Here is a 54783-nt window from a genome sequence, read left to right as displayed (position 1 = left end):
GCCTCGGTGATGCCGCGGCTGATCGGGGGCAACACGAACGCGCCGAGCATCATGATCGGCGAGCGCTGCGCCGACTTCGTGCGCGCGGATCTCGGCTGAAAAAAGGGCCGGTGGACTTGCCACCGGCCCAGTCGTCCGCAGGAGGAACGACGTGAGGGGCCGCGCGGTGCAGCGCGGCCCCGATCTCAGTAGTTGTAGGCGCGCTCGCCGTGCTCGTTGATGTCGAGGCCTTCGGTCTCGACTTCCTTGCTCGGGCGAAGGCCGATGGTGTGCTTGAGCGCGAGGAACAGCACCGCGCTGACGATGCCGGTCCACAATATCGTGGTGCCGACCGCCCAGAGCTGAGTCATCACCTGCCCGGCCATGTCGTAGGCGCCGGCCTTGGCGACGGGCGCGGTATAGTCGATCCAGCCCTGGCCGCCGAGCGCGGGGTCGGCGACGATACCGGTACCGATCGCGCCGACGATTCCGCCCACGCAGTGGATGCCGAACACGTCGAGCGTGTCGTCGTACTTGAGCTTGTTCTTCACCGTGGTGACGAAGAAGAAGCAGATCGCCGAGGCGACCGCGCCAAGGATGATCGCGGTGCCGGGATGGGCGAAGCCCGCCGCCGGGGTGATCGCGACGAGGCCGGCGACGACGCCCGAGGCCGCACCGAGGAGCGACGGCTTCTTGTGGATGATCTGCTCGATCACCGCCCACGCCACGCCCGCCGCCGCGGTGGCGGTGAAGGTGTTGATGAAGGCGAGCGCGCCGAACGCGTTGGCCTCGAGCCCCGAGCCGGCGTTGAAGCCGAACCAGCCGATCCACAGCAGCGAGGCGCCGATCATGGTCATCACGAGGCTGTGCGGCGGCATCGGCTCGTTCTTGAAGTTGAGGCGCGGGCCGATCACGAGGCAGCCGATCAGGCCGGCGACGCCTGCATTGATGTGCACCACGGTGCCGCCCGCGAAGTCGAGCGCCCCCCAGCCCCACAGCAGGCCGCTGTCGTCAGGCGCGGCGTGCAGGAAGTCCGGGCCCGCCCAGTACCAGACCATGTGCGCGATCGGGAAATAGGCGAGCGTCAGCCACGCGACCACGAAGAGGATCAGCGGGGTGAACTTCACGCGCTCCGCGAATGCCCCCACGATCAGCGCCGGCGTGATGCAGGCGAAGGTCATCTGGAAGATCACGAAGATATATTCGGGCAGGTAGACGCCGTTCGAGAAGGTCGCCGCGAAGGTGGTCGGATCGACTCCGGCGAGGAACATCTTCGAAAAGCCGCCGACGAACTTGTTGAGGTCGCCGCCATTGGTGAAGGCCATCGAATAGCCCCACGAGAACCACACCAAAGCCGCGACGCAGACGATCGTCAGCACCTGCATCAGCACCGACAGCATGTTCTTGGTGCGGACGAGGCCGCCATAGAACAGCGCGAGCGCCGGCACCGACATCATCAGCACGAACGCCGAGGCGACCAGCATCCAGGCGACATCGCCCTTGTTGACCATCTCCGCCGTCGGCGTGAACGCGGCGGCGGCAGCCGGCGCCGCTTCGGCGACGTTGCCCGCCGCATCCTGTGCCCAGGCGGGCAGCGCCGCGAACAGCGTGGCACCCACGCCTGCGGCCAGTTTCAAGCCATTCTTCATCGAAACCCCCTTCATCAAAGCGCGGTCTGGTCGGTCTCGCCGGTGCGGATGCGCACGGCCTGTCCGACATCGAGCACGAAGATCTTGCCGTCGCCGATCGCGCCGGTGTTGGCCGCGGCCTGGATCGCCTCGACCACGCGGCCGGCGAGGTCGGAGGCGCACACGACCTCGATCTTGATCTTGGGCACCATGTTGGTGCTGTATTCCGCGCCGCGGTAAATCTCGGTCTGGCCCTTCTGCCGCCCGAACCCCTTCACCTCGGTCACGGTCATGCCGGCGACGCCCAGCTCGGTGAGCGCTTCGCGGACGTCATCGAGCTTGAACGGCTTGATGATGGCGATGACGAGTTTCATTCCGCCCCCTTTCGCAGTTGACCCGGAGGGACAGTCAGCAAGGGGCGTGCCAGAGCCGGAATCGCGGCGATTCCGCTACCGATGGCGGCCTCCGGCGGCGGGCTTGACGACAAAAATTGTGCAGGCGCGAATGAATGCCTAATTTTTAGGCTGAACTTAGCGCTGCCTGTGCAACGAGCAGATCGTCCGCATCGATCATCACGCGCACCGGGATGAGCGCGGCGAGGCTGCCTTCGACGATGCTGGAGCCGGCATCGAACGCGATCGCGGGGATGCCCTCGGCTTCGAGCCGGCCGATCACGATATGCGCCTCGGGCGGCGGGAACCGGCCGAGCTCGACCAGCGCCATCAGGCCGCCGCCGACAGGGCGCGATTCAGCCGCGCCAGCAATGCCGGCCGGTCGGGGATCGCGATGCCGAACGCGTCCTCGATCACCGCGGCGACTTCCTCGGGCTCGGCCAGGCTGCGCCGCTCGCTCGATCCGCCGAGCGAGTGGGTGGCGAACTCGGTCCCGCGCAGGCTGATACGCCGCCCCTGCAACGGCCGCGCCAGCGTCAGCCCATGGCGGAAGTGCGAATTGGGGTGAGTCGAGGTGTACCAGTTGGCCACCGCGTAATCGATGTCCCGCTGAGGCGAGAGGTCGAAACGATAGGTGGTGCGCCATTCCGCGCCGATGCGGATCTGCGCGCGCCATTCCTCGTCGATGCGGACGAAGCGGAAGGGCTCGTGCGGCGTCGGCTGCTCGATGTCGGGGACCAGGTCGAGCACGCCGGTCGGCACCGCGCTGCCGAACCCCGAATCGATCAGCACCGGCCCATCGGCGAGATCGACGCGCAGCACCATGTGGGTGCGCGCGGTGACCGTCTCGGGATCCATGTTCCACACCACCCGGCCGGACAGCGGCGTCACCGCGAAGCCGATGGCTTCGAGCACCAGCCGCAGCAGCCCGTTCTGCTCGAAGCAATAACCGCCGCGCCGGCCATGGATCAGCTTGGCGACCAGCGCTTCGGGCGCGAGGTCGACCGGCCGGTCGAGATAGGGATCGAGATTCTCGAACGGGATCGCGGTGGGGTGATGCGCCGCGATGGCGTCCAGCGTCGCCCGATCCGCCGCGACCGGCCCCGCCCAGCCGATCCGGGCGAAATAGGCGTCGATCTCCGCCGCGCCCAGCGTCACGCCGCGGTGCCGCCCACCGTCAGCCCCTCGACCAGCAGGGTCGGCTGGCCGACACCGGCCGGCACGCTCTGCCCGCCCTTGCCGCACATGCCGATGCCCTCGTCCAGGGCGAAGTCGTTGCCGATTCCCGTCACCTTGGTGAGGCAGGTCGGCCCGTCGCCGATCAGCGTCGCGCCCTTGATCGGCGCGCCGAGCTTGCCGTCCTCGATCCGGTACGCCTCGGTGCATGAGAAGACGAACTTGCCCGAGACGATGTCCACCTGGCCGCCGCCGAACGACTTGGCGAAGATGCCCTTCTTGACGCGGCTGAGCAGCTCGGCGGGGTCGTCCTTGCCGCCCTTCATGAAGGTGTTGGTCATGCGCGGCATCGGCGCGTGCTGGAAGCTTTCGCGGCGGCCGTTGCCGGTCGGCTCGACCCCCATCAGCCGCGCGTTGAGCCGGTCCTGCATATAGCCCCTGAGGATGCCGTCCTCGATCAGCACCGTCTCGCGCGTCGGCGTGCCCTCGTCGTCGATCGACAGCGAACCGCGCCGGTCGAGGATCGAGCCGTCATCGACCACGGTGACGCCAGGCGCCGCGACGCGCTCGCCGATGCGCCCGGAGAAAGCGCTGGTGCCCTTGCGGTTGAAATCGCCCTCGAGGCCGTGGCCGACCGCCTCGTGCAGCAGCACGCCGGGCCAGCCCGGGCCGAGCAGCACGGTCATCTCGCCCGCCGGCGCGTCGACCGCATCGAGATTGACCAGCGCCTGCGCCAGCGCCTCGTCGATCGCGCGGTTCCACGTCGCCGGTTCGAACAGCCGGTCGTAGAGGGCGCGGCCGCCGGTGCCGAAGCTGCCGGTCTCGCGCCGCCCGTTCGCCTCGACCACGATCGACACGTTGAGGCGGACCAGCGGGCGGACGTCGGTGGCGACGAACCCGTCGGGCCGGACGATCTCGACCACGCTCCACGAGCCGAGCAGGCTGGCGGAGACCTGCACCACGCGCGGATCGCGGGCGCGGGCGGCGGCGTCGATCGCCTGGCAGAGGTTCACCTTGTCGGCGAAGGGGACGAGATCGAGCGGATCGGCGTCGGTATAGAGGTGCCGGTTGGTGCGCGGCGGCGGCGCGGCCTGCGCGCCCCTGGCGGGATCGATCAGCGCCATCGTCTCGCCGGCACGGCGGATCGCGGCCTCGCTGATCTCGTTGGCGTGCGCGAAGGCGGTGGTCTCGCCGCTCACCGCGCGCAGGCCGAAGCCCGAATCGGTGCTGTAGGAGGCGGTCTTGAGCCGCCCGTCGTCGAAGCCGAATGCCTCGGACTTGCGATATTGCAGGTAGAGCTCGCCATCCTCGGCCCTGGCGAGGATGGCGGCGGTCAGGCGCTGGGCGGCGTCGGCGTCGAAGCCGTCACGATAGAGGAAGCCACGGGGATCGCTGTACATCCCCGGAATATAGGGGGCCTAGCGGCTCGCGCCAGAAGCGATATCGGGCAACTCGCCCTGGTCCGCGCCGTCGGCCGGTCCGCCGACCAGCACGAAGCGGCGGTCGCAATAGCCGCAATCGACATAGCCGTGCTCGTCGATCTCGAGGAACACGCGCGGATGGCCGAGCGCGGCCGGGATGCCGGCATGCGCGCCGTCGCAGGCGACGCGGCGATGGGTGACGCGGGTGACTTCGGGCGGCGCGATCATGCGCGTGCGGTTAGCAAAGCGGAGAGACGGGACGCAACCGGTTTCGCTTGCCAATGCGCGGCGGCGGCTCCAAGTCGGCGCGATGAGCGATGCGGCGATCGAGATCGACGGCCTGTCCAAGGTCTATGCGGGCGGCAAGCAGGCGCTCGACGATGTGAGCTTCACCGTGCCGCGCGGGCAGATCTTCGGGCTGCTCGGGCCGAACGGCGCGGGCAAGTCGACGCTGATCAACATCCTGGCGGGCCTGGTCAACAAGAGCGGCGGCACGGCGCGCGTCTGGGGCTTCGACATCGAGCAGCATCCGCGCAACGCCAAGCGCGCGATCGGCATCGTCAACCAGGAGATATTGTTCGACCCGTTCTTCACGCCGGTCGAGACGCTGGAGATCCAGGCCGGGCTCTACGGCGTGCCCAAGGCGGAGCGGCGCTCGCTCGAGCTGCTCCGCGCGGTGCATCTGGAGGACAAGGCCAACGCCTATTCGCGCACGCTGTCGGGGGGCATGAAGCGGCGGCTGATGGTGGCCAAGGCGATGGTGCATTCGCCGCCGGTGCTGGTGCTCGACGAGCCCACCGCGGGAGTCGACATCGAGCTGCGCCAGCAGCTGTGGGCCTATGTCCGCAGCCTCAACGAGCGCGGGACGACGGTGGTGCTGACCACCCATTATCTCGAGGAAGCCGAGGAGTTGTGCGACCGCATCGCGATCATCAACCACGGCCGGCTGATCGCCAACGAGCCGACGCGCGAGCTGGTGGGCAAGACGCAGGAGAAGGCGGTCGAGGTGACGGTCGACCGCGACATCGCCGCGGTGCCCGACAATCGCTGCTTCCAGAGGATCGAGGCGAAGGGCGAGCGAACCCTCGTCATCACCTATCGCAAGGACCAGGCGAACGCCGGCGAAGTGCTGGGCGCGGTGCAGGCGGCGGGATTCGGCATCGTCGACGTGAGCACGCGCGAAGCCGATCTGGAGGACGTGTTCCTGAGCCTGACGCGCGCCGCGAACGCGGGCTGACGCGCGGAAGTTTACACTGGCTTGACACTATCGGCGCCGTTTTCGCGCCTCGCGACGGATCGCGAACGATGCCGCTAGATCGGGAAGGCGCCCGAATCCCGCATCGGACCATCCAGATATGCCGGATGAGGGTCTGTAGGAAAGTTCTAAATGATGCAGGCGCGGCGGGGCGTGAGCGGCCTAGCGCCGATGCCGCGCGAGGAAGCGCCACATCGCGTCATTGTCGGCGGTCCAGACATGGCCGGCGCCGCGGGTGATGTGGCCGGCGACCTCGGCCCGGACCCGGCATTGCGTGTAGAGCTGCTCGTAGCGGTCGGCGGCGAGGTCGCGGCGCAGCGGCCCGGCGCGGCAGCCATTGAGCTCACTCCAGCGCGCCAGCGCGGCGTCCATCGGATATTGCCAATAGCCCGCGCCGCCGCCCTGGATCGGGTTGGTGCCGTCCCTGTCGCCGGCGAATGCGATCACCGGCATGGGCTTGGCAGGGCGGCAGGTGGCGGGATCGGGGCGCTGGGGATCAGCCGCGAGCGGGTTGCCCGCGCGCAGCCCGACCACCGGCGCGATCGCCGCGAACCTGTCGGCGGCGACGCAGCCGAGCCATGACGTCATCCGCCCGCCGCCCGACAGGCCGGTCGAATAGACGCGCGCTGAGTCCGCGCAGCCCCGCGCGACGAGCCAGTCGATCGCGGCGCGGATGAAGGCGACGTCGTCGGCATCGCCTGGGCCGGGCACCTTGCCCGTGACCGTCGGCACGCCGGGAATGTTCCAGACGAAGCCGCGCTCGACCGGAATCCCGCCATCGGGCGCGGCGAGCAGGAAGCCGTGGCGGTCGCTGGTAGCGACGAGACCCGATTGCGTGAGGATCGCCGCGCCATCCCCGCCGCTGCCGTGCAGCGCGAACAGCAGCGGCAGGCGCGTGCCGGGACGATAACCCGCCGGCACGTGGACCAGCATCGCGCGGCCGGTGTCGCCCACCGTCACGCGCTTGGTGATGCCGGGCTCGGCGAGCGTGCAGCGCGGGGCCGCGGCCGCGGCGGGGATCAGCGCGGCGAGCGCCACCAGGAGGAGGGCGGAGACGATCGGCAGGCGCATGGCGGGCTTTCCAGGTGTCTGGGGATTCAAGATCCTCCCCCGCCAGGGGGAGGATCCAGAATGCCGAATCCTCACAGAGCTTAGAGCGACGACAAAAGCTTGGCGACCGCGGCGTTTGATTTCGCGCGCATTTGCCGCATAGCGGGCCCCCGCCCGGCGGAAGGAGCGATGCGTGGCCAGTGAATCCCAGCAATCCGATGTGCTGATCATCGGCTCGGGCGCGGCGGGGCTGACCGCCGCGCTCAACCTCGCCGACCGGTTCAAGGTGACGGTGCTGGCCAAGGGCGCGCTCAACGAGGGCTCGACCGCCTGGGCGCAGGGCGGGATCGCCGCGGTGCTCGAGCCCGGCGACACGTTCGAGGCGCATATCGCCGACACGATGATCGCCGGCGCGGGCCTCAACGACCGCGCGACGGTCGAGTTCGTGGTCGAGAACGCGCCCGCGGCGATCGAGCGGCTGGCGCAGCTCGGCGTGCCCTTCAACGTCGATGGCGACGGCGAGGGCTGGCATCTGACGCGCGAGGGCGGGCACAGCGCGCGGCGCATCGTGCATGTCGACGACGCCACCGGCTGGGCGGTGCAGGAAGCGCTGATCCGCGCCGCGAGCGCGCACCCCAATATCCGCCTCGTGCCCGACATCGTCGCGATCGACCTCGCCACCAGCCGGCACGAGGAACGCTATTCGGGCGCCGGAAACGTGTGGGGCGTCTACGCCGTCAACCGCGCCACCGGCCATGTCGAGCTGTTCACCGCCAACGCCACCATCCTGGCGACCGGCGGGGCGGGGCGCACCTATCTCTTCTCGACCGCGCCGAAGGGCGCGACCGGCGACGGCATCGCGATGGCGTGGCGCGCGGGCTGCCGCATCTCCAACATGGAGATGATGCAGTTCCACCCGACCTGCCTCTATAATCTCGAGGTCAAGAACTTCCTGATCACCGAAGCGGTGCGCGGCGAGGGCGGGCGGCTGATCAACCCGACCACCGGCAAGCGCTTCATGACCTATTACGACGCCGAGCGGATGGAGCTGGCGCCGCGCGACGTGGTGGCGCGCGCGATCGACGCCGAGATCAAGCGCTACGGCCTCGACTATGTCCATCTCGACATCAGCCACATGCCGGCCGAGTTCGTGAAGGGGCATTTCCCCAACATCCACGAGAAGCTGCTGGGCCTGGGCATCGACATGACCACGGGCCCGATCCCGGTGGTGCCGGCGCAACATTATACCTGCGGCGGGATCGTCATCGACCTTGACGGGCGCACCGACCTGCCCGGCCTCTACGCCGCGGGCGAATGCACCGAAAGCGGGCTGCACGGCGCCAACCGCCTGGCGAGCAACTCGCTGCTCGAATGCTTTGTGTTCGGCGAGGCGGCGGCGAAGCACATCATCGCCAATTGGGACGGCCTGCCGCCCCCACCCGCGATCCGGCCCTGGGACGAGAGCCGAGTCACCGATTCCGACGAAGAGGTGGTGATCAAGCAGAACTGGACCGAGATCCGCCGCTTCATGTGGAACTATGTCGGCATCGTGCGCACCACCAAGCGGCTCGAGCGCGCCGCGCATCGCATCAAGATGCTCAACGAGGAGGTCGCCGACTATTACGGCCATTTCCGCGTGACCCCCGACCTGATCGAGCTCAGGAACCTGCTCCAGGCAGCCGAGCTGATCGTGCGATCGGCGCTCCACCGCCACGAGAGCCGCGGCCTGCACTATACGCTCGACTATCCCGACGCGGCGCCGGAGGCGGTCGATACGGTGCTAGTTCCTTGATTCCTCACCGCTTTGTTCACGCTTTATCGCCATATTCGCGGCGTTCGTCGCAGCTTTGTCATCAATCCGCTTGAACCGGCGCGGCCCATGGAGACATAATCACATCGGGCAAGGGGCTGTGTGAGCGTGTTGACGATTCAGGATTTCTCGATTGTTCAGCGGGCATTGACGCTCGGCGGACTGGCACCGGCGCTGCTGATCGGCGCTGGCGTGCATTCGCAGGACGTGCCGCAGAACCTGGTGCCGCCCAGCTATCGCGTCACGATGAACGTCCCACCCGCGCCGCGCCCGCTGCCGGTCGCGCCGGCGCCCGCGCCGCTCCAGTCGAGCATCACCACGCTCGCGCGCAATTTCGGCGGGGTCGTCGGCGTGTCGGTGCGCAGCCTCGACGCCGGCTGGCAGATCGACGCCAACGGCACGCGGCGCATGCCCCAGCAGAGCGTGAGCAAGCTGTGGGTGGCGATGACCGTGCTCGACGCGCGCGACCGCGGCAAGCTGACGCTCGACGATCCGGTCACGCTGACGCGCGAGAACCTCACCGTCTTCCACCAGCCGATCGCCTCGCTGGTGGCGCGGGACGGCGTCTATCGCACCACGGTGCGCGAACTGCTGTTGCGCGCGATGCAGCAGAGCGACAACACCGCCAACGATCGCCTGCTCCAGCTGGTCGGCGGGCCCGAGGCGGTGCGCGCCTTCATCCGCGACAAGGGGCTGGGCGACATCCGCTTCGGCCCGGGCGAGCGCTTGCTGCAGGCCGGCACCGCGGGGCTCGAATGGAAGCCCGAATATTCGATGGGCCGCGCCTTCCAGCAGGCGCGCGCGGCGCTGTCGCCGACCGTGCGGCGCGCCGCCTTCAACGCCTATGTCGCCGATCCGCCCGACGGCGCGGCGCCTGCGGCGATCGCGCTGGCGCTGGCGCGGCTCAAGGCGGGGGAGATCCTGTCGCCCTCGTCGAGCCGCTGGCTGACGACCGTCATGGAAGCCTCGCGCACCGGCAAGTTCCGGCTGCGCGGCGCGGTGCCGCCGGGCTGGAGCTTCGGCCACAAGACCGGCACCGGCCAGGATCTGGGCGGGCGCACCGCGGGCTATAACGATGTCGGCATCCTGACCGCGCCCGACGGCAAGGCCTATTCGATCGCGGTGATGATCGGCGACACGCCGCGCCCGATCAAGGAACGCCAGGAGCTGATGCAGGGCGTGGTCGCCGCGATCGTCGCGAACCACCGGTAAGCTCGGGCCACCGCGAAGTTCGGACGCAAGCTCCGGGAAGCGCCGTCGCCGCACGCGGCCTAGACGCCGCGGCATGACCTGTACGCCCGCTCGCCACGACTGGACCGCCATCGAAACCGCGCTCGACCGCGAGGGCTGGGCGGTGCTGCCCGGCCTGCTTTCGCCCAGCGCCTGTGCCGGGCTCGCGACCGCCTATGACGCGGACGCGCCGTTCCGCAGCACGGTGACGATGGCGCGGCACGGGTTCGGCCGCGGCGAGTATCGCTACTTCGCCTACCCGCTTCCCCCGCTCGTCTCGGCGCTGCGCAGCGCGCTCTACCCCTACCTCGCGGATATCGCCAATCGCTGGCACGACCGCATGGGGCTCGAGCGGCGCTTTCCCGCGTCGCATGACGAGTTCCTCGCCGAGTGCCATGCCGGCGGGCAGACGCGCCCGACGCCGCTGCTGCTGCGCTATGGGCCGGGCGATTACAACTGCCTGCATCAGGACCTGTACGGCACGCATGTCTTCCCGCTCCAGGTCGCGGTGCTGCTGTCGGCGCCGGGCGCGGACTTCGATGGCGGCGAGCTGGTGCTGACCGAGCAGCGGCCGCGGATGCAGTCGCGCGCGGCGGTGGTGCCGCTCGGCCAGGGCGACGCGGTGGTGTTCGCGGTCAACCAGCGGCCGGTGCGCGGCGGCCGCGGCGACTATCGCGTGACGATGCGCCATGGGGTCAGCGTGATCCGGCGCGGGCGGCGGCACACGCTCGGCATCATCTTCCACGACGCCTCCTAGGGTCCAGGGGGGCAATTGGATTTTCAATCCTCCCCCGCCAGGGGGAGGTGTCAGCGAAGCTGAGGGAGGGGGCGGGCGGCGAAACATCGGCGGTTCGCTTCCTCCCTCTCCGTCGCGCTTCGCGCGCCACCTCCCCCTGGCGAGGAGGATTTTTTTGAATCCTGCAGGCCCTGGCTTGATCTCCATATGGCCGCAGCACCGCAAATTAGTTTGTCCCCCCGGCGGCATGGGCTATCTCCCCACCATGCCCCATCTCTACCTGGTCGACGGCTCCGGCTATATCTTCCGCGCCTATCACCGGCTGCCGCCGCTCACCAACAAGCATGGCGAGCCGGTCGGCGCGGTCTATGGCTATACGACGATGCTGTGGAAGCTCGCCGACGAGCTGCACAAGGCCGACGGGCCGACGCACATGGCGGTGATCCTCGACAAGAGCGAGCACACCTTCCGCAACGAGATGTACGACCAGTACAAGGCGCACCGCCCGCCCGCGCCCGAGGATCTGGTGCCCCAGTTCCCGATGATCCGCGACGCGACGCGCGCTTTCTCGCTGCCGTGCATCGAGGAGGCGGGCTGGGAAGCCGACGACCTGATCGCGAGCTATACCAAGGCGGCGCTGGCGCAGGGCTGGTCGGTGACGATCGTCAGCTCCGACAAGGACCTGATGCAGCTGATGACCGATCCGTCGGTCGACATGCTCGACACGATGAACAACCGCCGGCTGGGGCCCGAGGCGACGTTCGAGAAGTTCGGCGTCTATCCCGACAAGCTCGGCGAGGTGCTGGCGCTGATGGGCGACAGCGTCGACAACGTCCCGGGCGTCAAGGGCATCGGCCCGAAGACGGCGGCCAAGCTGATCCAGGAGTTCGGTACGGTCGAGGGCGTGCTGGCGGCGGCGCCGTCGATGAAGCCGAGCAAGATGCGCGACAATCTGATCGAGTATGCGGACATGGCACGCCTGTCGCGCAAGCTGGTCGAGCTGTCATGCGACGTGCCGCTGCCCGATCCGCTCGACGAGCTCGAGCTCAAGGGCATCCCCGACGCACCCCTGCGCGCCTTCCTCGAGCATCACGGCTTCAAGACCCTGCTGCTGCGGCTCGGCAGCACCAGCACCAGCGTCGCCGACGCGCCGGTCGAGAGTCCCGAGCCGGTGCCGCTGCCCGACGATCCGCCGTGCGACCATGACGGTTACGAGACGGTGGTCGACGAAACCGCGCTCGACCGCTGGATCGCCAATGCCCGGCATCAGGGCTGGGTGGCGATCGACACCGAGACCACCGGTGTCGACGCGACGCGCGCGGAGCTGGTCGGGGTGAGCCTGGGGCTTCAGCCCAATCTCGCCTGCTATATCCCCGTCGCGCATGGCGGCACCGACATGTTCGCCGAGAAGCCGGTCCAGCTCGACCGCGGCCTGGTGATCGCCAAGCTCAAGCCGCTGCTCGAGGACCCGGCGGTGCTCAAGATCGGGCACAACATCAAATACGACCTGATCGTGCTGTCGCGCTGCGGCATCGACGTCGCGCCCTATGACGACACGATCGTGATGAGCTTCGACCTCGATGCCGGCCTGCACGGGCACGGCATGGACGAGCTCGCCGCGACGCACCTGTCGCACTCGTGCATCGCCTACAAGGACGTGGTCGGCACGGGCAAGAAGCAGCTCGGCTTCCAGGAAGTCGATCTCAAGGCCGCGACTCGCTACGCCGCCGAGGACGCCGACGTCACGTTGCGGCTGTGGCGCCGGCTCAAGCCGCGGCTGCCATTCGAGGGTGCGACGCGGGTCTATGAGATGGTCGACCGGCCGCTCGCCCGGGTGATCGCGGGCATGGAACTGGCGGGCGTCAAGGTCGACGCCGGGGTGCTGGCGAAGCTCTCCGACGACTTCTCGAAGCAGATCGCGGCGCTCGAGGACGAGATCCACGGCATCGCCGGGTTCAAGTTCACCATCGGCAGCCCCAAGCAGCTCGGCGACGTCCTCTTCGACAAGATGGGCATCAAGGGCGGACGCAAGGGCAAGTCGGGGGTCTATTCGACCGACGTCAACGAGCTCGAGCGGATCGCGGCGGACAAGGATTCGCCCGGACGCGAGATGGTGGTGAAGGTGCTCGACTGGCGCCAGCTGACCAAGCTCAAATCGACCTATACCGACGCGCTGCAGGCGCAGATCAACCCGGCGACCGGCCGCGTCCACACCAGCTATTCGCTGACCGGCGCGCAGACCGGCCGCCTCTCATCGACCGATCCCAACCTGCAGAACATCCCGGTGCGCACCGAGGTCGGCCGGCAGATCCGCGACGCCTTCGTCGCCGAGCCGGGCAACGTCATCCTCTCGGCCGACTATTCGCAGATCGAGCTGCGCCTCGCCGCGCACATCGCCGACGTGCCGCAGCTGCGCGAGGCGTTCGAGCGCGGCGACGACATCCACAACATGACCGCGACCGAGCTGTTCGGCGAGGTGAACCGCGACACCCGCGGCCGGGCGAAGACGATCAACTTCGCGATCCTCTACGGCATCTCGCGCTGGGGCCTCGCCGGCCGGCTCGACGTCACGCCGGACGAGGCGCAGGCGATGATCGACCGCTATTTCGAGCGCTTCCCGGGGATCAGCCGCTACATCGCCGACACGCTCAACGACGCCAAGGCGCGCGGCTATACCGAGACGCTGTTCGGCCGGAAGACGCACTTCCCGCGCCTCAAATCGGCGACCCAGCACGAGCGCGCGGGCAGCGAGCGCGCCGCGATCAACGCGCCGATCCAGGGCACCAGCGCCGACATCATCAAGCGCGCGATGGCGCGGATGGGGCCGGCGCTGCGGGACGCGGGCCTGCCGGACGTCAGGATGCTGATGCAGGTGCACGACGAACTGGTGTTCGAGCTCCCCGAGGGTGATGTCGAAGCGGCGACGCCGATCATCCGCCACGTGATGGAAACCGCCGCGGAGCCGGCGGTCAAGCTCACCGTACCATTGGGGGTCGAGATCGGCACGGGGCCGAGCTGGGGCGCCGCGCATTGAGTCAGGCGGTACCTGCATCCGACGATATCGCCGCGCTCGCCAAGGGCGGGCGGACCAACGTGTTCGGGTTCGTCCTGCGTCTCGCCGCGCGCCTGCCCTTCCTGTTCATCGCCGGCCGGCTGTACGGGCCTGAGATCGTCGGGCGGTTCGCGCTCGCAGTGGTCGTCGTGGAGCTCGCGGCACTGCTCGCCACGCTCGGCCTCAAGCGCGGGCTGGCCCAGGCGCTCGCCTCGACCGACCGGCCGCATTCGCATGTGGTGTGGGACGGCATGGTCGTCGCCTTCGTCGTCTCGATCATCGCGAGCGCGGTGCTCTTCACCTTCCCGCAGATCATGTACGCCAACAGCCAGGTCACCGGCCTGGAAGGCCTGCTGCCCGTGATCGTCTTCGCGATCGCCTGGTCCGACGTCAGCCTCGCCGCGCTCGCCTATCGCGGCAACGTGAAGGCGGCGGTGACCGCGCGCGCGATCGTCGAGCCCTGGACGATCAGCATCGGCGCCTGGGTGCTCTATTATGCCTCGTCGCGCGACGGCCTGATCATCGCCTATGTGCTGTCGATGGCCGCGGCGCTGGTCGCCAGCCTGATCCCGTTCATCCGCAGCTATGGCCTGCCGCATGGCTGGTCGCCGCGGGTGACGCCATTGCTTCAGCTCGCCCGGCGCAACGTCCCGCTCGCCGGCGCCGATGCGATCGAATGGGGCACGCGCAACATCGACCGCTTCATCCTGGGCCTGCTGTTCCCGCCGGCGATCGTCGGCATCTACTACATGGCACAGCAGGTCGCCTCGATCCCGCAGAAGCTCAAGACCAGCTTCGACCCGATCCTCGGCCCGGTGATCGCGCGCAACCTCGCCGCCGGAAACCGCGCGGCGATCGCCGAGCAGGTCAAGCAGGTCGCCTTCTGGATCATCACCGCGCAGGCAGCACTGCTGCTGATGGGGGGCATCCCGGCCGAGGGCGTGATGGGCGTGGTCGGCCCGCAATTCGTCGCGGGCGCGGGCGCCTTGTGCTTCCTGCTCGCGGCCGAAGTGCTCGCCTCGCCCGGCGCGGTGTCCGAAGCGGGGCTGGTCTACATGGCGCGGCACCGCAACCTGATGGTGTCCATGCTGCTGCTCGGCTTCCAGGCGGCGCTCTCCTTCGCGCTCGTGTTCCTGATGCGCGATTTCGGCTGGGACGTGAACTATCAGGCCGCCGGACCGGCCGTAGCGCTGGCCGTGACGCTGGCACTGGGCTCGACGATCAAATGCTGGATGCTGGCGCGGATGACCAAGGCGTCGGTGTTCAGCCTGCGCCCCGGATTCGTCGCGGCGATCGTGGTGGCGGGCACCGTCGGCTGGGGCTTCACCCAGCTGCCGCATCACCTCGAATGGGTCGAGCTGTCGGTCGGCGTGCCGGCGATCTTCCTCACCTATTTCGCCGTGATCGGCAAATGGGCGTTCGGCGCGGAGGACCGCAAGCTGTTCAAGAAGCTGCCCAAGAAGGGCAGCGCCCAGTCGGTTTGATTCGACTGCGTCGAATGCGGCACCGGCCCGCTCCCCCACCCGGCCACCCACGCCAGTATATCTTGATGGGTGGCCGGGTGGGGGAGCGGGCCGGTGCCGCTTCAGCGAAGCTGAAACAGCATCAATGCCGGAAATGCCGCATTTCCGTGAAGACCATCGCCAGGCCCGCTTCGTCGGCGGCGGCAATGACCTCCTCGTCGCGGATCGAGCCGCCCGGCTGGATCACCGCCGTCGCCCCGGCCTCGACCGCGGCGAGCAGGCCGTCGGCGAAGGGGAAGAAGGCGTCGGAGGCGACCGCGCTGCCGATCGTGCGCGGTTCCGCCCAGCCGGCCTTGTCGGCGGCGTCCTTCGCCTTCCACGCCGCGATGCGCGCGGATTCGAGCCGGTTCATCTGCCCCGCGCCGACGCCCGCGGTGCTGCCGCCCTTGGCGTAGACGATCGCGTTCGACTTGACGTGCTTGGCGACGGTCCAGGCGAACAGGCAGTCGGCCAGCTCCTGCTCGGTCGGCGCGCGCTTGGTCACGACCTTGAGGTCGGCCTGCGTCACCCGGCCATTGTCGCGCGACTGGACCAGCGCGCCGCCGGCGATGGTCCTGAGCATCAGGCCGGGCCGCGCCGGATCAGGCAGGGCGCCGCAGACCAGCAGGCGCAAGTTCTTCTTGGCGGCGAAGATCGCCCTGGCCTCGTCGCTCGCGCCCGGGGCGACGACGACTTCGGTGAAGATCTCGGTGATCGCCCGCGCCGTCTCGGCATCGAGCGGACGGTTGAGCGCGATGATGCCGCCGAACGCCGACACGCTGTCGCAGGCGAGCGCGGCCTTGTACGCCTCGACCAGCGTGTCGGCGGTGGCGACGCCGCAGGGGTTGGCGTGCTTGACGATCACCACCGTCGGCGGCCCGTCGCGGAACTCGCTGACCAGCTCGAGCGCGGCATCGGCGTCGTTGTAATTATTGTAGCTGAGCTCCTTGCCCTGGAGCTGCTCGGCCTGGGAGATGCCCGCAGCGGCCGGCCCGGCGGGGAGATAGAGCGCCGCGGCCTGATGCGGATTCTCGCCGTAGCGCAGCGCCTCGCCGCGCTTGAACACCAAGGGCAGCGTCGCCGGGAAGCGCTCGCCCTGGTCGGCGAAGGCGAACCAGCTGGCGATCGCCGCGTCATATTGCGCGGTCAGCGCATAGGCCTTGGCGGCGAAGCGGCGGCGATCCTCGAGGCTCGTCTCGCCCGTGGCGACCACGTCATAATCGGCGGGATCGGTGACGATCGCGACATAGGCGTGGTTCTTGGCGGCCGAGCGGACCATCGAGGGGCCGCCGATATCGATATTCTCGATGATCTCGTCGCGGCCGGCGCCCTTCGCGACAGTCTGGGCGAAGGGATAGAGGTTGACCACCACCAGATCGATCATGCCGATCGCATGCTCGCTGGCCGAGGCCATGTGCTGCGGGTCATCGCGCACCGCGAGCAGGCCGCCATGGACCACCGGGTGGAGCGTCTTGACGCGGCCGTCCATCATCTCGGGGAAGCCGGTGAGGTCGGAAATGTCGCGCACGTCCAGCCCGGCATCGCGCAGCGCCTTGGCGGTGCCGCCGGTCGAGACCAGCTCGACGCCCCTGGCGGCCAGCGCCTGGCCGAGTTCGACGATGCCGGTCTTGTCGGAGACCGAGAGAAGGGCGCGGCGGATGGGGATGCTGGTCATGGCGGGGCCTTTAGGCAACCCGCCGCGGGCTGCAAACCCCTAACGCGCGCGGTGAAAGAGCCAGGAGACGCTGGCACCGCCCGCGGGGGACTCGCCGGTGAGGACGAGCTGCTGAGTCTCGCGCGGGATCCCGCGCCCGTCGACCCACACGCTCTCCTCGATACCGAGCGCGGCGCCGCCCGCGCGGAACTGCCACGCCGCGCCCGAAGGCGTGCGCAGCAACGCCCCGGCACCGTCGGCGGTGGGCGAGATCTGCACGCCCGGGTGGAGATGAAAGCGGATCACGAACGGCACCGGGCCCGGCTTGCCGCGGCGCCCGCCGGGGAGCAGGCTGTCCTCGCCACGCACGTCGCGGCCGTCGGCGCCGAGCGCGATGCGGCGGCGGTGGATGACGCCGTGACGCCGGACATAGCCGTCGTGACTCGCCTCGATGCGGCTGGCCGTGTCGGTTTCCTGGCGGCTGAGTTCCATCTCGGCGACGCCGCGGCCGAGCGTGCCATCGGGATGGATCGCGGTCGAGTTGCTGTCGCCGACCACCAGGGTCGAATGCGCCGCGGTCGTCCGCAGCCCTTCGGCGAGCCCGGCCGGGAGGCGCAGGTCGGCGCCGCGCGCACCGCCGCAGCTCACCACGATTCGGTCGGGCCCGTCGGAGAATTCGAACGCCAGAGTGGAGGCGCAGCCGCCCTCCATCACGCGCGCGATCGGCGGCGGCGCGGCATCCATGATCAGCACCGTGCGCTGCTGGGCGAGGCGCTGATAGCCCCATTCATGCGCCTGGCGGAGCGGCCGCACGCGTACCCCGGTCGCCGCGACGATCTCGCCGATCGTGTCGCCGTCGACCGGCACGCCGCCCTGCCAGCTCGCCAGGCCGCGATCGCCGTGGCAGACGCCGAGCAATGCGGTGACCATGCGAGTGAGTGCGCGGCTCTGCGCCTCGGGCGGATCGAGCCGGCGCGCGGCATAGGTCTCGCGCAGCAGCGTCAGCAGCATGATCGCGTCGAGCAAGGCGGCCGGCGAGCGGCCGGTGATGCCACCATCCTCGCCCACCGATCCCGCCAGCGCGCGGGCGAGGCCGGCCTCACCGAAGGCGCGGCGCGGGTCGCCGCCCGGGATCATCAGCCCCGCCGCGAGTACGCCGCACCACGCCGCGATGCGCGGCGCACCGAGCGGCACGCGGTCGGCGGTGCGGTCGAGATGCCGCGCGCCCCGCGCCAGCGCGTGCAGCACCTTCGAGCGGTAGACGAGATCGGTGCTCGACAGGATCAACGGCGCATGCGCCGTCCAGAACAGGATGCGGCGGCCCCACAGATCGGCACGCCACGCCGGATCGGTGACCTTGTCGGCATGGACGCCGAGCCATTTGCGCATCAGCGCCTCGGCCACCGGCGCGGCCTGCTGGCGCGTGGCGACCGTGGAGAGGTCGCGCAGCCAGGCGAAGCTGTGGAAATAGTCGCCGAACGGCTTCGACCAGCCGGGCTTGGCGGGATCGAGCGTCACCACGGCATGGTTCTCGCCGCGGAAGGACAATTTGCCGTCGAGCAGCGCATTGCCGCGTCCCGGATCGCCGAGAAAGGGATCGTCGGCGACCGCGATCAGCTTGAGCGGGTGGCGGCCCTTGAGCCGGAGGCCGTGGAGCGGCGTGCGCCAGGCGAGGCGATGAAAATGCTCCGACAGGCGATCGGCGAGCGAGAGGCCCTTGTCGCCGCCGGTCCGGATCAGCCGCTTGCCTTGCTCGATCCCGTCGGCAGCGGGGTCGTCGCCCTGCTCGATCACCCCGCGCGCAACGCCCGGATATTGTCGGCATAAGCGGTCGGACCGCCCTTGAACGCCGCGGTGCCCGCGACCAGCGCATCGGCGCCGGCGGCGATCACGCGCGCCGCATTGCCCTGGTCGACGCCGCCATCGACCTCGAGATCGATGTGCCGGCCGCTGGTGTCGATCTTCGCGCGCAACGCCGAGATCTTGGCGAGCTGGCTTTCGATGAACTTCTGCCCGCCAAAGCCGGGGTTGACGCTCATCACAAGGATCAGGTCGATCATGTCCATGACGTGATCGACGACATCGACCGACGTCGCGGGGTTGAGCACCACGCCGGCGCGCTTGCCCAGGCCCTTGATCGTCTGGATCGTGCGGTGGAGATGCGGGCCGCTCTCGGGATGGATCGAAAGGCAGTCCGCCCCGGCATCGGCGAAGGCCTGGAGCATCGGATCGACCGGCGCGATCATCAGATGGACGTCGAACGGCTTGGCGCTGTGCGGGCGCAGCGCCTTCACCACCGCCGGGCCGATGGTGAGGTTGGGCACGAAATGCCCGTCCATCACGTCGATATGGATCCAGTCGGCGCCCGCCTCGTCGATCGCGCGCACCTCCTCGCCCAGTCTGGCGAAATCGGCGGAGAGGATCGAGGGGGCGATGCGGACGGCGGTCATATCGGTCCTTTAACATCTCCCGAATCGCCCGCAACACGCATGAGGCGCACCATGAAAAACCCGTCGAGCCCGCCTTGTTCCGCGAGCATGCCGGGAAGCGTGCGCAGCCAGCCGCGCGCGTGCGCGACCAGGCCTTCGGGCAGTTCGTCGGCGAGGACGCGGTCGATCGCGAACTCGGGATGCTCGGCGAGGAAACGCTCGATCTGGCGCTCGCCCTCCTCGGGCTCGAGCGAGCAGGTGGCGTAGACCAGCAGCCCGCCGGGGCGGACCCAGCGCGCGGCGCGGGGAAGGAGCCTGGCCTGGAGCTCGGCCATCTCGGCGATCACGCGGGGGCGGACGCGGTGGAGGACGTCGGGGTGGCGGCGGAAGATGCCGGTGGCGCTGCACGGCGCGTCGAGCAGGACGGCATCGGCTTCGAAGCCGGGCTCCCAGGTCAGCAGGTCGGCGGTGACGATCTTCGCCGACAGGCCGGTGCGTTCCAGGTTTTCGAAAAGTCGCGCCAGACGACTTTCGGAGATGTCGACCGCGGTGACGTCCCAGCCCGATGCGGCGAGCTGGAGCGTCTTGCCGCCGGGCGCGGCGCAGAGATCGAGCGCACGGCCGGTGCCGCCGCCGATCAGACGCGCGGGGAGCGATGCGGCGAGATCCTGCACCCACCACCCGCCATCGGCATAGCCGGGGAGGTCGGGGACCGGCGTATCGCCGGCGATCCGCAAATGGCCAGGGAGCAGGCTTTCGCCGTGCAGCTCGGCCACTTCGCTTCGCAGCGTCAGGTCGAGCGGCGGCGGCGCGGCGATCGCGGCTGCCGCGGCGTCGGCGACACGCTCGCCCCAGTTTCCCGCGATCCGGGCATGGACTTGCACGGGGAGCGAGGGACGCTCGGGCAGCGCGGCGGCGTTGCGGTTGAGCGTGCCGAACACGCCATGGACCAGCTTGCGCGGACCGCCGTCGACCAGCGGCAGCACCGTCGAGATCGCGGCATGCGGCGGCGTGCCGAGACGGAGCGCCTGAGCGAGCGCAATGCGCAGCGCGAAGCGCGCCTTGGCGTCGTCGGGCAGGCGCTGGCGGGTGGCGCTGTCGATCAGCGCGTCAAGATCGGCGAGCCAGCGCAAGACTTCGGCCGCGATGGCGTGGGCGAGCCCGCGGTCGGAGGGGGCGAGGCCCGCAGTCGAAGCGTCGAGCGCCTGCTCGACGGCAAGCCCGCGCCGCAGCACGGCGTCGAGCAGGCGCAGCGCGGCCCGGCGTGCCGGGACGCCGGGGGGATCGGAAGGAGGACGCGCCAAGGCTTAGCCGCGCCGGTTGGGGTCGAGAGCGCTGGAGCGGCGGGGCGCAGGACGGGAGCCGAGCGCCGAGGGGCGGGAAGTTGACATAGTCGATACTTCCGACGGGTTTTGCGGCGCGGTGTCAACCATCGCCGGGTGGCCCATCTCCTGCGCAAGCGCTTCGAGCGCGGCGATGCGGTTGCCGGTGTCGGGGTGAGTCGAGAACCAGCTGTCACCGCCGCGGGCGAGGCCGGGGACGATGTAGAGCTGCGCCGCGGCGGGCACGCGCTCGGCGACCGGGTTGGGCACCGCCGCGGCGCCGCGCGCGAGCTTCGCCAGCGCCGAGGCGAGCGCGCGCGGATTGCCCGAGATCTCCGCGCCGCCACGGTCGGCGCCATATTCGCGCGTGCGGCTGATCGCCATCTGCACGATCATCGCGGCGAAGGGTGCGACGATCACCGCGAGGAGAGTCGCGAGCATCGCGCCGCGATCGTTCCCGCCGCGGAAGAACATGCCGAAATTGGCGAGCATCGAGATCGCCCCGGCGATCGTCGCGACCATCGTCATGATCAGCGTGTCGCGGTTGCGTACATGCGCGAGCTCGTGCGCCATCACACCCGCGATCTCGTCGCGGCTCAGCATGGCGAGCAGCCCGGTGGTCGCGGCGACGGCGGCATTCTCGGGATTGCGGCCGGTGGCGAAGGCGTTGGGGTGGGGCGAATCGATCACATAGACCTTGGGCATCGGCAGCCCCGCGCGCTGGGCGAGGCCCGCGACGAGGCCATGGAACTCGGGCGCCGAGGCGGCATCGACTTGCCTCGCGCCGTGCATCCTCAGCACGATCTTGTCGGCGTTCCAGTAGGTGAAGAGGTTCATCGCCACCGCGACCAGCAGCGCGACGATCATCCCGCCGCGCCCGCCGAGGGTGAAGCCCAATGCCATGAACAGCGCGGTCAGCGCCGCCAGCAGCATAGCCGTCTTGAAACCGTTCACTTGGATATGCTCCATTCAGCAGCGGTACCGGCCCGCTCCCCACCCGGCCACCCAACGAAGTATCATATGGGTGGCCGGGTGGGCGAGCGGGCTGGTACCGATCGGCGAAGCCGACTAACCACATCCCCAATGTGGGGATCGAAGCCATCGCCGCAATCAGGACCGCATCATGGGCAAGCGCCCCGATCACGTGAAACCGCCCGCCTATCTCTCGAAGAGCCCGCCGGTGCCCAAGCCCGAGCCGGGCAGGAAGGCGGAGACCGATCCACTGGGCGAGGATCCCACGCGCTTCGGCGACTGGGAACGCAAGGGGATCGCCGTCGACTTCTAGAGCGCGTCACGGATCTTGAGCACGGTATTCCAGTTGCGCGCGGTGTTGACCGGGTCGAGCTTGGCCTTGCCCATCGCCGGATGGAGCGTCGAACGGCCCTGGCCATCGGGGAAATCGATATAGAGCTCGCGCCCCACGACGTGCATGCGTTCGGGGCCGTCATGGATTTCCGCGAGGCGCGCCACGGCCGCCTTGTCGACGGGCACACGGTGGAACGTGACCGTGACGAAGCTCGGGCGCTCGCGGGTAGCCTCGGGAAAGGGGTTGGCATCCGCGACCGCCTTCATCTCCTGCGGCGAGCGCACGAAAATCTCGGACTTCAGCCCGGTTTCCTTGACCAGCGCGTCGTGAAGCTTCCTCTCCAGCGCCCCGGCGTCCTTCTCGTCGGCGGTGAACACGACGTTGCCCGAGGCGAGCAGGGTCTTGACGTCAGTATAACCCAGGCTCTCGACCACGGCCTTGAGCTCCGCCGACTTGAGCTGGCGCTTGCCGAGGTTGATGCCGCGCAACATCGCCGCCCATCTCATATGTGCTCCTCCCGCAACGGCCGGCTGAGCAGCGCATCGACCACCTTGGCCACCGGCGTGCCCTCGAGCAGCGCGCAGACGGCTTGGGTCACCGGCATGTCGACCCCGGCCGCCTCCGCCGCCTCGCGCAGCACCGGCGCGGTGGCCGCGCCCTCGGCAACGGTGCGGCGGTCGGCGAGCAGCTCGGCGGCGCTGCGGCCCTGGCCCAAGCCGACGCCAAGCGAGAAGTTGCGCGAATTGGTCGACGAGCAAGTGAGCACCAAGTCGCCGAGCCCCGACAGCCCCGCGAGCGTCTCGGGCCGGCCGCCGCGCGCGACGCCGAACCGCGTCATCTCGGCGAAGCCGCGCGCGATCAGCGCGGCGCGGGCGTTGAGGCCGAGTCCGGCGCCCTCGACCACGCCGCAGGCGATGGCGAGCACATTCTTGACCGCACCGCCGATCTCGGCACCGGCGACGTCGGACGAGCCATAGGTGCGGAAGGCCGGCCCCGCCAGGCGATCGGCGAGGCGCTCCCGTAGCACATCGTCCTCGCAGGCGAGGGTGACGGCGGTAGGCAGACCCTTGGCCACCTCATGCGCGAAGGTCGGGCCGGAAAGCACCGCGACCGGCGCGTCGGGATGCAGCTCGCGCGCAACCTCGGCGACGAGCTTCCGCGTACCCGCCTCGATCCCCTTGGCGCAGAGCACCAGCGGTCGGCCGGCGACGGGCAGGTCGGCGAGCACCAAACGCAGGAACTGCGCCGGAACGACCACCAGCAGCGCTTCGGCGCCGGCAAGGTCGGCGAGATCGCTGGTGGCGCGGATCGAAGGGGCGAGCGCGATGCCGGGAAGGAACAGGGCGTTTTCGTTCGCGGCGTTGACTGACGCGACGACGTCGTCCTCGCGCGCCCACAAGGTGACGGGCTCGCCGCTCCGTGCCGCCACTTGTGCGAGGGCGGTGCCCCATGCGCCACCACCGACGACTCCGATCTTCATCCCTTCACCCCCGCGCCCCTGACCTTCTCGGCATCCGGATCGAGCGGCCAGCGCGGGCGCGCGGGCAGGTCGAGCGGATCGGTCAGGCCGAGCGCGAACCGCTCGGCCCCGGCCCAGGCGATCATGGCGGCATTGTCGGTGCAGAGCCAGAGGGGCGGCGCGATGAAGGGCAGATCATGCTCGGCGGCGAGCGTGGTGAGCGCGCTGCGCACGGCGGTGTTGGCGGCGACCCCGCCGGCGACGACGAGCGCGGTCGCTTCAGGCGCCTTACCCAGCGCGATGCGGGTGCGGTCGACCAGGCAATCGACCACCGCCTGCTGGAACGAGGCCGCGAGATCGGCCGGAGCGAATTTGCCGACCTTGCGCGCGACGTCGCTCTTGAGGCCGGCGAAGGAGAAATGCGGCTCGCCCGATCCGACCAGCGGACGCGGCAGCGGCACGGCGCGGGGATTGCCCTCGAGGGCGGCACGCTCGACCGCGGGGCCACCCGGAAAGCCGAGGCCAAGCAGCTTGGCGGTCTTGTCGAACGCTTCGCCGGCGGCGTCGTCGATCGTGGTGGCGAGGCGGCGATAGCGGCCGACGCCCTCGACCAGCAGCAGCTGGCAATGCCCGCCCGAGACGAGCAGCAGCAGATAGGGAAAGACAAGGTCCGGCTCGGCGAGCCGCGGCGAGAGCGCATGGCCCTCGAGATGGTTGACCGCGACCAGCGGCTTGTTCGCGGCATGCGCCAGCGCCTTGCCTGTGACGAGCCCCACCATGACGCCACCGATCAGCCCGGGGCCGGCGGTGGCGGCGATCGCATCGACATCGGCGAGCGTGACGTTCGCCTCGTCGAGCGCCGCCTCGATCAGCGGGCCGAGCGCCTCGACATGCGCGCGCGCGGCGATCTCGGGCACCACGCCGCCATAGGGGCGATGCGCCTCGTCCTGCCGGGCAAGGCGATGGGCGAGGATCTCGCGATCGCCGGTCACCAGCGCCGCGGCGGTTTCGTCACAACTCGATTCGAGGCCGAGGATCAGCATCGGCCCGATCTAGGGATTCGACCGCCGCTTGTCGAAGGCTCAGAGCTTCTGGTCCTATCTGGAAGCCAAGGCGAGCTTCTCGACGAGCGCGTCGGGGATTGGCCGATCCGGCGAGAAGGTGATCCCGGTCTTGGTCGATTTGAGCCCGGCGGCGGCAACCTCGTCGGCATGCGCAGCGATGGCTGACGGAGACAAATAGAGGCCGCATTGCTTGCTGAACGCGGCATAGCCCGCGATGAGGGATTGTCCGATCCTGAACCCCGGCATCTTATAGGCGATGACTTCCTCGGCCTCAGGCAGCGCGTGCGCGAGTTGCGCGCGCAATCGAACGAGCGACGGGCGGAGGGCCGCAGGCGCCTCGGCGATATAGGCATCGTGGTCAGCAACCATGGCGCGACCTCAGGGCCGGGCGAGCGATGCCGCCACCTTTGCCTCCGATTCCGCGTGCAGCGCCCAGAAGTTCCGCACCGGCTCGCCCTTGAGCAGGCCCTCGAGCACGGCGAGGTGCGAATGCCAGCCGCCGCCGAAATTGGCCATCGGCGCTGGGCCGGTGATGCCGCTGTGGGTCAGCACGAGCCGCGTCCTGCCGCCGCCGGCATCCGACAGCTCGAAACGGGCGATGCCTTCCTTGCCCTCGTCCCAGCTGATCGCGAAGACGCGCGGCGGGTCGAACTCGACCACCTTCTCGCGCCCCACGGCGCCCTTCCACTTGGCGTAGTCCGCCGGATAGGGGACATCGTCCGCGGAGAGATTGTCATGGTCGAACACCAGCTCGACCGTCTCGCCGGCGCGATGCGCGTCCGTTCCGCCTGAGAACCACTGGTAGCGCAGTTTCGCCTCGGTGAGATAGCGCCACACCGTCTCGGGCGCGGCGTCGAGGATGCGCACCATGCGCAGCGTGTCGGGGGCGAGAACTTCCATGTCTGCGAGCGTGCCGGTCATCGGGGTCACTCCGTGATGCGGGCGAGGCTGTCGAGGATCATCGTCCAGCCGCTGCGCGTCTGGTCCTCATAGGCCGCCCATTGCGGATTCATTTCATGGGTGAGGGTCAGCGTGCAGCCGGTCGCGGTCGCCGCGATGTCGATGCTGACGCGAGTCCATTCGCCTTCCTCGGCGGGGTCGGCGGCGAACAGGAAGACGAGGCGGGTGGGGCGGTCGATCACCTCGAACTGCAGGCGGTGGCCGGCATCGCCGCCGGGGCGCCGCTCGACGATCAGCGCCCGGCCGCCGACGCGGGCGTCGATCTCGACCGTCTGCATCTCGCCATCGGAGGTCGCGAACAGGAAGCGGCGCGCCTGCGCGGGATCGAGCCAAGCGTCGAACACGCGTTCCGGCGACGCGGCGAAGTCGCGGCGGACGGTGAGGATGACGGGCTCGCTCATGCGAGGTTTAGCTGCCACGAGATGCCGAACCGGTCATTGACCCAGGCGAAGCGCGCGCTCCAGCCGTAATTGTCGGGTGGCATCAGCACCCCGCCATCCTCCGACAGCGTCGCGAACAGCCGGTCGAACTCGGCCGCGTCGGCGCATTCGAGGAAGAACGACCAGGAGGGGGTGAAGTCGAACCCGTGGGTGACGAAACTGTCGTGCACCATCACCGCCTGGCCGGCGATCGTCGCATAGCCGCGCAACACGGTGCCTGCGGGGCCGGGGCCGTCGACGCCGAATTTCTCGAGCGAGTCGATGCGGCTGTCGGGCACATGCTCGGCGTAGAAATCGAGCGCGGCTTCGGCCTTGCCGCCCTGGAACATCAGAAAGGGGGTCGCTTTGGCCATCGGTCAGGCTCCTTTCTCGTCGACGATGGGGATGAAGCCGCCGTAGATCATGCGCTTGGGGTCCATGAGGTTCAGCTCGTCGGGCATCTGAACCGTGCGCGGGTCGGCGGCGACGGCATCGTTGCCCCTGTCGCGCGCTTCCTTCGATGGCCATTCGATGAAGGAGAAGAGGACGGTCTCGTCATCCTTGGCCTGGACCGCGCGATAGAAGTCGGTGATCTCGCCCTTGGGTACGTCGTCGCCCCAATTCTCGATTACGCGCAGCGCGCCGTGATCGACGAAGACCTTCGCGACACGTTGCGCCATCGCGCGGAAGCGCTCGCGATTCGCGGTGGGCACCGCGAGCACATAGCCGTCGATATAGGTCAATGCGTCTCTCCCTTCGGCGCCTCGCGGAGGAGCGCTTCGAGCGCGTCGAGACGGACGTTCCAGAAGCGCTCCCATTGGCGCAGCCACTGGTCGGCTTCCGCCAGCGGTTCGGCCTGGAGGCGGCAAAGCTGGGTGCGGCCCGCCTTGCGGCGGACGATCAGGCCGGCGCGCTCGAGCACCTGGACGTGCTTGGACGCGCCGGCGAAGCTCATCGCATAGGGCTGGGCGAGCTCGCCGATCGACTTCTCGCCAAGCGCGAGGCTGGCGAGCATGCCGCGGCGCGTGGGATCGGCGAGCGCGTGAAAGGTGGCGTCGAGTCGTTCAACCATTTGGTTGAGCTACGACCCGATGCAGAGATTGTCAACCGAATGGTTTAACTTCTGGCGAGCACCGAGTCCGCGACGAACGGGTTGGTGCGGCGTTCCTGCGCGAAGGTACTGGGCTGGCCGTGGCCGGGGACGAACACCGTGTCGCCGCCGAGCGGCCAGAGCTTGCCGGTGATCGCGTCGAGCAGGTCCTGATGATTGCCCATCGGGAAGTCGGTGCGGCCGATCGAGCCCTGGAACAGCACGTCGCCGACGATGGCGAGCTTCGAAGGCGGATGGTGGAACACGACATGGCCCGGGGTGTGACCGGGGCAATGATAGACGTCGAGCGTGAGGTTGCCGACCGTCACCGCGTCGCCATTCTCCAGCCAGCGGTCCGGCTCGAAGATGCGGCCGTCGATGCCGTAGTTGCGGCCGTCGTCCTCGAGCCGGCTGATCCAGAAGCGGTCGGCCTCGTGCGGGCCCTCGATCGGCACGCCGAGCTCCTTGGCGAGCATCCCGGCCTGGCCGCAATGGTCGATATGGCCGTGGGTGATCAGCAGCTTCTCGACCGTGACGCCATGCTGCTGTGCCGCCGCCTTGAGCCGATCGAGGTCGCCGCCGGGATCGGTGAAAGCGCCGCGCATCGTCCGCGTGCACCAGATCAGCGTGCTGTTCTGCTGGAGCGGCGTGACCGGCACGATCGCGACGCGCAGTGGAGGATTTTGGGCAGTGCTCATCGCCTGCGCAGATAGGCGGCCAGGAAAGGAGCGGCAACAGAGGGTTGCAGGGCGGCGCGCGGGGCTGCATGCGGGCGCGATGCTTGGACCGGCCCCTTTCGTGCTGCTCGACGATGCCCGGCCGGGCGGCGCCGATGCCCGGCTCTACCGCGATCCGGTGCGGATCGTGGCGGCGCATGCGCCAGGCGAGGTGCGGAACGCGCTGGCGGCGCTCGATGCCGCCCGGAGGGAAAGGCTGCACGCGGCAGGATATCTGGCCTATGAGGCGGGGCACGCGCTGGAATCTAAGCTCGGCACGCCGGCGAGCGCGGGCGGACCGCTACTCTGGTTCGGGCTGTTCGAGTCCTACGAGACGGTCGCGGCGGCGGACGTGCCGGTGCTGTTGCCCGACCCGCGCGGGGCGTGGATCGGGCGACCGAGGCCCCGGATCGGCCGCGCCGACTATGACGCCGCCTTTGCCCGGGTGCACGACTGGATCGAGGCGGGCGACATTTATCAGGCCAATTTGACCTTCCGCGCGAGCGTCCGTCTGCTCGGCGATCCGCTCGCGGCCTATGCGGCGATCCGGGGGCGGGCGGCGGCGGGCTATGGCGGCATCGTGTGGACGGGGGAGGACTGGCTGCTGTCCTTTTCCCCGGAGCTGTTCTTCGCGTTGCGGGACGGCGAGCTGATCGCGCGGCCGATGAAGGGGACGACGCCGCGCGGCGCGACGCCCGAGGCGGACGCAGCCGCGAAAGCGGCGCTGGCGAGCGACCCCAAGCAGCGTGCCGAGAACCTCATGATCGTCGACCTGATGCGCAACGACCTGACGCGCATCGCGCAACCGGGCAGCGTGCACGTGCCCGAGCTGTTCAAGGTCGAGACCTATCCGACGCTGCACACGATGGTCTCGACCGTCTCGGCGCGGTTGGCGGAGGGCACCAGCATCGGCGAGGTGATCGCGGCGACCTTCCCGTGCGGATCGGTGACCGGCGCGCCCAAGATCCGCGCAATGGAAGTGATCGGCGCGGTCGAGGCCGATGCGCGCGGTCCCTATACCGGATCGATCGGGCGGATCGACGCCGCCGAGGAATCAGGAAGCGCCGGCGCCGCGTTCAACGTCGCGATCCGCACGCTGCACTTGCCCGCCGGAGGTGAAACCGCGAGCATCGGGCTGGGATCGGGCGTGGTCGCGGACTCGCGCGCGGGGGAGGAATGGGACGAGTGCCTGGCCAAGGGCGCGTTCCTGACGAGGGGGCAGGGGCAAGTGGACCTCATCGAGACCATGGCGTTCGACCCGGCGCTGGGCATCGCGCTGCTCGAACGGCATCTCGCGCGGATCAAGACGAGCGCCGAGGCGCTGGGCTTCGCGTTCGACCGCCACGCGGCGCGCAACGAGCTGCAGGCGGCCACCTTCCGGCTGCGCAAGCCCGCGCGGGTGCGGCTGCTGCTTTCGCGCACCGGCAATGTCGCGATCGGCACCGCGCCGCTGCCGCTCGTGCCCGACCGACCCGTGGCCGTGGCGATCCGGGCCCGCGAAGTCGCGCCGCGCGACTTCCGGCTCGCGCACAAGACCAGCGACCGGCAAATCTATCCGCGCGTGGAGGGTGCGTTCGAGACGCTCTACATCGATGGCGAGGGCTTCCTGACCGAAGGCAGCTTCACCTCGATCTTCGTCGAGCGCGGCGGCAAGCTGCTGACGCCGCCGCTGGCCCGTGGCATCCTGCCCGGCGTGCTGCGCGCCGAGCTGATCGAAGGCGGCCGCGCGATGGAAGCCGAGCTGACTCCGGCCGATCTCGCGCGCGGCTTCTTCATCGGCAACGCGCTGCGCGGACTGGTTGCGGCGGTTACGGTTGCGGAAGAGGCATCCGCGGACCTATAGGGCGCGCGTTTCCCCTCCAGACAGGCGACCGCCATGCAGACTTCCGCCGCGCTCAACCGTATCCAGCCCTCCGCCACGCTCGCGATGACGAGCCGGGTGTTCGAGCTGAAACGGCAGGGCATCGACGTGATCGGTCTGGGCGCGGGCGAGCCCGATTTCGACACGCCCGACTTCGTCAAGGAAGCCGCGATCGAGGCGATCCGCAAGGGCGTCACCAAATATACCAATGTCGACGGCACCCCCGAGCTCAAGGCCGCGATCGTCGGCAAGTTCAAGCGCGACAACGGCCTGACCTATGCCGAGAACCAGATCAGCGTGAACTCGGGCGGCAAGCACACCCTGTTCAATGCCTTTTGCGCGACGATCGACGCGGGCGACGAGGTGATCGTGCCGGCGCCCTATTGGGTGAGCTATCCCGATGTGGTCGAGTTCGCCGGGGGCAAGCCGGTGTTCGTCTCGGCCGGCGCCGACCAGAACTACAAGATCAAGCCCGAGCAGCTCGAGGCGGCGATCACCGCCAAGACCAAGTGGGTGGTGCTCAACTCGCCCTCCAATCCGACCGGCGCCGCGTACAGCGCGGCCGAGCTCAAGGCGCTGGGCGAGGTGCTCGAGCGGCACCCGCATGTGCTGATCTATGCCGACGACATGTACGAGCACATCCTCTACGACGGCTTCGAGTTCGCGACGATCGCGCAGGTCTGCCCGTCGCTCTTCGACCGCACGCTGACCGCCAACGGCATGTCCAAGGCCTATGCCATGACCGGCTGGCGCATCGGTTTCGGCGCCGGGCCACAATGGCTGATCAAGGCGATGGGCAAGCTCCAGTCGCAATCGACCAGCAACCCGTGCAGCATCAGCCAGGCGGCGTCGGTGGCGGCGCTCAACGGCGACCAGTCGTTCCTCAAGGAGCGCGCCGCGGCGTTCCAGAAGCGTCGCGACCTGGTCGTGTCGATGCTCAACCAGATCAACGGCATGAACTGCCCGCGGCCCGAGGGCGCCTTCTACGTCTATCCCGAGTTCAGCGCGCTGATCGGCAAGACCACCCCCAAGGGCCTGGTCATCGACACCGACGAGACGATGGTCGGCTATCTGCTCGACGACGCCAAGGTTGCGGCGGTGCACGGCGGCGCGTTCGGCTTCTCGCCCGCGCTGCGCATCAGCTATGCGACCAGCGAGGACGTGCTGACCGAGGCGTGCGGACGCATCCAGGAGGCGTGCGCGGCGCTGCGCTAACCTTAAGGCCGCTCGCGCGGCGCGCGGTGCCGGCCCGCTCCCCCTCCCGGCCACCCAACGTCAGTATCATATGGGTGGCCGGGTGGGGAGCGGGCGGGCACCGCAACCTGAACGACAAATTACGTTGCGGCCAGCGAACGTTCATCGGCGACAAGTAGAACTTCTCTTGGATTCGCGGGCGGCGATCCCATCTCCGCCTCCAACAAGACAAAGGGTCTAGTCATGCGTGCCATGCTCAAGTCGCAGTTCCTGCGGCGTTTCCTGGCCGGCTTCTCGCTTGGCGCGATCGGTATGGTCGCGTTCAACATCGAGCAGGTCGCCGCCAACGCGATTTTCTGATGCGTGCCGTCGCCCTCGGCATTGCGGGCCTTGCGAGCCTGGGCTTCATGTCCGCCGCCGGCCTCGTGCCGCCGGTCGCCGTCGCGGCCGAGAAGGCGGTGGCGATTCCCGCTTCCACCACCGATGTCGCGGCGGCGCCGGGCGACCAGGTCGCGGTGCTCGCGGGCGGCTGCTTCTGGAGCATGGAGGCGGTGTTCGAGCAGGTGAAGGGCGTGCGCGACGTGACCAGCGGCTTTGCCGGCGGCCCGCGCGCCACCGCGACCTACCAGCAGGTCGCCACCGAACGCACCGGCCATGCCGAAGCGGTGCGCATCGTCTACGACCCGCGCCAGGTGAGCTACGCCACGCTGCTTCGCATCTATTTCTCGGTCGCGCACGATCCGACTCAACTCAACCGCCAAGGCCCCGACACCGGCCCGAGCTATCGTTCGGCGATCTTCCCGCAGAATCCCGGCCAGGCGCGCGTGGCGCGCGCCTATATCGCGCAGCTCGGCAAGACCGGAGCCTATGGCAGGCCGATCGTGACCAGGATCGAGCAGGGCCAGTTCCACCTCGCCGAAGCGAGCCACCAGGATTTCGCGAGGCGCAACCCCAACCACCCCTATATCGTGCGCTGGGACAAGCCGAAGGTCGCGGCGTTCCGCGCGTCCTTCCCTTCGCTCGCGCGCTAGGCCAGCCCCAGTTCGGCGAGTTTTCCGGCCAGCTCGGCAGGAAGTGACGCCATGTCGCCGCTGCCGAGATCGGCCGGCGCGTCCTTGCCCTCGAGATAACGCCAGCCCTGGTGCGCGCGCTTGGGACGCGGCTGGACCAGGATCAGCTCGGGCGCGAGATGGATCGCGACCCGCCCGCCCTCGGCCTCGCCGAACTTCAGGATCGGCGAGCGCCCGACCAGCTGGTGCTTGATGATCCAGAAGAGCGAGCCGCCTTCGATGCCATCGGCGGCGATCTCCTCGTGGCGCTTGGGCAGATAACGCGTCGTCAGGAACGCGGTCGGACCATGCGCGGCGCGCAAGGCAAGGCGCTCGCGCAGATAGTCGACGCTGTCGCAGCCATAGGCGACCTTGGTGAGATGAAGCGGCACGCCCTCCATCTGGGCGCAAGACGTCCGCGGTTCAACCGGGCGACTAGCCGGTAAGGCCGCTCGCGCTGGCGAGGCCGAGGAAGACAAGGAAACCCATCGAGTCGGTGATCATCGTCACGAACACCGACGAGGCGACCGCCGGGTCGGCGCGCAGGCGCTGAAGCGTCAGCGGCACCAATACGCCCGCGCAGCCGGCGAGCACGATGTTGGCGAGCATCGCGGTGGCGATCACCCCGCCGAGCGCCGCGTTCTGGAAGACCAGGCCCACGCCGCTGCCCAGCACTGCGGCGATGGTGAGGCCGTTGAGCAGCGCGACCTGGATCTCGCGCCGGATCGCGCGCAACGTATTGGCCTCGGTCAGCTGGTTGGTGGCGAGCGCGCGCACGGTGACCGCCATGGTCTGCGTGCCGGCATTGCCGCCGACGCCTGCGACGATCGGCATCAGCGCGGCGAGCGTCACCATCTTGGCGATCGTCCCCTCGAACAGCCCGATGATCGTCGCGGCGACCATCGCGGTGCCGAGATTGGCGATCAGCCAGCGCACACGCACCTTATACGAATCGACCACGGGCTCGTTGATGTCGCCCTCGCCCGCGCCGGACATGAGCAGCGCGTCCTCGCCCGCTTCCTCGGAGATGATGTGGACGACGTCGTCCACCGTGATCATCCCGACCAGCCGCCCGCTGTCATCGACCACCGCGGCCGAGATCAGCGCGTATTTCTGGAAGATCAGCGCGACCTCTTCCTGGTCCATCGCGACCGGGATCAGCGTCTGCTCGCGTTTCATGACGTCACCCATCGCGACCGAGCGCGGGGTGCGCAGGATCCAGGACAGCGCGCAGGTGCCGACCGGCTTGTGTCCGGGATCGACGACGAAGATCTCCCAGAAGTCGGTCGCGAGCTCCTCGCCGCCGCGGAGATAGTCGAGCACGTCGCCAACGCTCCAATGCTCGGGCACCGCGATCAGCTCGCGCTGCATCAGGCGGCCGGCCGATTCCTCGGGATAGGAGAGCGCTTCCTCGATCGCCGCGCGATCGTCGGGGTCGAGGGCGCGCAGCACCGCGCGCTGATCCTCTTCCTCCATGTCCTCAATGATCGCGACGGCGTCGTCGGTATCGAGCTCGGCCGCGATGTCGGCGACCTCGTGCGGGTCGAGCGCCTCGATCAGCTCGTCGCGCACCCAGTCGTTCATCTCGGCGAGCACGTCGCCGTCGATCAGCCCGGAGATCGCGGCGGCGAGCGCCGAGCGCTCGTTCGCGGGAGTCAGCTCGACCAGGTCGGCGATGTCGGCCGGGTGGAGCGGCTCGACCTTCTCGCGCGCCGCCTCGACCTCGCCGCTGTCGACCAGATCGAGCACGGTGCGGACGAATTCCGGACTCAGATGATCGTGCGAGTCGCGCGCGGTTTCGGTGGTTTCGGTCTCGTCGGTCATCGAGCCTTCCCCTGTCCAGCGCCCACCCCTCCTAACGCGCTCGAATCGCGCTGCCAATCCGGGCTGTTTCGGTTTGGAACGCCCGGACGCGCATCGGCGGGGTCAGCCGCATTCTCAAACCTGCGCTACCCGGTTTGCAACCGGGCGCACACATGCCTAGGTGGCGCGCGACACCGAATTGCTTATGGAGTTACAGTTCAGATGGCCGACCTCCCCACCCGCCTCGTGATGACGCTCGACGGCGGCGACGTGCACATCAAGCTGCGTCCCGACCTCGCCCCCAAGCATGTCGAGCGGATCGCCAAGCTCGCCGACAGCGGCTTCTATGACGGCGTCGTGTTCCACCGCGTGATCGACGGGTTCATGGCGCAGGGCGGCGACCCGACCGGCACCGGCATGAGCGGTTCGAAGGAGCCCAACCTCCCCGCCGAGTTCAGCCGCGAGCCCCATGTCCGCGGCGTCTGCTCGATGGCGCGCACCAACGATCCCAACAGCGCCAACTCGCAATTCTTCATCTGCCTCGACGACGCGACCTTCCTGGACGGCCAGTACACCGTGTGGGGCGAGGTGACTCAAGGCATGGAGCATGTCGACGCGCTTCCCAAGGGCGAGCCGCCCCGCAACCCCGGCAAGATCGTCAAGGCGCGCAGCGAAGCGTAACGGTTCACGACGCGTTCAAACCGGAACCGGCAGGGCTCGGATATGTTTGGCAACCCCATGACCATCCGACCCCTGGCGGTTCTGGCCGCCGTCGCCCTTCCGCTCGCTCTGCCCGCCGCCGCGCAGCAGGCCGGCACGCTCGCCCAGGTGCAGCAGCACCTCAAGGCGAGCCAGACGATGACCGCGGCGTTCGCGCAGACCGACCGTGCGGGCAAGACGCTGAGCGGCACGCTCACGCTCAAGAAGCCGGGCAAGGTCCGTTTCCAGTACCAGAAGGGCGTGCCGCTGCTGATCGTCGGCGACGGCAATGCGCTGTGGTTCATCGATTATTCGGTGCGGCAGGTGTCGCGCTGGCCGGTCAAGGACTCTCCGCTCGGCGTGCTGCTCGACCCCAATCGCGACCTCTCGCGCTATGCCAAGGTGGTGCCGACCTCCAATCCGGAGGTAGTGAGCATCGAAGCACACGATCCCAAACGGCCCGAATATGGGCGCATCACGATGGTGTTCGCGCGCAACGCGTCGGCGCCCGGCGGCCTGATGCTGCAGGGCTGGGTCGCGCTGGACTCCCAGAACAACCGCACGACGGTGCGGCTGTCGAACCAGCGCTTCAACGTGCCGGTGAGCGACGGAGCGTTCCGCTGGAACGACCCGCGGAGGACAGGCGGCCGCCGCTGACGCGCATATTCATCCTGGCGACAGCTTTCCGCCGCTAACACCAAGAGTGCGGACGGGGCTTTCGGGATTTTTCCCCCTGTTGCCCGAGCTGGTCCTGTCCCGCCTGCGTGACGAACGCCAGGTCGGCCCTCGCTCCATGCCCCCGGAGCGGGGGCCTTTGGCGTTTTTGGTGCGCCGCATGCGCGGCGGGTCCGGCACCAGCCCGCTCCCCCGGCCACGCACGCCGGTATCTCGATGCGTGGCCGGGTGGGGAGCGGGCTGGTGCCGGTCGGCGAAGCCGACTACATGCCAGCTCCAATGAAGATCGCGTCCTGGAACATCAACTCCGTCCGCTTCCGCATGGAGATCGTCGAGAAATTTCTCCGCGAGGAGGGGCCCGACATCCTGTGCCTCCAGGAAACCAAGGTCATCGACGGCGACTTCCCGCACGCGCCGCTGCGCGCGCTGGGCTATGACCACATCATCATCCACGGCCAGCGCATGCATCACGGCGTCGCGATCGTCAGCCGCGTGCCGGTTACCGAGGACGATCGGCTCGACTGGCAGGCCAATGGCGAGGCGCGTCATGTCGGCGTCCGGCTGCCCAATGGCGTGCGGCTCGAAAATGTCTATGTGCCCGCCGGCGGCGATATCCCCGATCGCGAGGTGAACCCGAAATTCGGCCAAAAGCTCGATTTCGTCGAGCGCATGACGCGCTGGTCGGAGGGGCTCGGCGACTTGCCCGTGATCGTCACCGGCGACTTCAACATCGCTCCGCTCGAATGCGACGTGTGGAACCACAAGCAGCTGCTCGGCGTGGTGAGCCATACGCCGATCGAGGTCGCCGCGCTGGCGCGGCTCCAGGCGGCAAACGACTGGGTCGATCTCGGCCGCCACTTCATCCCCGCGCCCGAGCGCTGCTTCACCTGGTGGAGCTATCGCGCGAAGGATTGGCTCGCCTCGGACCGCGGCCGCCGGCTCGACCATATGTGGGCGAGCCGCGACGTCGCCGCCAAGGCGACCGCACATCGCGTGTGCGAGCCGTGCCGCGGCTGGCTCAAGCCGTCGGATCACGTCCCGATCATCACCGAGTTCGATTTTTGAGCGACCCGCGCGCCGCTGCCCGCGCGATCGACGCGCTGCGCCGGGGGTGGCCGATCACGATCCGCGGGGAAGCCGGCGCCCTGGCATTGCTGGCGATCGAGACCGCGGACGCCGCACGGCTCGCCGAGTTCGATCCCACCGGGACCGCGCCGATGCTGCTTTCAGCGGGGCGAGCGGCGACGCTCAAGCTCGCCAACCAGCGTGATGCCGCGACGCCCGACGCGCCGGTGCTGGTCGCGCGCGCGCCATGGCTCGATTTCGACGGCGCGGTGGCGCTGGCCGACCCCCAGTTCGACCTCGCCACGCCGTTCAAGGGACCATTCCGCGCGATCCCCGTGCCCGCGCCCGATGCCGCGGCGGCGGCGCTGCGGCTGGCGCGGATCGCGGGGTTGCTCCCTGCATTTTTTGCCTATGAGGGCGAAGCGGGCGAGACGATCACGCCGGCCGACATCGCGGCACACGAGGACCCCGCCCAGTTGCGCATCGTCACGCGTGCGCGGCTTCCGGTAGCGGGTGCGGAGGATGCCGAGATCGTCGCCTTCCGCACCCCCGAATCGCCCGACGAGCATATCGCGCTGCTGATCGGCCAGCCCAACGGCAACCCGCCGCTGGTGCGGCTGCACAGCGAATGCCTGACCGGCGACGTACTCGGCAGCCTCAAATGCGATTGCGGGCCGCAGCTCCATGCCGCGATCCACGCCATTGCCGCGAGCGGCTGGGGCATCCTGCTCTATCTGCGCCAGGAAGGGCGCGGGATCGGGCTAATCAACAAGCTGCGCGCCTATGCCCTGCAGGACCAGGGGTTCGATACGGTCGACGCCAACACCCGGCTGGGGTTCGCCGTGGACGCGCGCGATTTCGGCGTCGCGGGGCGAATGCTCAAGCTGCTGGGGCAGGACCGGGTGCGGCTGCTGACCAACAACCCGCAGAAGGTCGCGGGGCTCGAAGCGACCGGAATCACGGTGGCCGAGCGCGTGCCGCACAGCCTGCCGCCCAATCCGCACAACGAACGCTACCTCGCCACCAAGCGCGACCGCACCGGGCACCAGCTCTAGGGCGCGAGCAGCCGGGCGACTTCGCCGAAGTCGTGCGCAATAGCATGCACCCCGATCTCCCGCAGGCGCGCATCATGTCCCACACCACAATGGCTGCCCGCGCACAGCCCGATGACATGCGCGCCCGAAGCCACCGCTCCGGTCGCCCCGACCGGCGAATCCTCGAGGATCGCGCAGCGCGCGATATCGACGCCGAGCGCGTCCGCGGCATGGAGGTAGACGTCCGGCGCCGGCTTGCCCCGCGTCACATGCTCGCGCCCACTGAAGATCTTGTCGCCGAACGCGTCGCGGATGCCGAGATGGTCGAGATGCGTCGTGATCCACTGCGTCGAGCTCGACGAGGCGATCGCACGCGGCAACGCGTCGGGCAGCGCGCGGATGAACGCGATCGCGCCGGCGACCGCGGCGATACCCTCGGCCAGCGCACGGGCATTTTCGGCCTCGCGCGCCGTGTAATAGTCCTCGGGCAGTGGACGCTCGATCCAGCGCTCTATCGCGGCGATGAACTCGGGGCCTGCCAGCCCCATGAAGTTCGCCATCGAATCCTCGGGCGTGGTCGGATGGCCGATCGAGGTCAGATATTCGGCGATGTGGCGGTTGCCGTCATACTCGCTTTCGAGCAGCACGCCGTCGAAATCGAAGATCAGCGCGTCGAACCGCACGGCGAGGGTCATATGCGCGCGCCGAACAGCGCCGTGCCGACGCGGACATGCGTGGCGCCGAGCGTCACGGCGGTCTCGTAATCGTCCGACATGCCCATGCTGAGACCAGAGACTCCATGATCGCGCGCGAGCTTGGCGAGCAAGGCGAAATAGGGTGCGGCTTCGACGCCGAGCGGCGGCACCGCCATCAGCCCGGTGACCGGAAGCTCGGCGGCGCGGGCCTCGGCGAGTAACGCCGGCAGGTCGGCGACCGCGCAACCACCCTTTTGCGGCTCGTCGCCGATATTGACCTGGACGAAGCAAGGCGGACGGCGATCGGTCTTGTCCATCGCACGCGCCAGCGCCGCGATCAGCGACGGGCGGTCGAGCGAATGGATCGCATCGAACAGCGCCACGGCTTCCTCGGCCTTGTTCGACTGGAGCTGGCCGACGAGATGGAGTTCGATGTCCGGCGCCGCCTCGCGCAGCGCGGGCCATTTCGCCGCCGCCTCCTGCACGCGATTCTCGCCGAACAAGCGCTGGCCGGCGACGATCAGCGGACGGATCGCCTCGGCTTCGTGCGTCTTGGAGATCGCGATCAGCTGCACCTCGCTTGGCTCTCGGCGCGCGATCCGCGCAGCGCGGGCGACATGTTCGAGGATCGAGGAAAGGCGTGAGTCGGCGGTGTCGGATGACATGCGCGCGGCTATAGAAGGGCCAATGCCCGGCCGCCACCCCTCCAATCGCAAGCTGCCGCGCCGCTGGCTGATGACCGACCCGCGCCTTGGCGACGCGTTGTGGGAGGCGGTGGCGGCGCTGCCGCGCGGTTCGGGCGTTATCTTGCGGCACTATCAACTGCCCGCGGGGGAGCGACGAATGCTGTTCGCTGCGCTGCGGCGAATCGCCCGGCAGCGAGGCCTCATGCTGGTCGTCGGCGGCCGGGACAGTCTCGGCCGTGGCGTCGCCGGCAGCCATGGCCGCCATCGCGGCGCGCTGACCGCACCGGTTCATTCGCGCCGCGAGGCGATCGCCGCCGCGCATGCCGGCGCGCGGCTGCTGTTCGTCTCCCCTGTGCACCCGACTCGCTCGCATCCTGGCGCGCGCGCCCTGGGACCGGTGCGGCTCGGGCTGGTGACTCGCGGCCTGCACGTGCCGGTGATCGCACTCGGCGGCATGGACGAACGCCGCTGGCGCGCGCTCAGGCCGCTAGGCGTTCATGGCTGGGCGGGAATCGACGCGTGGACGAGTAGATCGCGTCAGAAGCGGATCGCGGTTCCGACATAGACCGCCTGGCTGTCGCGCCGGTTGTCGGTCAGCTGCGGCAGGCGGTTCTCTTCGGACTTGTAGCGCAAGCCCGCGGTGAGATCGAGGTTGCGGGTCAGCGAATAGGAGCCCCCGACATCGATCGAATAGCTTGGATCGGCGGCGATCAGACGCGGCGTATTCTCCAGCGGCCGCTCGGTCGCGGCCTTGATCCGGCCAGAAGCGCGCTTGCCGGTATAGCTGACGTCCAAGTCCATCGCTTCGCGGCTGCCCGGCTGGCCGGCGAGGTCGAGCTTCGACAGATCGCCCGAGATGGCGAAGCGTTTCCAGCCCACCGACACGCCGAGATTATAGGCGATCGGCTGCAGCGTGACCGAGGCAGGCGCCGCGGCACCGCGATCGGCGACCGCTGCGATCGGCCGCGGGTTGCGCGCGCGCACCGCGACGGTGACGCTGCGGCTCGACGAGCGTGCCGAATCGGCCGGGGTGAAGCGGAAGCCGCTGCCCGACAGCCCGGCGCGCGCCAGCGCCGCCGCGAGCTTGGGATCCGCGGCGGCGGGAGTGAAGGTACCGATGCTGGCGATCGAAACCGCACGCTTCTGCGCGATTCGCTGTTGCTGCTGGGGCGCGGTCTGCGCGAGCAGCGCAGGCGCGACGACGAGGCCGGCCGCGCCCAACGCGCCGATCCCGATGCCAGTCCTGAGTCGCCGAACGCTCATTTCAACCCCTACCGTACCAAGGCGCCTACCATGATTCGGCCGCAATGTTCCACTGGTGGAGTCGCTTTTTACTCCGACTGTTGCACAAGGCGCACAGCGGCAGTGCTTGCGGCGGACGCATGACCATCTATAGATGCACGCGACCCGTTGAGTTTCCCATAGGAAGATGCTGATGAACCGCCTGTTGCGCACCGCGATCCTGGGCAGTGTTGCCCTGAGCATGACGGCGTCGCTCGCCGCATGCGGCGGCGGCAAGGATCGCCCGCGCGCGGACCTCGCCGCGTCGAAGGTGACGACGATCGGCGTCAACGCCTATCTGTGGCGCGCGTCGCTCGACACCATCTCGTTCATGCCGATCGTACAGACCGATTCCAATGGCGGCGTGATCGTCACCGATTGGTATGTGAACCCGAACCTGCAGAGCGAGCGGATGAAGGTGACGATCGCGATCCTCGATCAGGACCTTCGCGCCGATGCGCTGCGCGTCGCAGCGGTGCGCCAGGTCAACCGGAACGGCCAGTGGGTCGATTCGCCGGTCGAGGCCGCGACGGTCCAGAAACTCGAGGACATCATCCTGACTCGCGCGCGCGACCTGCGCCGCGCCGCCGTCGTCGGGGACTAAGGGCTCTTTTTAGTTCGGCGGTGCCGGCCCGGCACCGAGACCCAGAGGAAAAACATGTCGCGGTTCAACGCGCTCAAAGCTGATTCCGCGTGGCAGAAGCTGTGGGAAGAACGCCGCACCTTCGTCGCGGACGACAACTCGCCCAAACCCAAATCCTACGTCCTCGAAATGTTCCCCTACCCGTCGGGGCGCATCCATATGGGCCACGTCCGCAACTACACGATGGGCGACGTGCTCACGCGCTATCGCCGGATGCGCGGCGTGGAAGTGCTCCACCCGATGGGCTGGGACGCGTTCGGCATGCCCGCCGAGAATGCGGCGATGGAGAAGAAGGTCCATCCCGGCGCCTGGACGCGCGAGAATATCGCGACGATGCGTGCGCAGCTGAAGCGCCTCGGCCTCGCGATCGACTGGACGCGCGAGCTGGCGACGTGCGAGCCCGACTATTACGGGCACGAGCAGGCGCTGTTCCTCGACCTGTTCGCGAACGGCCTGGTCTACCGCAAGGAATCGACCGTCAACTGGGATCCGGTCGACATGACCGTGCTCGCCAACGAGCAGGTGATCGACGGCCGCGGCTGGCGCTCGGGCGCGCTGGTCGAAAAGAAGAAGCTCAACCAGTGGTTCCTCAAGATCACCGATTTCGCCGAGGAGTTGCTCGAGGGCCTGGGCACGCTCGACAAATGGCCCGACAAGGTGCGGCTGATGCAGGAGAACTGGATCGGCAAGTCCGAAGGGCTGCAGTTCCGGTTCCAGCTTTCCGACGGCGGTGAGGTCGAAGTCTTCACCACGCGGCCCGACACGATCTTCGGGTCGAGCTTCGTCGCGATCGCGGCGGACCACCCGATCGCGCGCAAGCTCGCCGAAACGAACCCGGAAGCCGAGGCCTTCATCGCGCAATGCAAGCTCGGCGGCACCACCGCGGCCGAGCTCGAGACGCAGGACAAGCTCGGCTTCGACACCGGCATCCGCGCGGTGCATCCCTTTGATCCCGCTTGGGAGTTGCCGGTCTATATCGCGAACTTCGTGCTGATGGACTATGGCACCGGCGCGGTGTTCGGGGTGCCGGCGCATGACCAACGCGACTTCGAATTCGCCACCAAATACGGGCTGCCGATCCGCCGCGTCGTCTCCGACGGCGACAAGACTGCGCCCGAATTCACCGACTCCGAGGCATATAGTGGTCCCGGCACGCTGGTGAACTCGCACTTCCTCGACGGCATGGACGTGCCCGACGCCAAGCGCGAGGTGATCACCCGCGCCGAAGCCGGCGGCTGGGGCACCGGCACCACCGTGTGGCGGCTGCGCGACTGGGGCGTCTCGCGCCAGCGTTATTGGGGCACGCCGATCCCGATCATCCATTGCGAGGCGTGCGGCGTGGTCCCGGCCCCGCGCGAGTCGCTGCCGATCGTGCTGCCCGAGGACGTATCGTTCGACATCCCCGGCAACCCGCTCGACCGGCATCCGACCTGGCGCCAGGTCGACTGCCCGACTTGCGGCAAGCCGGCGCGGCGCGAGACCGACACGCTCGACACCTTCGTCGATTCGAGCTGGTATTTCATCCGCTTCGCCAGCCAGCCCGGCGACAAGCCGTTCGACCGCGCGATCGCCGAGCAGTGGCTGCCGGTGAATCAGTATATCGGCGGGGTCGAGCATGCGATCCTGCACCTGCTCTACGCCCGCTTCTGGACCCGCGCGCTCAAGCATATCGGCTTGCTCGACGTCGCAGAGCCGTTCGCGGGGCTGTTCACCCAAGGCATGGTCACTCACGAAACCTACAAGGCCGCCGATGGCCGCTGGCTCTCGCCGGGCGAGGTGGTACGCAAGGGCGAGATCTGGGTCGAGGCATCGAACGACGGACCGGTGACCACCGGCCGCATCGAGAAGATGTCCAAGTCCAAGAAGAACACGGTCGATCCCGAGCCGATCGTCGATCAGTATGGCGCCGACGCGGTGCGCTGGTTCGTCTTGTCGGATTCGCCGCCCGAACGTGACCTGGAGTGGACCGAGAACGGCATCGAGGGGGCGTGGCGTTTCGTTCAGCGCCTGTGGCGCCTCTTCGACGGACTCGGTGAGTGGGTGGGCGAAGACAAGCCGCTCGACCGCAAGCTGCACCAGACCATCGCCGGGGTCGCCGCCGACATCGAATCGCTGCAGTTCAACAAGGCCGTGGCCAAGCTCTACGAACTGGTCAACGCGATCGAGAAGGCGCAGCCCAGCGCGTCGCGCGCCACCGCGATCCGCACGATCATCCTGCTCGCCGCGCCGATGACCCCGCACCTCGCCGAGGAAGCCTGGGCCGCGATGGGCAACGGCACGCTGATCGCTGATGCCACATGGCCCGAGGTCGATCCCGCCCTGCTGGTCGAGGACGAAGTGACGATCGCGCTGCAGGTCAACGGCAAGCTGCGCGATACGGTGAAGGCGGCGAAGGGCCAAGCGAAGGACGCACTCGAAGCGATGGCCTTGGCAAATCCCAACGTGCAGCGCATTCTGGAGGGCGCGTCCCCCAGGAAGGTGATCGTGGTGCCCGACCGTCTGGTGAACATCGTCGCATGAGACGCGCTGCGGCCCTGCTCGCGCTTGCCGCGATTGCTTCCGCACTCGGCGGCTGCGGCCTGCGCCCGCTCTATGGCGGCGGCGTCGGCGGGCCGGTGCAGACGATGCTGTCGGGGGTCGAGGTCGCGCCGATCGAGGGCGAGGCCGGCTGGCTCGTCGCCAACGCCGTGCGCGACCGGATCGAGGCGACGCGCAGCGGCACCCCCGCCTACCGGCTCGAGATTCGGCTCGACGATCGTATCGAGGGCCTCGGCGTGCGCCGCGACGACGTGGTGACGCGCGAGCGGCGGACATTGCGCGCACGCTACCAGCTGGTCGAGCTCGCCACCGGCCAGACCGTGCTCGACGCGACCGCGGGATCGGACGCCGGCATCGACGTCGCCGGCTCGGAATATGCGACGATCGCGGCGGAGAAGAGCGCGCTCGAGCGCCTCTCGGGCATCGTCGCCGACCAGATCGTCGCGCGCCTCGCCCGCTACGCGCGCGCCACCGAAACCAAGGGCCAGTGAAGGCCAGCGAAGCGCAGATCCGCGCGCGGCTGGACAAGCCGGGCGCGGACATCCGCCTGTTCCTGCTCTATGGTCCCGATGAGGCGGGCGCCAACGATCTCGCCGCGCGGCTCGGCCGGGCGATGGGCGGCGAGGCCGAGCGCATCGACATCGAAGGACCCACGCTCAAGGCGAATCCGGGGCGACTTGCCGAGGAAGCCGCTTCGCTCTCGCTGTTCGGCGGCGCGCGCTTCATCCGCGTCAGCGGGATCGACGACGATTCGACCGAGGCGGTTCGCCTGCTGCTCGACGCCGAGGTCGCGGGCAACCCGGTGGTCGCGGTCGGCGGCGCGCTCAAGGGCACCGGGCGGCTGCTCAAGCTCGCGCTCGCCGCGCCGGCGGCGATGGCGCACGCTTGCTATGTCCCCGATGCACGCAGCGCCGCCCAGCTCGCCGCGGGAATCGCGCGTGAGAACGGCCTGAGGCTGGTGAACGGCGCGGCCGAGCGGCTCGCCTCGCTGTCGGGTGGCGACCGCGCGGTGCTGGCGCGCGAGATCGAGAAGCTCTCAATCTATCTCGACGCCGCGCCCGATCGGCCGCGCGAGGCCGGGATCGCGGCGCTCGAGGAGATCGGCGCGGACCTCGGCGAGGCCGAGATGCACGGCGCGATCGAGGCGGTGGTCGAAGGGCGCGCCGCCGAGATCGGCGTCGAACTCGCCCGGCTCGAACATGCCGGCGTCTCGGCGATCCCGCTGCTGCGCCAGCTGGTGCGGCGGCTGATGAGCCTCGCCGAGATGCGCGCCGATATCGACCGCGGCGCGTCTCCCGACGAGGTCGTCAAGAAATACCGCGTGTTCTTCAAGGAAGAGATGAGCACCAAGATCGCGCTGCGCCGCTGGACCAGCCCGATGCTGGCACGCGCAGTCGAGCGGGTGCGCGAGGCCGAGCGCGGCATGACTCGCGCTGGCGGGAATGCAGGCCAGGTGATCGCCGACGAGGCGCTGGCGACGTTGGCCCGGGCGGCGGCGCGGGCGCGCTGACGCGGCGCCAGTCGGTTGCGAAGGCGCGCTCGATCTGCGAGCCTCCGTCCATGGTCGAGCCCTTCTCCAGGCAGCGCGGATGCAAGCCTCGACGGCACCGCCATGCCATCGGCTGATTCCGCCACCAATCGCATGCGCGACAAAATGCTGGACGGCGTCGATCTCGCCGCGACGTTCGTTCTGGCGGTCGAATGCGCGTTGATCGGCGTGCAGGCCGACCTCGACTTGTTCGGCATCCTCGTGCTGTCCTTCGTCGGCTCGGTCGGCGGTGCGGTGATCCGCGATCTTCTGCTCGGCGAGCACCCCCTGCCCCGTTCCGCGACTGGGCGCTACGCCGCGCTCGCCGTGGCCGCGACGCTGGCGGTGGTCGGCGCGTCGCTGGCTCTGGGCCATGTCGGCGATTTCACCTCGCCGCTGGCGATCGACATATTCGAGGCGGTCGGCCTCGCGCTTGCCGCGATCGCTGGCGCGCGCAAGTCGCTCGATTACAAGCTCAACAGCGCCGCCGTCGTGGTCATCGCCACGGTCAACGGTTGTGGCGGGGGCATGCTTCGCGACGTGCTCACCGCGCGCGTGCCCTCCGTCCTACACGAGGATTTCTACGCCACGGCCGCCGTCGCCGGCGCCGTGCTGCTTGTCCTGCTGGTCAGGCGCTTCGGGATTCGCCAGCATGTGTCCGAACCGATCGCCGGCGTGACGATCTTCGCCCTGCGCACTGCCGCGTTGATCGGCGAGTGGCGGTTGCCGCATCTACGATAGAGCAAACAAATGATTGAGAAATCTATATTTTCTCACCCGTGAGCCGCTGACAAACCATGTCGAGCTGGTCCAGCGTCGAATAGGCCAGCGTCACCGTCCCGCCCTTCTCGCCATAGCTGATGCGGACGTTGAGACCGAGCACGTCGCCCAGCTGACGCTCGAGCGCAGCGATATCGGCATTGGGACCGAGTTCCGCACCGGCACTCGCCTTGCCCGACGCACGCGGCTTGGCCTCGCGCGCGAGCTTCTCGGTCTCGCGCACCGACAGGTCGCGCTCGACGACGATGCGGGCGAGCTTCTCTGGATCGGGCGCTCCGATCAGCGCGCGCGCATGCCCCATCGTCAACGCGCCCTCGACCACGCGCTCGCGCACGCTTTGCGGGAGGTCGAGCAGACGCAGCAGATTGGCGATATGGCTGCGCGATTTGTGGACGATCCGTGCGAGCGCATCCTGGGTATGCCCGAACTGGCCGATCAGCTTGGCATAGGCCTCGGCTTCCTCGATCGCGTTCAGGTCCTCACGCTGGATATTCTCGACGATCGCGATCTCGAGCGTCTCGGCCTCGTCGAGGTCACGGACGATCACCGGCACCTCGTGCAGCCGTGCGCGCTGCGCCGCGCGCCAGCGGCGCTCGCCGGCGACGATCTGGTATTCCTTACCGTGCGGCCGCACGACGATCGGCTGGATCAGCCCGCGCGCCGCGATCGACTTGGCAAGCTCGTCGAGCGCATCATCGTCGAAATGGCGGCGCGGCTGCTCGGGATGCGGCTTCAACGAGCTGACCGGGAGCATGCGCACCCCGGCCGAGGGCTCGGCACCGGGGCGGATCGGCTCCTCGCGCTCGACATCGCCGAGCAGCGCGCTGAGGCCGCGGCCAAGGCCGGGCTTGGGCTTGCGTAGCGGGGTGACGGAGCCGGTGGAGGGAGTTTCGTCGTTCATGCGGCTTTCCTGAGCCTGGGCAGGCGGTCGATCACTTCACGGGCGAGCGCGATATAGGCCTCGGACCCGGCACAGCGATAATCGTAGATCAGCGCGGGCACGCCATGGCTTGGCGCTTCGGAGAGTCGGACGTTGCGCGGGATCACGGTATCGAACACAACTCGCCCAAGCACCGCGCGCACATCGTCCGAGACCTGGTCGGTCAGGCGATTGCGCCGGTCGTACATAGTGAGGACGACGCCGAGGATTGACAGACCGGGATTGAAGCGGCTCCGGATTCGTTCGACCGTGTTGAGCAGCTGGCTCAACCCCTCGAGCGCGAAGAATTCGCATTGCAACGGCACAAGCAGCGCGTCCGATGATACCATCGCGTTGATTGTGAGCAGGCCTAGCGAGGGCGGGCAGTCGATCAAGACCACGTCCCAACGCTGCTCGCTGCGGTCGATCGCGCTATCCAGGCGATGCGTGCGCGCATCGAACTCGATCAGCTCAATCTCCGCGCCCGACAGGTCGACGGTGGCGGGAACGATGTCGAGCCCCGGCACGCGCGTGGGGACCGCAACTTCCTCCAAGGTGGCGTCGCCGACGAGCAGATCATAGGTTGAGCGCTCACGATCCGCGCGGCCAATGCCGAGCCCGGTCGAGCAATTCCCCTGCGGGTCGAGATCGAGCAGAAGCACGCGCTGGCCCGTCGCCGCGAGCGCCGTTCCGACGTTGATCGCGGTCGTCGTCTTGCCCACCCCGCCCTTTTGGTTCGCAATGGCGATACAGATCATCTCGGGCGGACCTCCCTGGCGACGACGATGAGTGAGTCGGAAGCCGTGATGCTCGGTTCCACGTGGAACGAACCATGCCAGTTGCGGCGCGCCTCTTCTACCTCCGATTGCGCATTTCGGCCCTTGGGCAACACCCAGACTGTGGAAGACGTGGATCGATTCGAGGCGATCCGCAGCAACATCTCCAGCGAGGCGACGGCGCGCGCTGAGATCACGGATGCCGGTCCGGTCGTACGCTCGATCTTTGCAGTGTGAATGACGGCATGATCCAGCTCCAGCTCGCTCGTGGCGCGGGCGAGGAAATCCGTGCGGAGCTTGCGCGGTTCGACCATCTCGATAGGCGCGTCCCGCAACAGCGCAATGACGATCCCGGGCAAACCCGCACCGCTCCCGATATCGAGCCATAGCCCCTCTTCGGGCGCAATGCTCAGAAGCTGCGCCGAATCGACGATATGGCGCGTCCAGATCTGGTCCAGCGTCGAGGGCGCGATCAGATTCTGCCGTGCCGCCTCATCCCGCAGGAGGGAGACGAAGACCTCCAGGCGTGTTTCACGTGAAACGCCGAAGCGATGGCGAACCCAGTCCCGCGCCTGCTCCTCATTCATGCCGCGCGCCGCACATGGAGCATGATCGCAGTGAGCGCGGCGGGCGTGATCCCACGCACCCGTGATGCATCGCCGATCGTCGCTGGACGCGCGGCGAACAGCCGCTCGACCATCTCGTTGGAGAGCCCAGGGATCGCGGCATAGTCGAGCGACTCAGCGATCGGTGTTCCATCCGCCCGCGTCATTGCCGCCTGCTCCGCCGCTTGGCGCTCAAGATAGGGCGCGTAACGCGCATCTTCGATCAGTTCCGCGAGTAGTTCGGGAGCGGCCTCCTCCAGCTCGATCCCCAAATGCGCCACATCGACCCCAGGGAAACGCAGCCACTCGAAGCCACTTCGCCGCGCGCCGTCCTGCGACACTGGAGCCCCGGCTCGCCCTAGCTCATGCGCGGTGCGCTGGGCGGAGAAGGCAGCGTCAAGGTTTGCGCGCGTTTCGCGGCGCCTGGCCAAGTGCGCGCGGCGCTCTTCACCGATGCAACCCATCGCTTCCCCGACCGCACCCAACCGGGTCTCGGCATTGTCGGCGCGCAGCCGCAACCGGTACTCGGCGCGCGCGGTCAGCATGCGATAGGGTTCGGTGACGCCTTGCAGCGTCAGGTCGTCGACCATCACGCCGATATAGCTGAGTTCGCGCGGCAGGATCATCGGCTCACGGCCGCTCGACATCGCCGCTGCGTTGACACCCGCAACCAGGCCCTGTGCCGCCGCCTCCTCATATCCCGTCGTGCCGTTGATCTGACCAGCGCAGAACAGGCCAGCGACATCACGGCTCTCGAGCGACGCCGAGAGCGCGCGCGGGTCGACGTGATCATATTCGACGGCATAGCCGGGGGTGACGATCACGGCGCGATCGAGGCCCGGGATCGATGCGATCATCGCCTGCTGGACATCCGTCGGCAGTGAAGTCGACAGGCCGTTGGGATAGACCAAGCTGGTATCCAGACCCTCGGGCTCGAGGAAAATCTGATGCCCGTCGCGGTCCCCGAAACGGAAGATCTTGTCCTCGATTGAAGGGCAATAGCGCGGCCCACCCGCTTCGATCGCCCCGCTGAACAGAGGAGAACGATCGAGGCCATCGCGGATGATATCGTGGGTCGCGTGGGTGGTGCGCGTGATCGCACAGGCAAGCTGGGGCAAGCGTGGCGTCCGCGTGAGCGGCGACATGCGCCACGGATCGCGGTCCGAAGGCTGCTCTTCCAACGCGCCCCAATCGATGCTGCGCGCATCGAGACGCGGCGGGGTGCCAGTCTTGAGCCGGGTGATGGGAAGCCCGAGCTCGCGAAGCTGCAAGCCCAGCGCGGTAGCCGCGCGCTCGCCGAGGCGCCCGCCGGTCTCGCGCTCCTCACCGCGGAAGATGCGACCGCCAAGGAAGGTACCGCTGGCGAGCACCACGGCGCCACAGCCGAGCAACTCGCCATCACCGAGCTCGATTCCCGTCGCCCGGCCCTGCTCGATGACGAGCCCGATCGCTTCTCCGGGAACGATATCGAGCCCATTCTGGGCCGCGAGCATTTCCTGGACCGCTATCGCATACAGCTTTCGGTCGGCCTGAACGCGCGGGCCCTGCACCGCAGGTCCCTTCGACCGATTGAGCAGGCGGTAGTGGATAGCGGCTCGATCGGCGGCACGCGCGATCAGCCCGTCGAGCGCATCGACCTCGCGCACGAGATGACCTTTGCCCAGCCCCCCAATTGCTGGGTTACACGACATCGCGCCGAGCGTCGCCGGATCGAAGGTGACCAACGCCGTGCGCGCGCCGCAGCGTGCAGCAGCAGCCGCAGCTTCCGTGCCGGCGTGGCCGCCGCCGATCACGATCACATCCCATGTCCGCATAACACTTCAAATAGCGACGCAGCCCCTCTCGGTCAAAAGCGTTCCACGTGGAACATCATTTGCCGATGCAGAAACGGCCGAACAAGGCGTCGAGCATCGCTTCCACCCCTGCCTTGCCAGTGACCCGGTCGAACGCACGCAATGCGCGGCGTAGTTCTTCAGCGGCCAGAAGCGAGTCTGTGACGGTCGCTACGCTGCGCAGCCCTTCGACGGCCAGTGCTGCAAGCTCGCGCTGCCGCTGGTTGAGTGGAACCGAGTCCTCCGGAGGCAGAAGCTCGCGCGCGATCAAGTCGATCGAATGCCACAGCGTTGCCAGGCCCGCTCCCGTCGTCGCCGACACCGGGATACGGTCGGCCTTCCCTTCTTGTCGCCCTGGTTGATCCGCGCGGGCGTGGATCTTCAGATGCGGCCGCCCGACCAACTCGCCTGGGAGCGGTCGATCATCGAGCCACAGGATCAGGTCAGCCTGTGCGAGCGACTCCTGCGCCCGATCGATTCCGATCCGCTCGACAATGTCGCTCGGCGCGTCGTGCAAGCCTGCCGTGTCCGTGAGCAGATAGGCAATGCCGCCGCGCATCACCGGAACCTCGATCCGGTCGCGTGTCGTGCCGGCCAGCGGCGAGACGATCGCCGCCTCGCGCTCGGCCAGCGCATTGAGCAGGGTCGATTTGCCCACATTGGGCGGTCCCGCGAGCACCACGCGAATCCCGTCGCGCAGACGCTCGACCGCCGGCTGGGCGACGACCGCCACGATCTCGTCCGCAAGCGCCTCGGCAGCAACGCGCACCCGGTCCAGCAACTCACCTTCCGCCGCGACATCGGCTTCGTCCGCGTGATCAAGCGACGCTTCGACCGCCGCCGAGAGTTGCAGCGTCCGTGTCGCCCAGCCCTCGACGCGGCGCCGGATCCCGCCTTCCGCGGCGCGCAGCGCGGCGCGGCGTTGACCTTCGGTCTCGGCGGCGAGCAAATCCGCGAGGCCTTCCGCCTCAGTCAGGTCGATGCGGCCATTCGTCAGCGCGCGACGCGTGAACTCGCCCGGCTCGGCACTACGAAGGCCGGGAATGGCGGCGAGTGCAGCCTCCACCGCCCGGACCACGGCACGGCCCCCATGAAGATGCAGTTCGGCCAGATCCTCGCCAGTAACGGTATGCGGTCCGGGAAAGACGAGCACCAGCGCGCGATCGAGATGCGCGTCCCCGTCGCGCAAGGTCCGCAGCGCAGCATGGCGAGGCGGAGGCAACGAGCCGGCCAACCGCTCCGTCGCGCCGAACGCGCCAGGCCCGGAGATACGAACAATCGCGATTGCCGCCGGCGGCTGGCCGCTCGACAGGGCGAAGATCGTGTCGGCGGAAACCGCGTCGCTCACTCGCCGCCGCTGCGCTTGCCCATATCGAACATGCCGCGCCAGAAATTCATCCCGGCCTCGCCCATCGGCATCCAGCTCTTCATCATCGTCTCGATCATCTCTGGATTGACCATCCCCTTATCCATCGAATCGAGCAGCATCTTGATATAATGGTCATGGACCGGCGTGAAATCGGGCAGCCCCATCGTGCGGCGCGCTTCTTCCGGGGTGCAATCGATTGCGACATTGATCTTCATCGGCTCTCTCCGCTTGAGCGGGACGCCCGCCCTGCCCTACGCTGCGCTCATGTATGCGCGCGACTATGTCCTAACCGCAACGCCCATCGCTCAACAGATCCCACGCCCATTTCACAGGAGAGCTTAAGGATTTTCACGCTTTCATTCGCGCACCTTGAGTCACCGCGGCGGCGCGCTCGCAGGTTGCTCGATACGAACAGCCACTCTTTTAGGAGACCAACATGGCGACGACCACGATTCCGAGTCTCGATCACAGCGGCAGCTTCCAGGCCTATCGTGCTGATCCCCAGCGGGATCCGCGCGGCGCGATCGTCGTGATCCAGGAGATCTTCGGGGTGAACGAAGGCATCCGGCGCAAATGCGATCACTTCGCCGCGCTCGGCTACATGGCGTTCGCACCCGACCTGTTCTGGCGGCTCGAGCCGGCAATCGAACTCGACCCAGACGTGCCCGCACAATTCCAACAAGCGCTCGACTGGATGGGCAAGTTCGACCAGGACAAGGGCATTGAGGATATCGAGGCGACGATCCGCGCGGCGCGCGCAGCGAGTGGCGGCAAAGTGGGAGTCACCGGTTACTGCCTCGGCGGGCGGCTCGCCTATATGACGGCTGCGCGCACCGACAGCGATGCGACCGTTGGCTATTACGCGGTGGGCATCGATAGCCTGCTCGGCGAGAAGCACGCGATCGCGAATCCGCTGATGCTGCACATCGCCGGCGACGATCACTTCGTGTCGAAGGAGATCCAGGCGACGATGCACCAGGGCTTGGACGATCATCCCAAGGTGACGCTACACGATTATCCGGGCGAGGATCACGGCTTCGCGACCGAGATGGGCAAGCGCCGCTCCGACGCCGCAGCCGAACTCGCGGACAGTCGCACGGAGGCATTCTTCGCGGCGCATATCGGCTGAGAGATAAACGGCTCAGCTGATCAGCTGAAGGATCCCGACCTCACGGTCGACCATGCCGTCATAGATCATCTTGCTGGCTACATACAGGATCACCAGCAGGCCGATCCAGGCGATCCAGCGATAGCGCTCGATATATTTGGCGATGATGTTCGCCGCGACGCCCATCAGCGCGACCGCGATGACCAGGCCGACCATCAGGATGCCCGGATGCTCGCGTGCGGCACCGGCGACCGCAAGGACATTGTCGAGGCTCATCGAGACGTCGGCGATCGCGACCGCCCAGGCCGCACCGGCGAAGCTCTTGGCCGACCTGAGGCCCGACCGCTCGTCGCCTTCGATCTCGGGTGATCCCGCGCTCTGCCGCGAATGGCTGATTTCGCGGTACATTTTCCACGCGACCCACAATAGCAGCACGCCGCCGGCGAAGACCAGGCCGATGACCTGAAGCAGCTGAGTCACCACCAGCGCGAAGATGATCCGCAGGAACAGCGCGGCGATGATGCCGATCAGGATCACCTTCTTGCGCTGATCCGGCGTGAGACCGGCTGCTAGTGCGCCGATCACGATCGCATTGTCGCCCGCCAGCACGATGTCGATCAGGATCACTTGGCCAAACGCGAGCCAAGCCGAGGCGCTGCCCGAAAACAGACCCGCGAAATCGTGGACGATATGCGCCCAGAGCTCGGACATGGGCTCCTACTTCAAGCTGACAGGTGCGATCCCCAACGCACCCCGCCCGCATCCGTTCAATCATGTCCGTCAGACGGGTCGCGCAGCGAACCCCGGCGAGTCCGGAGCCGGCACCGCCGACTCCGGCCGCGATCACTGGTTCATCGAGTCGAAGAAATCCTCGTTGGTCTTCGAATCCTTCATCTTGTCGAGCAGGAACTCCATCGCGTCGACGGTTCCCATCTGCATGAGGATGCGGCGCAGCACCCACATCTTGCTGAGCGTGCCCTTCTCGACCAGCAGCTCTTCCTTGCGGGTGCCGGACTTGCCGACGTCCATCGCCGGGAAGATGCGCTTGTCCGCGACCTTGCGGTCGAGCACGATCTCGGAGTTGCCGGTGCCCTTGAACTCCTCGAAGATCACTTCGTCCATGCGGCTGCCGGTGTCGATCAGCGCGGTGGCGATGATCGAGAGCGAGCCACCTTCCTCGATGTTGCGCGCGGCGCCGAAGAAGCGCTTGGGACGCTGCAGCGCATTGGCGTCGACGCCGCCGGTGAGCACCTTGCCCGAGCTCGGCACGACGGTGTTGTAGGCGCGGCCGAGGCGGGTGATCGAGTCGAGCAGGATGACGACATCCTTCTTGTGCTCGACCAGGCGCTTGGCCTTCTCGATCACCATCTCGGCGACCTGGACGTGGCGCGTCGCGGGCTCGTCGAAGGTCGAGGACACGACCTCGCCCTTCACCGAGCGCTGCATGTCGGTGACTTCCTCGGGCCGCTCGTCGATCAGCAGGACGAGCAGGAACACCTCGGGATGGTTGTCGGTGATCGCCTTGGCGATGTTCTGCAGCATCACCGTCTTGCCGACGCGCGGCGGCGCGACGATCAGCGTGCGCTGGCCCTTGCCCTGCGGCGAGACGATGTCGATGACGCGCGCCGACTTGTCCTTCTGGGTCGGGTCGGCGGGATCGAGGGTGAGCTTCTGCTCGGGATAGAGCGGCGTCAAATTGTCGAAATTGACGCGGTGGCGCACCGCCTCGGGATCGTCGAAATTGACGCTGACGAGCTTGGTGAGGGCGAAATAGCGTTCGCCGTCCTTGGGCGCGCGGATCTCGCCTTCGACCGTATCGCCGGTACGCAGGCCGAATTTGCGGACCTGGTTGGGCGAGACATAGATGTCGTCGGGGCCGGCGAGATAATTGGCCTGCGGGCTACGCAGGAAGCCGAAGCCGTCGGGCAGCACCTCGATCGTGCCCTCGCCCATGATCTGCTCGCCATTTTCGGCCTGGGCCTTGAGGATGGCGAACATCAGGTCTTGCTTGCGAAGCGTCGAGGCGCTTTCGACACCGAGCTCCTCGGCCATGCTGACCAGTTCGGCGGGAGCGGTTTTCTTCAAATCTTTCAAATGCATGGGGGAAGTCCGTGTGCGATCGCTTGGATGGTTTTCGGGCGTTGGGACGCGCGGCGATGGCTTGAGGAAAAGGAAGGCGCCGGCCGCCGCCAGGACGGCGACGCGACAGGCGCGGCTTAGGATTCGGGCCGATTCAAGTCAAGCGGTCAGAAGGGGCGGACCACCGCAAGAATAACGATCAATGCGACGAAGATCGCGGGAAGCTCGTTGAGCATGCGCAGGCGCCGGGAGTCGACGGTAGCCTGTCCCGCTGCCAGCTTCTTCGAATAGCTCACCGCCCAGCCGTTATAACCCGATAGCAGGATCACCAGCAGCAGCTTGGCGTGGAGCCAGCCGAGCCCGGCACCACCCTCGAGCAAGCCGAGATTAATCGCAAGTGCGAGTCCGAGGATCCACACCATCGCCATCGACGGCATCAGGATCACGCTGCGCAGCTTGGCTTCGCGATCGGCCCAAGCCTTGGCCTGGACGGGGTCGCCGAGCGCTTCCTGGTGATGGACGAGATAGCGCGGCAGAATGAACAGCCCCGCCATCCAGAAGATGACGAAGATGATGTGCGCCGCTTTGACCCACAACCAGGCCGCACCCAGAAATCCGGTCATCTCGCTGTCCCCCGCACGATCCCGATCAGCTGCTCGACATGGGCGATCGGTGTATCCGGCTGGATGCCGTGCCCGAGATTGAAGATATGGGGGCGATCGGCGAACGCATCAAGGACGTGCTGCGCGGCCGCCTCGAGCTCAGCGCCGCCGGCGATCAGCGCGAGCGGATCCAGATTGCCCTGCACCGGCAGCCCGGCCGGCAATTCGCGATGCGCCCAGACCGGATCGACCGTCTCGTCGAGCCCGATCGCATCCACGCCGGTCTCGCGCGCATAAGCGGCAAGCTTGCCG

Annotated in this window: 59 protein-coding genes (1 of these 59 only partly in view); 22 read left to right on the top strand and 37 right to left on the bottom strand. The window is 68.3% G+C overall.

What is annotated here, in order from left to right; translation table 11 throughout:
• On the top strand, nt 1-99 hold the end of the coding sequence (locus ABDV68_RS03155; protein WP_343518198.1) for an FAD-dependent oxidoreductase. 1479 nt of this gene lie to the left of the window's left edge; the window shows 99 of its 1578 coding nt (coding positions 1480-1578); its start codon lies beyond the left edge, outside the window; it ends in the stop codon at nt 97-99.
• A gap of 86 nt (nt 100-185) precedes the next feature.
• Here ABDV68_RS03155 and ABDV68_RS03150 read toward each other — a convergent pair whose 3' ends face one another.
• From ABDV68_RS03150 to ABDV68_RS03125, 6 genes are all read right to left on the bottom strand, one after another.
• Entirely contained in the window at nt 186-1628 is a 1443-nt protein-coding gene (locus ABDV68_RS03150) for an ammonium transporter (protein WP_343518197.1), read from the bottom strand.
• Between the two features lie 14 nt (nt 1629-1642).
• Nucleotides 1643-1981 (bottom strand): P-II family nitrogen regulator, encoded by a 339-nt coding sequence (locus ABDV68_RS03145; protein WP_066578278.1) that lies wholly within the window; start codon nt 1979-1981, stop codon nt 1643-1645.
• A gap of 145 nt (nt 1982-2126) precedes the next feature.
• On the bottom strand, nt 2127-2330 hold the full coding sequence (locus ABDV68_RS03140) for a DUF2007 domain-containing protein (RefSeq protein WP_343518196.1): 204 nt from the start codon (nt 2328-2330) through the stop codon (nt 2127-2129).
• Nucleotides 2330-3157 carry an arylamine N-acetyltransferase gene (locus ABDV68_RS03135; RefSeq protein WP_343518195.1) on the bottom strand — a complete coding sequence of 276 codons (828 nt, stop codon included), beginning with the start codon at nt 3155-3157 and terminating at the stop codon, nt 2330-2332. The genes ABDV68_RS03140 and ABDV68_RS03135 overlap by 1 nt, the downstream gene beginning before the upstream one ends.
• A complete protein-coding gene (tldD, locus tag ABDV68_RS03130) occupies nt 3154-4575 on the bottom strand; it encodes a metalloprotease TldD (RefSeq protein ID WP_343518194.1) in 1422 nt (473 codons plus the stop codon). The genes ABDV68_RS03135 and tldD overlap by 4 nt, the downstream gene beginning before the upstream one ends.
• Nucleotides 4576-4593: 18 nt before the next feature.
• Nucleotides 4594-4824, bottom strand: a complete 231-nt coding sequence (locus tag ABDV68_RS03125) for a zinc-finger domain-containing protein (protein WP_343518193.1) — start codon at nt 4822-4824, stop codon at nt 4594-4596.
• 82 nt (nt 4825-4906) lie between these two features.
• Between ABDV68_RS03125 and ABDV68_RS03120 the strand changes: the two genes are divergently transcribed.
• Nucleotides 4907-5833 (top strand): ABC transporter ATP-binding protein, encoded by a 927-nt coding sequence (locus ABDV68_RS03120; RefSeq protein ID WP_343518192.1) that lies wholly within the window; start codon nt 4907-4909, stop codon nt 5831-5833.
• Nucleotides 5834-6013: 180 nt separating this feature from the next.
• Here the strand turns inward: ABDV68_RS03120 and ABDV68_RS03115 are convergent, their stop codons facing one another.
• Nucleotides 6014-6922: a PHB depolymerase family esterase gene (locus ABDV68_RS03115; protein ID WP_343518191.1), complete on the bottom strand. Its 909-nt coding sequence runs from the start codon at nt 6920-6922 to the stop codon at nt 6014-6016.
• A 172-nt stretch (nt 6923-7094) separates the two neighbouring features.
• Between ABDV68_RS03115 and nadB the strand changes: the two genes are divergently transcribed.
• From nadB to ABDV68_RS03090, 5 genes are all read left to right on the top strand, one after another.
• Nucleotides 7095-8693: an L-aspartate oxidase gene (nadB, locus tag ABDV68_RS03110; RefSeq protein ID WP_343518190.1), complete on the top strand. Its 1599-nt coding sequence runs from the start codon at nt 7095-7097 to the stop codon at nt 8691-8693.
• 126 nt (nt 8694-8819) lie between these two features.
• Complete coding sequence (locus tag ABDV68_RS03105; RefSeq protein ID WP_343518189.1) at nt 8820-9923, top strand: serine hydrolase; 1104 nt, start codon at nt 8820-8822, stop codon at nt 9921-9923.
• A 73-nt stretch (nt 9924-9996) separates the two neighbouring features.
• Nucleotides 9997-10698, top strand: a complete 702-nt coding sequence (locus ABDV68_RS03100; RefSeq protein WP_343518188.1) for a 2OG-Fe(II) oxygenase — start codon at nt 9997-9999, stop codon at nt 10696-10698.
• 244 nt (nt 10699-10942) lie between these two features.
• Complete coding sequence (gene polA, locus ABDV68_RS03095) at nt 10943-13711, top strand: DNA polymerase I (RefSeq protein ID WP_343518187.1); 2769 nt, start codon at nt 10943-10945, stop codon at nt 13709-13711.
• Nucleotides 13708-15213 carry a lipopolysaccharide biosynthesis protein gene (locus ABDV68_RS03090; RefSeq protein ID WP_343518186.1) on the top strand — a complete coding sequence of 502 codons (1506 nt, stop codon included), beginning with the start codon at nt 13708-13710 and terminating at the stop codon, nt 15211-15213. The genes polA and ABDV68_RS03090 overlap by 4 nt, the downstream gene beginning before the upstream one ends.
• A 121-nt stretch (nt 15214-15334) precedes the next feature.
• Here ABDV68_RS03090 and purH read toward each other — a convergent pair whose 3' ends face one another.
• The 5 genes from purH to htpX are packed head-to-tail and all read right to left on the bottom strand — an operon-like array spanning nt 15335 to nt 21590.
• A complete protein-coding gene (gene purH / locus ABDV68_RS03085; RefSeq protein ID WP_343518185.1) occupies nt 15335-16906 on the bottom strand; it encodes a bifunctional phosphoribosylaminoimidazolecarboxamide formyltransferase/IMP cyclohydrolase in 1572 nt (523 codons plus the stop codon).
• A 39-nt stretch (nt 16907-16945) separates the two neighbouring features.
• Nucleotides 16946-18679: a heparinase II/III family protein gene (locus ABDV68_RS03080; RefSeq protein WP_343518184.1), complete on the bottom strand. Its 1734-nt coding sequence runs from the start codon at nt 18677-18679 to the stop codon at nt 16946-16948.
• Nucleotides 18676-19335 carry a ribulose-phosphate 3-epimerase gene (rpe, locus tag ABDV68_RS03075; protein ID WP_343518183.1) on the bottom strand — a complete coding sequence of 220 codons (660 nt, stop codon included), beginning with the start codon at nt 19333-19335 and terminating at the stop codon, nt 18676-18678. Before rpe ends, ABDV68_RS03080 begins: the two co-directional genes overlap by 4 nt.
• Nucleotides 19332-20618: an RsmB/NOP family class I SAM-dependent RNA methyltransferase gene (locus tag ABDV68_RS03070; protein WP_343518182.1), complete on the bottom strand. Its 1287-nt coding sequence runs from the start codon at nt 20616-20618 to the stop codon at nt 19332-19334. The genes rpe and ABDV68_RS03070 overlap by 4 nt, the downstream gene beginning before the upstream one ends.
• Nucleotides 20619-20621: 3 nt before the next feature.
• A complete protein-coding gene (gene htpX, locus ABDV68_RS03065; RefSeq protein ID WP_343518181.1) occupies nt 20622-21590 on the bottom strand; it encodes a zinc metalloprotease HtpX in 969 nt (322 codons plus the stop codon).
• Nucleotides 21591-21759: 169 nt separating this feature from the next.
• Between htpX and ABDV68_RS03060 the strand changes: the two genes are divergently transcribed.
• Nucleotides 21760-21921, top strand: coding sequence for a DUF1674 domain-containing protein (locus tag ABDV68_RS03060; RefSeq protein ID WP_343518180.1), 162 nt, complete (start codon nt 21760-21762; stop codon nt 21919-21921).
• Here the strand turns inward: ABDV68_RS03060 and ABDV68_RS03055 are convergent.
• Genes ABDV68_RS03055 through ABDV68_RS03010 form a run of 10 tightly spaced genes read right to left on the bottom strand, consistent with a single transcriptional unit; the run spans nt 21918 to nt 27632 of the window.
• Nucleotides 21918-22448 carry a DUF1697 domain-containing protein gene (locus ABDV68_RS03055; RefSeq protein ID WP_343518179.1) on the bottom strand — a complete coding sequence of 177 codons (531 nt, stop codon included), beginning with the start codon at nt 22446-22448 and terminating at the stop codon, nt 21918-21920. The genes ABDV68_RS03060 and ABDV68_RS03055 overlap by 4 nt on opposite strands.
• Entirely contained in the window at nt 22445-23422 is a 978-nt protein-coding gene (locus tag ABDV68_RS03050; protein WP_343518178.1) for an NAD(P)H-dependent glycerol-3-phosphate dehydrogenase, read from the bottom strand. Before ABDV68_RS03050 ends, ABDV68_RS03055 begins: the two co-directional genes overlap by 4 nt.
• Nucleotides 23419-24444 carry a tRNA (adenosine(37)-N6)-threonylcarbamoyltransferase complex transferase subunit TsaD gene (gene tsaD / locus ABDV68_RS03045; RefSeq protein WP_343518177.1) on the bottom strand — a complete coding sequence of 342 codons (1026 nt, stop codon included), beginning with the start codon at nt 24442-24444 and terminating at the stop codon, nt 23419-23421. Before tsaD ends, ABDV68_RS03050 begins: the two co-directional genes overlap by 4 nt.
• Before the next feature lie 54 nt (nt 24445-24498).
• Complete coding sequence (locus ABDV68_RS03040) at nt 24499-24834, bottom strand: DUF1801 domain-containing protein (protein ID WP_343518176.1); 336 nt, start codon at nt 24832-24834, stop codon at nt 24499-24501.
• Nucleotides 24835-24843: 9 nt separating this feature from the next.
• On the bottom strand, nt 24844-25386 hold the full coding sequence (locus tag ABDV68_RS03035) for an SRPBCC family protein (protein ID WP_343518175.1): 543 nt from the start codon (nt 25384-25386) through the stop codon (nt 24844-24846).
• A 5-nt stretch (nt 25387-25391) separates the two neighbouring features.
• Nucleotides 25392-25826, bottom strand: coding sequence for an SRPBCC domain-containing protein (locus ABDV68_RS03030; RefSeq protein WP_343518174.1), 435 nt, complete (start codon nt 25824-25826; stop codon nt 25392-25394).
• Entirely contained in the window at nt 25823-26218 is a 396-nt protein-coding gene (locus ABDV68_RS03025; RefSeq protein ID WP_343518173.1) for a VOC family protein, read from the bottom strand. Before ABDV68_RS03025 ends, ABDV68_RS03030 begins: the two co-directional genes overlap by 4 nt.
• A 3-nt stretch (nt 26219-26221) precedes the next feature.
• On the bottom strand, nt 26222-26587 hold the full coding sequence (locus tag ABDV68_RS03020) for a DUF1428 domain-containing protein (RefSeq protein ID WP_343518172.1): 366 nt from the start codon (nt 26585-26587) through the stop codon (nt 26222-26224).
• Nucleotides 26584-26916, bottom strand: coding sequence for a metalloregulator ArsR/SmtB family transcription factor (locus ABDV68_RS03015; protein WP_343518171.1), 333 nt, complete (start codon nt 26914-26916; stop codon nt 26584-26586). The genes ABDV68_RS03020 and ABDV68_RS03015 overlap by 4 nt, the downstream gene beginning before the upstream one ends.
• A gap of 44 nt (nt 26917-26960) precedes the next feature.
• A complete protein-coding gene (locus ABDV68_RS03010) occupies nt 26961-27632 on the bottom strand; it encodes an MBL fold metallo-hydrolase (RefSeq protein WP_343518170.1) in 672 nt (223 codons plus the stop codon).
• Nucleotides 27633-27711: 79 nt separating this feature from the next.
• Between ABDV68_RS03010 and pabB the strand changes: the two genes are divergently transcribed.
• The 3 genes from pabB (at nt 27712) to msrA (ending at nt 31736) form a co-directional block, all read left to right on the top strand.
• Entirely contained in the window at nt 27712-29493 is a 1782-nt protein-coding gene (gene pabB, locus ABDV68_RS03005; RefSeq protein WP_343518169.1) for an aminodeoxychorismate synthase component I, read from the top strand.
• Between the two features lie 33 nt (nt 29494-29526).
• Entirely contained in the window at nt 29527-30726 is a 1200-nt protein-coding gene (locus tag ABDV68_RS03000; RefSeq protein WP_343518168.1) for a pyridoxal phosphate-dependent aminotransferase, read from the top strand.
• A 386-nt stretch (nt 30727-31112) separates the two neighbouring features.
• Nucleotides 31113-31736, top strand: a complete 624-nt coding sequence (msrA, locus tag ABDV68_RS02995; RefSeq protein ID WP_343518205.1) for a peptide-methionine (S)-S-oxide reductase MsrA — start codon at nt 31113-31115, stop codon at nt 31734-31736.
• On the opposite strand, the gene ABDV68_RS02990 is transcribed toward msrA, so the two are convergent.
• Both ABDV68_RS02990 and mgtE read right to left on the bottom strand, forming a co-directional pair.
• Nucleotides 31733-32146, bottom strand: coding sequence for a DUF1489 domain-containing protein (locus ABDV68_RS02990; protein ID WP_343518167.1), 414 nt, complete (start codon nt 32144-32146; stop codon nt 31733-31735). The two genes, msrA and ABDV68_RS02990, sit on opposite strands and share 4 nt — an antisense overlap.
• Before the next feature lie 43 nt (nt 32147-32189).
• Nucleotides 32190-33578 (bottom strand): magnesium transporter, encoded by a 1389-nt coding sequence (gene mgtE, locus ABDV68_RS02985; RefSeq protein WP_343518166.1) that lies wholly within the window; start codon nt 33576-33578, stop codon nt 32190-32192.
• Nucleotides 33579-33779: 201 nt separating this feature from the next.
• On the opposite strand from mgtE, the gene ABDV68_RS02980 reads away from it, so the two are divergent.
• The 4 genes from ABDV68_RS02980 to ribA all read left to right on the top strand — a co-directional run bounded on the left by ABDV68_RS02980 (nt 33780) and on the right by ribA (nt 37051).
• Nucleotides 33780-34238, top strand: coding sequence for a peptidylprolyl isomerase (locus ABDV68_RS02980; protein WP_343518165.1), 459 nt, complete (start codon nt 33780-33782; stop codon nt 34236-34238).
• Between the two features lie 57 nt (nt 34239-34295).
• On the top strand, nt 34296-34913 hold the full coding sequence (locus tag ABDV68_RS02975) for an outer membrane lipoprotein carrier protein LolA (RefSeq protein WP_343518164.1): 618 nt from the start codon (nt 34296-34298) through the stop codon (nt 34911-34913).
• 297 nt (nt 34914-35210) lie between these two features.
• On the top strand, nt 35211-35996 hold the full coding sequence (locus tag ABDV68_RS02970) for an exodeoxyribonuclease III (protein WP_343518163.1): 786 nt from the start codon (nt 35211-35213) through the stop codon (nt 35994-35996).
• A complete protein-coding gene (ribA, locus tag ABDV68_RS02965) occupies nt 35993-37051 on the top strand; it encodes a GTP cyclohydrolase II (protein WP_343518162.1) in 1059 nt (352 codons plus the stop codon). The genes ABDV68_RS02970 and ribA overlap by 4 nt, the downstream gene beginning before the upstream one ends.
• Here ribA and ABDV68_RS02960 read toward each other — a convergent pair.
• Both ABDV68_RS02960 and ABDV68_RS02955 read right to left on the bottom strand, forming a co-directional pair.
• Entirely contained in the window at nt 37048-37725 is a 678-nt protein-coding gene (locus ABDV68_RS02960) for an HAD family phosphatase (protein ID WP_343518161.1), read from the bottom strand. The two genes, ribA and ABDV68_RS02960, sit on opposite strands and share 4 nt — an antisense overlap.
• A complete protein-coding gene (locus ABDV68_RS02955; RefSeq protein ID WP_343518160.1) occupies nt 37722-38390 on the bottom strand; it encodes a YggS family pyridoxal phosphate-dependent enzyme in 669 nt (222 codons plus the stop codon). Before ABDV68_RS02955 ends, ABDV68_RS02960 begins: the two co-directional genes overlap by 4 nt.
• 22 nt (nt 38391-38412) lie before the next feature.
• Here ABDV68_RS02955 and ABDV68_RS02950 point away from each other — a divergent pair, with 22 nt between their 5' ends.
• Nucleotides 38413-38976 (top strand): thiamine phosphate synthase, encoded by a 564-nt coding sequence (locus ABDV68_RS02950; protein WP_343518159.1) that lies wholly within the window; start codon nt 38413-38415, stop codon nt 38974-38976.
• Here ABDV68_RS02950 and ABDV68_RS02945 read toward each other — a convergent pair.
• Nucleotides 38949-39674 (bottom strand): hypothetical protein, encoded by a 726-nt coding sequence (locus ABDV68_RS02945; RefSeq protein ID WP_343518158.1) that lies wholly within the window; start codon nt 39672-39674, stop codon nt 38949-38951. The genes ABDV68_RS02950 and ABDV68_RS02945 overlap by 28 nt on opposite strands.
• A 172-nt stretch (nt 39675-39846) precedes the next feature.
• On the opposite strand from ABDV68_RS02945, the gene ABDV68_RS02940 reads away from it, so the two are divergent.
• The 5 genes from ABDV68_RS02940 to ABDV68_RS02920 all read left to right on the top strand — a co-directional run bounded on the left by ABDV68_RS02940 (nt 39847) and on the right by ABDV68_RS02920 (nt 45142).
• Entirely contained in the window at nt 39847-40296 is a 450-nt protein-coding gene (locus ABDV68_RS02940; RefSeq protein WP_343518157.1) for a DUF3576 domain-containing protein, read from the top strand.
• Between the two features lie 54 nt (nt 40297-40350).
• Entirely contained in the window at nt 40351-42855 is a 2505-nt protein-coding gene (leuS, locus tag ABDV68_RS02935) for a leucine--tRNA ligase (RefSeq protein ID WP_343518156.1), read from the top strand.
• Nucleotides 42852-43364, top strand: a complete 513-nt coding sequence (gene lptE, locus ABDV68_RS02930) for an LPS assembly lipoprotein LptE (RefSeq protein ID WP_343518155.1) — start codon at nt 42852-42854, stop codon at nt 43362-43364. Before leuS ends, lptE begins: the two co-directional genes overlap by 4 nt.
• Complete coding sequence (holA, locus tag ABDV68_RS02925; protein WP_343518154.1) at nt 43361-44383, top strand: DNA polymerase III subunit delta; 1023 nt, start codon at nt 43361-43363, stop codon at nt 44381-44383. The genes lptE and holA overlap by 4 nt, the downstream gene beginning before the upstream one ends.
• 144 nt (nt 44384-44527) lie before the next feature.
• Nucleotides 44528-45142, top strand: coding sequence for a TRIC cation channel family protein (locus ABDV68_RS02920; RefSeq protein ID WP_343518153.1), 615 nt, complete (start codon nt 44528-44530; stop codon nt 45140-45142).
• Nucleotides 45143-45164: 22 nt separating this feature from the next.
• On the opposite strand, the gene ABDV68_RS02915 is transcribed toward ABDV68_RS02920, so the two are convergent.
• The 6 genes from ABDV68_RS02915 to ABDV68_RS02890 are packed head-to-tail and all read right to left on the bottom strand — an operon-like array spanning nt 45165 to nt 50897.
• Nucleotides 45165-46082 carry a ParB/RepB/Spo0J family partition protein gene (locus tag ABDV68_RS02915; RefSeq protein WP_343518152.1) on the bottom strand — a complete coding sequence of 306 codons (918 nt, stop codon included), beginning with the start codon at nt 46080-46082 and terminating at the stop codon, nt 45165-45167.
• Entirely contained in the window at nt 46079-46858 is a 780-nt protein-coding gene (locus ABDV68_RS02910) for an AAA family ATPase (RefSeq protein WP_343518151.1), read from the bottom strand. Before ABDV68_RS02910 ends, ABDV68_RS02915 begins: the two co-directional genes overlap by 4 nt.
• The gene (gene rsmG, locus ABDV68_RS02905) at nt 46855-47463 is read right to left on the bottom strand and encodes a 16S rRNA (guanine(527)-N(7))-methyltransferase RsmG (RefSeq protein ID WP_343518150.1); all 609 of its coding nucleotides are present in this window, start codon (nt 47461-47463) and stop codon (nt 46855-46857) included. Before rsmG ends, ABDV68_RS02910 begins: the two co-directional genes overlap by 4 nt.
• Nucleotides 47460-49295 (bottom strand): tRNA uridine-5-carboxymethylaminomethyl(34) synthesis enzyme MnmG, encoded by a 1836-nt coding sequence (mnmG, locus tag ABDV68_RS02900; protein WP_343518149.1) that lies wholly within the window; start codon nt 49293-49295, stop codon nt 47460-47462. The genes rsmG and mnmG overlap by 4 nt, the downstream gene beginning before the upstream one ends.
• Before the next feature lie 55 nt (nt 49296-49350).
• Nucleotides 49351-50661, bottom strand: a complete 1311-nt coding sequence (gene mnmE / locus ABDV68_RS02895; RefSeq protein ID WP_343518148.1) for a tRNA uridine-5-carboxymethylaminomethyl(34) synthesis GTPase MnmE — start codon at nt 50659-50661, stop codon at nt 49351-49353.
• Nucleotides 50658-50897 carry a DUF6489 family protein gene (locus ABDV68_RS02890; protein WP_343518147.1) on the bottom strand — a complete coding sequence of 80 codons (240 nt, stop codon included), beginning with the start codon at nt 50895-50897 and terminating at the stop codon, nt 50658-50660. The genes mnmE and ABDV68_RS02890 overlap by 4 nt, the downstream gene beginning before the upstream one ends.
• Nucleotides 50898-51118: 221 nt before the next feature.
• Here ABDV68_RS02890 and ABDV68_RS02885 point away from each other — a divergent pair, with 221 nt between their 5' ends.
• Complete coding sequence (locus ABDV68_RS02885) at nt 51119-51811, top strand: dienelactone hydrolase family protein (RefSeq protein ID WP_343518146.1); 693 nt, start codon at nt 51119-51121, stop codon at nt 51809-51811.
• Between the two features lie 12 nt (nt 51812-51823).
• Here ABDV68_RS02885 and ABDV68_RS02880 read toward each other — a convergent pair whose 3' ends face one another.
• From ABDV68_RS02880 to ABDV68_RS02865, 4 genes are all read right to left on the bottom strand, one after another.
• The gene (locus ABDV68_RS02880; protein WP_343518145.1) at nt 51824-52501 is read right to left on the bottom strand and encodes a TerC family protein; all 678 of its coding nucleotides are present in this window, start codon (nt 52499-52501) and stop codon (nt 51824-51826) included.
• 132 nt (nt 52502-52633) lie between these two features.
• A complete protein-coding gene (gene rho / locus ABDV68_RS02875) occupies nt 52634-53890 on the bottom strand; it encodes a transcription termination factor Rho (RefSeq protein WP_343518144.1) in 1257 nt (418 codons plus the stop codon).
• A gap of 146 nt (nt 53891-54036) precedes the next feature.
• A complete protein-coding gene (locus tag ABDV68_RS02870) occupies nt 54037-54492 on the bottom strand; it encodes a CopD family protein (protein ID WP_343518143.1) in 456 nt (151 codons plus the stop codon).
• Nucleotides 54489-54783: uroporphyrinogen decarboxylase family protein (locus ABDV68_RS02865; protein ID WP_343518142.1), on the bottom strand; the 295-nt coding region annotated here is incomplete at its 5' end. The genes ABDV68_RS02865 and ABDV68_RS02870, both read right to left, overlap by 4 nt.

The sequence above is a fragment of the Sphingomonas sp. genome (genome assembly GCF_039595165.1).
Taxonomy (GTDB): domain Bacteria; phylum Pseudomonadota; class Alphaproteobacteria; order Sphingomonadales; family Sphingomonadaceae; genus Sphingomonas.
This window is presented reverse-complemented; position numbering and strand designations above follow the sequence as displayed.

What these genes read in the sequence shown, in the direction of transcription:
- mnmG (WP_343518149.1), bottom strand. Translation starts at nt 49,295, where the DNA reads ATGCGGACATGGGATGTGATCGTGATCGGCGGCGGCCACGCCGGCACG.
- lptE (WP_343518155.1), top strand. Translation starts at nt 42,852, where the DNA reads ATGAGACGCGCTGCGGCCCTGCTCGCGCTTGCCGCGATTGCTTCCGCA.
- ABDV68_RS02955 (WP_343518160.1), bottom strand. Translation starts at nt 38,390, where the DNA reads ATGTCATCCGACACCGCCGACTCACGCCTTTCCTCGATCCTCGAACAT.
- ABDV68_RS02890 (WP_343518147.1), bottom strand. Translation starts at nt 50,897, where the DNA reads ATGAAGATCAATGTCGCAATCGATTGCACCCCGGAAGAAGCGCGCCGC.
- ABDV68_RS03140 (WP_343518196.1), bottom strand. Translation starts at nt 2,330, where the DNA reads ATGGCGCTGGTCGAGCTCGGCCGGTTCCCGCCGCCCGAGGCGCATATC.
- ABDV68_RS03060 (WP_343518180.1), top strand. Translation starts at nt 21,760, where the DNA reads ATGGGCAAGCGCCCCGATCACGTGAAACCGCCCGCCTATCTCTCGAAG.
- ABDV68_RS03030 (WP_343518174.1), bottom strand. Translation starts at nt 25,826, where the DNA reads ATGAGCGAGCCCGTCATCCTCACCGTCCGCCGCGACTTCGCCGCGTCG.
- ABDV68_RS02975 (WP_343518164.1), top strand. Translation starts at nt 34,296, where the DNA reads ATGACCATCCGACCCCTGGCGGTTCTGGCCGCCGTCGCCCTTCCGCTC.
- ABDV68_RS03120 (WP_343518192.1), top strand. Translation starts at nt 4,907, where the DNA reads ATGAGCGATGCGGCGATCGAGATCGACGGCCTGTCCAAGGTCTATGCG.
- ABDV68_RS02910 (WP_343518151.1), bottom strand. Translation starts at nt 46,858, where the DNA reads ATGATCTGTATCGCCATTGCGAACCAAAAGGGCGGGGTGGGCAAGACG.
- ABDV68_RS03025 (WP_343518173.1), bottom strand. Translation starts at nt 26,218, where the DNA reads ATGGCCAAAGCGACCCCCTTTCTGATGTTCCAGGGCGGCAAGGCCGAA.
- ABDV68_RS02885 (WP_343518146.1), top strand. Translation starts at nt 51,119, where the DNA reads ATGGCGACGACCACGATTCCGAGTCTCGATCACAGCGGCAGCTTCCAG.
- ABDV68_RS03145 (WP_066578278.1), bottom strand. Translation starts at nt 1,981, where the DNA reads ATGAAACTCGTCATCGCCATCATCAAGCCGTTCAAGCTCGATGACGTC.
- leuS (WP_343518156.1), top strand. Translation starts at nt 40,351, where the DNA reads ATGTCGCGGTTCAACGCGCTCAAAGCTGATTCCGCGTGGCAGAAGCTG.
- ABDV68_RS02960 (WP_343518161.1), bottom strand. Translation starts at nt 37,725, where the DNA reads ATGACCCTCGCCGTGCGGTTCGACGCGCTGATCTTCGATTTCGACGGC.
- ABDV68_RS03125 (WP_343518193.1), bottom strand. Translation starts at nt 4,824, where the DNA reads ATGATCGCGCCGCCCGAAGTCACCCGCGTCACCCATCGCCGCGTCGCC.
- rho (WP_343518144.1), bottom strand. Translation starts at nt 53,890, where the DNA reads ATGCATTTGAAAGATTTGAAGAAAACCGCTCCCGCCGAACTGGTCAGC.
- ABDV68_RS02915 (WP_343518152.1), bottom strand. Translation starts at nt 46,082, where the DNA reads ATGAACGACGAAACTCCCTCCACCGGCTCCGTCACCCCGCTACGCAAG.
- ABDV68_RS03150 (WP_343518197.1), bottom strand. Translation starts at nt 1,628, where the DNA reads ATGAAGAATGGCTTGAAACTGGCCGCAGGCGTGGGTGCCACGCTGTTC.
- rsmG (WP_343518150.1), bottom strand. Translation starts at nt 47,463, where the DNA reads ATGAATGAGGAGCAGGCGCGGGACTGGGTTCGCCATCGCTTCGGCGTT.
- ABDV68_RS03055 (WP_343518179.1), bottom strand. Translation starts at nt 22,448, where the DNA reads ATGAGATGGGCGGCGATGTTGCGCGGCATCAACCTCGGCAAGCGCCAG.
- ABDV68_RS03050 (WP_343518178.1), bottom strand. Translation starts at nt 23,422, where the DNA reads ATGAAGATCGGAGTCGTCGGTGGTGGCGCATGGGGCACCGCCCTCGCA.
- ABDV68_RS02970 (WP_343518163.1), top strand. Translation starts at nt 35,211, where the DNA reads ATGAAGATCGCGTCCTGGAACATCAACTCCGTCCGCTTCCGCATGGAG.
- ABDV68_RS02880 (WP_343518145.1), bottom strand. Translation starts at nt 52,501, where the DNA reads ATGTCCGAGCTCTGGGCGCATATCGTCCACGATTTCGCGGGTCTGTTT.
- ABDV68_RS02945 (WP_343518158.1), bottom strand. Translation starts at nt 39,674, where the DNA reads ATGAGCGTTCGGCGACTCAGGACTGGCATCGGGATCGGCGCGTTGGGC.
- ABDV68_RS03010 (WP_343518170.1), bottom strand. Translation starts at nt 27,632, where the DNA reads ATGAGCACTGCCCAAAATCCTCCACTGCGCGTCGCGATCGTGCCGGTC.
- ABDV68_RS03015 (WP_343518171.1), bottom strand. Translation starts at nt 26,916, where the DNA reads ATGGTTGAACGACTCGACGCCACCTTTCACGCGCTCGCCGATCCCACG.
- ABDV68_RS02920 (WP_343518153.1), top strand. Translation starts at nt 44,528, where the DNA reads ATGCTGGACGGCGTCGATCTCGCCGCGACGTTCGTTCTGGCGGTCGAA.
- rpe (WP_343518183.1), bottom strand. Translation starts at nt 19,335, where the DNA reads ATGACCGCCGTCCGCATCGCCCCCTCGATCCTCTCCGCCGATTTCGCC.
- pabB (WP_343518169.1), top strand. Translation starts at nt 27,712, where the DNA reads ATGCTTGGACCGGCCCCTTTCGTGCTGCTCGACGATGCCCGGCCGGGC.
- ABDV68_RS03035 (WP_343518175.1), bottom strand. Translation starts at nt 25,386, where the DNA reads ATGACCGGCACGCTCGCAGACATGGAAGTTCTCGCCCCCGACACGCTG.
- ABDV68_RS03040 (WP_343518176.1), bottom strand. Translation starts at nt 24,834, where the DNA reads ATGGTTGCTGACCACGATGCCTATATCGCCGAGGCGCCTGCGGCCCTC.
- ABDV68_RS03100 (WP_343518188.1), top strand. Translation starts at nt 9,997, where the DNA reads ATGACCTGTACGCCCGCTCGCCACGACTGGACCGCCATCGAAACCGCG.
- ABDV68_RS02940 (WP_343518157.1), top strand. Translation starts at nt 39,847, where the DNA reads ATGAACCGCCTGTTGCGCACCGCGATCCTGGGCAGTGTTGCCCTGAGC.
- polA (WP_343518187.1), top strand. Translation starts at nt 10,943, where the DNA reads ATGCCCCATCTCTACCTGGTCGACGGCTCCGGCTATATCTTCCGCGCC.
- ABDV68_RS02870 (WP_343518143.1), bottom strand. Translation starts at nt 54,492, where the DNA reads ATGACCGGATTTCTGGGTGCGGCCTGGTTGTGGGTCAAAGCGGCGCAC.
- ABDV68_RS03115 (WP_343518191.1), bottom strand. Translation starts at nt 6,922, where the DNA reads ATGCGCCTGCCGATCGTCTCCGCCCTCCTCCTGGTGGCGCTCGCCGCG.
- purH (WP_343518185.1), bottom strand. Translation starts at nt 16,906, where the DNA reads ATGACCAGCATCCCCATCCGCCGCGCCCTTCTCTCGGTCTCCGACAAG.
- mgtE (WP_343518166.1), bottom strand. Translation starts at nt 33,578, where the DNA reads ATGACCGACGAGACCGAAACCACCGAAACCGCGCGCGACTCGCACGAT.
- tsaD (WP_343518177.1), bottom strand. Translation starts at nt 24,444, where the DNA reads ATGCTGATCCTCGGCCTCGAATCGAGTTGTGACGAAACCGCCGCGGCG.
- tldD (WP_343518194.1), bottom strand. Translation starts at nt 4,575, where the DNA reads ATGTACAGCGATCCCCGTGGCTTCCTCTATCGTGACGGCTTCGACGCC.
- ABDV68_RS02980 (WP_343518165.1), top strand. Translation starts at nt 33,780, where the DNA reads ATGGCCGACCTCCCCACCCGCCTCGTGATGACGCTCGACGGCGGCGAC.
- msrA (WP_343518205.1), top strand. Translation starts at nt 31,113, where the DNA reads ATGTCCGCCGCCGGCCTCGTGCCGCCGGTCGCCGTCGCGGCCGAGAAG.
- ABDV68_RS03000 (WP_343518168.1), top strand. Translation starts at nt 29,527, where the DNA reads ATGCAGACTTCCGCCGCGCTCAACCGTATCCAGCCCTCCGCCACGCTC.
- ABDV68_RS02950 (WP_343518159.1), top strand. Translation starts at nt 38,413, where the DNA reads ATGCCCGGCCGCCACCCCTCCAATCGCAAGCTGCCGCGCCGCTGGCTG.